The sequence below is a fragment of the Nostoc sp. genome (assembly GCF_036917815.1).
Classification (GTDB): domain Bacteria; phylum Cyanobacteriota; class Cyanobacteriia; order Cyanobacteriales; family Nostocaceae; genus Nostoc.
On record NZ_JBALEK010000047.1, the window covers coordinates 57,672 to 115,342 of the forward strand.

At 42.3% G+C, this 57,671-nt stretch carries 47 protein-coding genes, 1 tRNA gene and 2 pseudogenes (1 of these 50 only partly in view); 21 read left to right on the forward strand and 29 right to left on the reverse strand.

Annotation, left to right across the window (positions count from 1 at the left end):
• The first annotated feature begins 121 nt into the window (after positions 1 to 121).
• From V7K97_RS13575 to V7K97_RS13585, 3 genes are all read left to right on the forward strand, one after another.
• Entirely contained in the window at positions 122 to 583 is a 462-nt protein-coding gene (locus V7K97_RS13575; protein ID WP_334801563.1) for a tRNA (cytidine(34)-2'-O)-methyltransferase, read from the forward strand.
• A 789-nt stretch (positions 584 to 1,372) separates the two neighbouring features.
• Complete coding sequence (locus tag V7K97_RS13580; protein WP_334801564.1) at positions 1,373 to 3,658, forward strand: peptidoglycan DD-metalloendopeptidase family protein; 2,286 nt, start codon at positions 1,373 to 1,375, stop codon at positions 3,656 to 3,658.
• A 166-nt stretch (positions 3,659 to 3,824) separates the two neighbouring features.
• A tRNA-Met gene (locus V7K97_RS13585) sits at positions 3,825 to 3,898 on the forward strand.
• Here V7K97_RS13585 and V7K97_RS13590 read toward each other — a convergent pair.
• Positions 3,880 to 4,041 carry a hypothetical protein gene (locus tag V7K97_RS13590; protein WP_334801565.1) on the reverse strand — a complete coding sequence of 54 codons (162 nt, stop codon included), beginning with the start codon at positions 4,039 to 4,041 and terminating at the stop codon, positions 3,880 to 3,882. The two genes, V7K97_RS13585 and V7K97_RS13590, sit on opposite strands and share 19 nt — an antisense overlap.
• A gap of 73 nt (positions 4,042 to 4,114) precedes the next feature.
• Between V7K97_RS13590 and V7K97_RS13595 the strand changes: the two genes are divergently transcribed.
• A complete protein-coding gene (locus tag V7K97_RS13595) occupies positions 4,115 to 4,810 on the forward strand; it encodes a response regulator transcription factor (RefSeq protein WP_334801566.1) in 696 nt (231 codons plus the stop codon).
• An 801-nt stretch (positions 4,811 to 5,611) separates the two neighbouring features.
• Here V7K97_RS13595 and V7K97_RS13600 read toward each other — a convergent pair.
• Positions 5,612 to 5,896, reverse strand: coding sequence for an Npun_R1517 family heterocyst differentiation transcriptional regulator (locus V7K97_RS13600; RefSeq protein WP_334801567.1), 285 nt, complete (start codon positions 5,894 to 5,896; stop codon positions 5,612 to 5,614).
• Between the two features lie 866 nt (positions 5,897 to 6,762).
• Between V7K97_RS13600 and V7K97_RS13605 the strand changes: the two genes are divergently transcribed.
• From V7K97_RS13605 to V7K97_RS13620, 4 genes are all read left to right on the forward strand, one after another.
• Entirely contained in the window at positions 6,763 to 7,122 is a 360-nt protein-coding gene (locus V7K97_RS13605) for an NAD(P)H-quinone oxidoreductase subunit M (protein WP_229459698.1), read from the forward strand.
• 541 nt (positions 7,123 to 7,663) lie between these two features.
• The gene (locus V7K97_RS13610; RefSeq protein ID WP_334801568.1) at positions 7,664 to 9,961 is read left to right on the forward strand and encodes a protein phosphatase 2C domain-containing protein; all 2,298 of its coding nucleotides are present in this window, start codon (positions 7,664 to 7,666) and stop codon (positions 9,959 to 9,961) included.
• Positions 9,962 to 10,095: 134 nt separating this feature from the next.
• Complete coding sequence (locus V7K97_RS13615) at positions 10,096 to 11,673, forward strand: CHAT domain-containing protein (RefSeq protein ID WP_334801569.1); 1,578 nt, start codon at positions 10,096 to 10,098, stop codon at positions 11,671 to 11,673.
• A gap of 148 nt (positions 11,674 to 11,821) precedes the next feature.
• Positions 11,822 to 12,469, forward strand: coding sequence for a hypothetical protein (locus V7K97_RS13620; RefSeq protein WP_334801570.1), 648 nt, complete (start codon positions 11,822 to 11,824; stop codon positions 12,467 to 12,469).
• A gap of 139 nt (positions 12,470 to 12,608) precedes the next feature.
• On the opposite strand, the gene V7K97_RS13625 is transcribed toward V7K97_RS13620, so the two are convergent.
• The 6 genes and pseudogenes from V7K97_RS13625 to V7K97_RS32035 all read right to left on the reverse strand — a co-directional run bounded on the left by V7K97_RS13625 (position 12,609) and on the right by V7K97_RS32035 (position 17,994).
• Complete coding sequence (locus V7K97_RS13625; protein WP_334801571.1) at positions 12,609 to 13,991, reverse strand: PrsW family glutamic-type intramembrane protease; 1,383 nt, start codon at positions 13,989 to 13,991, stop codon at positions 12,609 to 12,611.
• Positions 13,992 to 14,628: 637 nt separating this feature from the next.
• A complete protein-coding gene (locus V7K97_RS13630; RefSeq protein ID WP_334801572.1) occupies positions 14,629 to 15,081 on the reverse strand; it encodes a nitrate reductase associated protein in 453 nt (150 codons plus the stop codon).
• Between the two features lie 178 nt (positions 15,082 to 15,259).
• Positions 15,260 to 15,718 (reverse strand): phosphate-starvation-inducible PsiE family protein, encoded by a 459-nt coding sequence (locus tag V7K97_RS13635; RefSeq protein ID WP_334801573.1) that lies wholly within the window; start codon positions 15,716 to 15,718, stop codon positions 15,260 to 15,262.
• Between the two features lie 299 nt (positions 15,719 to 16,017).
• Positions 16,018 to 16,401: pseudogene (locus V7K97_RS13640) on the reverse strand (molybdopterin dinucleotide binding domain-containing protein); the annotation flags it as partial.
• A gap of 231 nt (positions 16,402 to 16,632) precedes the next feature.
• Positions 16,633 to 17,289 (reverse strand): sensor histidine kinase, encoded by a 657-nt coding sequence (locus V7K97_RS32030; RefSeq protein ID WP_442936826.1) that lies wholly within the window; start codon positions 17,287 to 17,289, stop codon positions 16,633 to 16,635.
• Between the two features lie 81 nt (positions 17,290 to 17,370).
• Positions 17,371 to 17,994, reverse strand: coding sequence for a hypothetical protein (locus tag V7K97_RS32035; RefSeq protein WP_442936827.1), 624 nt, complete (start codon positions 17,992 to 17,994; stop codon positions 17,371 to 17,373).
• A 66-nt stretch (positions 17,995 to 18,060) separates the two neighbouring features.
• Here V7K97_RS32035 and tnpA point away from each other — a divergent pair, with 66 nt between their 5' ends.
• Positions 18,061 to 18,474: an IS200/IS605 family transposase gene (gene tnpA / locus V7K97_RS13650; protein ID WP_334801574.1), complete on the forward strand. Its 414-nt coding sequence runs from the start codon at positions 18,061 to 18,063 to the stop codon at positions 18,472 to 18,474.
• A 62-nt stretch (positions 18,475 to 18,536) separates the two neighbouring features.
• Here the strand turns inward: tnpA and V7K97_RS13655 are convergent, their stop codons facing one another.
• Positions 18,537 to 18,779 (reverse strand): MHYT domain-containing protein, encoded by a 243-nt coding sequence (locus V7K97_RS13655; protein WP_334801575.1) that lies wholly within the window; start codon positions 18,777 to 18,779, stop codon positions 18,537 to 18,539.
• A gap of 344 nt (positions 18,780 to 19,123) precedes the next feature.
• On the opposite strand from V7K97_RS13655, the gene V7K97_RS13660 reads away from it, so the two are divergent.
• Positions 19,124 to 20,572, forward strand: coding sequence for a peptidoglycan-binding domain-containing protein (locus tag V7K97_RS13660; RefSeq protein WP_334801576.1), 1,449 nt, complete (start codon positions 19,124 to 19,126; stop codon positions 20,570 to 20,572).
• A gap of 36 nt (positions 20,573 to 20,608) precedes the next feature.
• On the opposite strand, the gene V7K97_RS13665 is transcribed toward V7K97_RS13660, so the two are convergent.
• The gene (locus V7K97_RS13665) at positions 20,609 to 23,635 is read right to left on the reverse strand and encodes an SMC family ATPase (protein ID WP_334801577.1); all 3,027 of its coding nucleotides are present in this window, start codon (positions 23,633 to 23,635) and stop codon (positions 20,609 to 20,611) included.
• A 624-nt stretch (positions 23,636 to 24,259) separates the two neighbouring features.
• On the opposite strand from V7K97_RS13665, the gene V7K97_RS13670 reads away from it, so the two are divergent.
• Complete coding sequence (locus V7K97_RS13670) at positions 24,260 to 24,649, forward strand: hypothetical protein (RefSeq protein ID WP_334801578.1); 390 nt, start codon at positions 24,260 to 24,262, stop codon at positions 24,647 to 24,649.
• 48 nt (positions 24,650 to 24,697) lie between these two features.
• Here V7K97_RS13670 and V7K97_RS13675 read toward each other — a convergent pair whose 3' ends face one another.
• Positions 24,698 to 26,134 (reverse strand): AAA-like domain-containing protein, encoded by a 1,437-nt coding sequence (locus V7K97_RS13675; protein ID WP_334801579.1) that lies wholly within the window; start codon positions 26,132 to 26,134, stop codon positions 24,698 to 24,700.
• Between the two features lie 366 nt (positions 26,135 to 26,500).
• Entirely contained in the window at positions 26,501 to 26,896 is a 396-nt protein-coding gene (locus V7K97_RS13680; RefSeq protein WP_334801580.1) for a hypothetical protein, read from the reverse strand.
• An 853-nt stretch (positions 26,897 to 27,749) separates the two neighbouring features.
• Here V7K97_RS13680 and V7K97_RS13685 point away from each other — a divergent pair.
• Positions 27,750 to 30,515: a zinc-dependent metalloprotease gene (locus V7K97_RS13685; RefSeq protein WP_334801581.1), complete on the forward strand. Its 2,766-nt coding sequence runs from the start codon at positions 27,750 to 27,752 to the stop codon at positions 30,513 to 30,515.
• Between the two features lie 275 nt (positions 30,516 to 30,790).
• Here V7K97_RS13685 and V7K97_RS13690 read toward each other — a convergent pair whose 3' ends face one another.
• Positions 30,791 to 31,678, reverse strand: coding sequence for an alpha/beta fold hydrolase (locus V7K97_RS13690; RefSeq protein WP_334801582.1), 888 nt, complete (start codon positions 31,676 to 31,678; stop codon positions 30,791 to 30,793).
• A 342-nt stretch (positions 31,679 to 32,020) separates the two neighbouring features.
• Here V7K97_RS13690 and V7K97_RS13695 point away from each other — a divergent pair, with 342 nt between their 5' ends.
• Entirely contained in the window at positions 32,021 to 33,304 is a 1,284-nt protein-coding gene (locus V7K97_RS13695) for an RNA-guided endonuclease InsQ/TnpB family protein (RefSeq protein WP_334801583.1), read from the forward strand.
• Positions 33,305 to 33,553: 249 nt separating this feature from the next.
• Here the strand turns inward: V7K97_RS13695 and V7K97_RS13700 are convergent, their stop codons facing one another.
• The 4 genes from V7K97_RS13700 to rpmI form a co-directional block, all read right to left on the reverse strand.
• Positions 33,554 to 34,078 (reverse strand): tetratricopeptide repeat protein, encoded by a 525-nt coding sequence (locus V7K97_RS13700; protein WP_334801584.1) that lies wholly within the window; start codon positions 34,076 to 34,078, stop codon positions 33,554 to 33,556.
• A 138-nt stretch (positions 34,079 to 34,216) separates the two neighbouring features.
• On the reverse strand, positions 34,217 to 35,032 hold the full coding sequence (locus V7K97_RS13705; RefSeq protein ID WP_334801585.1) for a transporter substrate-binding domain-containing protein: 816 nt from the start codon (positions 35,030 to 35,032) through the stop codon (positions 34,217 to 34,219).
• Positions 35,033 to 35,044: 12 nt separating this feature from the next.
• On the reverse strand, positions 35,045 to 35,401 hold the full coding sequence (gene rplT, locus V7K97_RS13710) for a 50S ribosomal protein L20 (protein ID WP_334801586.1): 357 nt from the start codon (positions 35,399 to 35,401) through the stop codon (positions 35,045 to 35,047).
• 19 nt (positions 35,402 to 35,420) lie between these two features.
• Positions 35,421 to 35,618 (reverse strand): 50S ribosomal protein L35, encoded by a 198-nt coding sequence (gene rpmI / locus V7K97_RS13715; protein WP_069069782.1) that lies wholly within the window; start codon positions 35,616 to 35,618, stop codon positions 35,421 to 35,423.
• 115 nt (positions 35,619 to 35,733) lie between these two features.
• Between rpmI and V7K97_RS13720 the strand changes: the two genes are divergently transcribed.
• Positions 35,734 to 36,249, forward strand: coding sequence for a GrpB family protein (locus V7K97_RS13720; protein ID WP_334801587.1), 516 nt, complete (start codon positions 35,734 to 35,736; stop codon positions 36,247 to 36,249).
• Positions 36,250 to 36,341: 92 nt separating this feature from the next.
• On the opposite strand, the gene V7K97_RS13725 is transcribed toward V7K97_RS13720, so the two are convergent.
• Both V7K97_RS13725 and V7K97_RS13730 read right to left on the reverse strand, forming a co-directional pair.
• Entirely contained in the window at positions 36,342 to 37,085 is a 744-nt protein-coding gene (locus tag V7K97_RS13725; protein WP_334801588.1) for a class I SAM-dependent methyltransferase, read from the reverse strand.
• 217 nt (positions 37,086 to 37,302) lie between these two features.
• Entirely contained in the window at positions 37,303 to 39,861 is a 2,559-nt protein-coding gene (locus V7K97_RS13730; protein ID WP_334801589.1) for a UvrD-helicase domain-containing protein, read from the reverse strand.
• A 181-nt stretch (positions 39,862 to 40,042) separates the two neighbouring features.
• On the opposite strand from V7K97_RS13730, the gene V7K97_RS13735 reads away from it, so the two are divergent.
• Positions 40,043 to 41,272 (forward strand): ATP-binding protein, encoded by a 1,230-nt coding sequence (locus V7K97_RS13735; RefSeq protein ID WP_334801590.1) that lies wholly within the window; start codon positions 40,043 to 40,045, stop codon positions 41,270 to 41,272.
• Positions 41,273 to 41,597: 325 nt separating this feature from the next.
• On the opposite strand, the gene V7K97_RS13740 is transcribed toward V7K97_RS13735, so the two are convergent.
• Both V7K97_RS13740 and V7K97_RS13745 read right to left on the reverse strand, forming a co-directional pair.
• Positions 41,598 to 42,686 (reverse strand): RuBisCO accumulation factor 1, encoded by a 1,089-nt coding sequence (locus V7K97_RS13740; protein ID WP_334801591.1) that lies wholly within the window; start codon positions 42,684 to 42,686, stop codon positions 41,598 to 41,600.
• 215 nt (positions 42,687 to 42,901) lie between these two features.
• A complete protein-coding gene (locus tag V7K97_RS13745; protein WP_334801592.1) occupies positions 42,902 to 43,087 on the reverse strand; it encodes a hypothetical protein in 186 nt (61 codons plus the stop codon).
• A 57-nt stretch (positions 43,088 to 43,144) separates the two neighbouring features.
• Here V7K97_RS13745 and V7K97_RS13750 point away from each other — a divergent pair, with 57 nt between their 5' ends.
• From V7K97_RS13750 to V7K97_RS13765, 4 genes are all read left to right on the forward strand, one after another.
• On the forward strand, positions 43,145 to 44,083 hold the full coding sequence (locus V7K97_RS13750; RefSeq protein ID WP_334801593.1) for a response regulator: 939 nt from the start codon (positions 43,145 to 43,147) through the stop codon (positions 44,081 to 44,083).
• A gap of 236 nt (positions 44,084 to 44,319) precedes the next feature.
• The gene (gene ubiE / locus V7K97_RS13755; protein ID WP_334801594.1) at positions 44,320 to 45,012 is read left to right on the forward strand and encodes a bifunctional demethylmenaquinone methyltransferase/2-methoxy-6-polyprenyl-1,4-benzoquinol methylase UbiE; all 693 of its coding nucleotides are present in this window, start codon (positions 44,320 to 44,322) and stop codon (positions 45,010 to 45,012) included.
• 215 nt (positions 45,013 to 45,227) lie between these two features.
• A complete protein-coding gene (locus tag V7K97_RS13760) occupies positions 45,228 to 46,463 on the forward strand; it encodes a DUF445 domain-containing protein (protein ID WP_334801595.1) in 1,236 nt (411 codons plus the stop codon).
• A gap of 349 nt (positions 46,464 to 46,812) precedes the next feature.
• Positions 46,813 to 46,986, forward strand: coding sequence for a hypothetical protein (locus V7K97_RS13765; RefSeq protein ID WP_334801596.1), 174 nt, complete (start codon positions 46,813 to 46,815; stop codon positions 46,984 to 46,986).
• 31 nt (positions 46,987 to 47,017) lie between these two features.
• On the opposite strand, the gene V7K97_RS13770 is transcribed toward V7K97_RS13765, so the two are convergent.
• The 7 genes from V7K97_RS13770 to topA all read right to left on the reverse strand — a co-directional run bounded on the left by V7K97_RS13770 (position 47,018) and on the right by topA (position 55,491).
• The gene (locus V7K97_RS13770; RefSeq protein WP_334801597.1) at positions 47,018 to 47,236 is read right to left on the reverse strand and encodes a toxin-antitoxin system HicB family antitoxin; all 219 of its coding nucleotides are present in this window, start codon (positions 47,234 to 47,236) and stop codon (positions 47,018 to 47,020) included.
• Between the two features lie 6 nt (positions 47,237 to 47,242).
• Positions 47,243 to 47,665 (reverse strand): putative toxin-antitoxin system toxin component, PIN family, encoded by a 423-nt coding sequence (locus tag V7K97_RS13775; RefSeq protein WP_334801598.1) that lies wholly within the window; start codon positions 47,663 to 47,665, stop codon positions 47,243 to 47,245.
• A gap of 196 nt (positions 47,666 to 47,861) precedes the next feature.
• Positions 47,862 to 50,585, reverse strand: a complete 2,724-nt coding sequence (locus tag V7K97_RS13780) for an HD family phosphohydrolase (protein ID WP_334801609.1) — start codon at positions 50,583 to 50,585, stop codon at positions 47,862 to 47,864.
• A gap of 110 nt (positions 50,586 to 50,695) precedes the next feature.
• The gene (locus tag V7K97_RS13785) at positions 50,696 to 51,640 is read right to left on the reverse strand and encodes an ADP-ribosylglycohydrolase family protein (protein ID WP_334801599.1); all 945 of its coding nucleotides are present in this window, start codon (positions 51,638 to 51,640) and stop codon (positions 50,696 to 50,698) included.
• Between the two features lie 166 nt (positions 51,641 to 51,806).
• Complete coding sequence (aroQ, locus tag V7K97_RS13790) at positions 51,807 to 52,256, reverse strand: type II 3-dehydroquinate dehydratase (RefSeq protein WP_334801610.1); 450 nt, start codon at positions 52,254 to 52,256, stop codon at positions 51,807 to 51,809.
• 22 nt (positions 52,257 to 52,278) lie between these two features.
• Positions 52,279 to 52,419, reverse strand: a complete 141-nt coding sequence (locus V7K97_RS13795) for a hypothetical protein (RefSeq protein ID WP_292760363.1) — start codon at positions 52,417 to 52,419, stop codon at positions 52,279 to 52,281.
• A gap of 420 nt (positions 52,420 to 52,839) precedes the next feature.
• Entirely contained in the window at positions 52,840 to 55,491 is a 2,652-nt protein-coding gene (topA, locus tag V7K97_RS13800; protein WP_334801600.1) for a type I DNA topoisomerase, read from the reverse strand.
• Between the two features lie 403 nt (positions 55,492 to 55,894).
• On the opposite strand from topA, the gene V7K97_RS13805 reads away from it, so the two are divergent.
• Positions 55,895 to 56,188, forward strand: a complete 294-nt coding sequence (locus tag V7K97_RS13805) for a hypothetical protein (protein ID WP_334801601.1) — start codon at positions 55,895 to 55,897, stop codon at positions 56,186 to 56,188.
• Here the strand turns inward: V7K97_RS13805 and V7K97_RS13810 are convergent.
• On the reverse strand, positions 56,173 to 56,754 hold the full coding sequence (locus V7K97_RS13810; protein ID WP_334801602.1) for a hypothetical protein: 582 nt from the start codon (positions 56,752 to 56,754) through the stop codon (positions 56,173 to 56,175). The genes V7K97_RS13805 and V7K97_RS13810 overlap by 16 nt on opposite strands.
• 553 nt (positions 56,755 to 57,307) lie before the next feature.
• On the opposite strand from V7K97_RS13810, the pseudogene V7K97_RS13815 reads away from it, so the two are divergent.
• Positions 57,308 to 57,671: pseudogene (locus tag V7K97_RS13815) on the forward strand (DUF6745 domain-containing protein) (it continues 659 nt past the right edge of the window).

The window sequence follows — 57,671 nt, forward strand, 5'->3', positions numbered from 1 at the left end:
AAATCTAATCGATATGAGTATGCTTGATTATTATTAACAAAACCTATGAATAGCCTCTACCTTTTGGTAGATTTAACATTGACAATAAATTGTTTTATACAATACGCAAGTTATACGGATAATGCCTCAGGTAGTTTTAGTTAATCCACAAATCCCTCCGAATACAGGTAATATTGCTCGTACTTGTGCAGCTACAGGTACGGAGTTGCATTTGGTGGGACCTTTGGGGTTTGAAATTAGCGATCGTTACCTCAAAAGAGCCGGATTGGATTACTGGCCTTATGTCAAGCTACACTATCACGAATCGATAGAAGCCTTTAAAACCATACATCAGGAACGTGGAGGCAGATGGTTGGGTTATACGGTTGGTGGAAATTGTAATTATGTCAGCTTTCAGTTTCAAGCTGATGATTGGCTGCTTTTTGGTAGTGAAACCACGGGCTTATCACCAGCAATTCTGTCAGATTGCGATGCTACCTTGTATATTCCCATGAGCCAACCGGGGGTTCGCAGCTTGAATCTGTCAGTAAGTGTGGCAATTGGCTTATTTGAAACCCGTCGTCAGTTAGGCTATCTACAATAGATTTTACCTTTTTAGTTGTAAGTGTATTTACTTATAATTTTTCGAGGAACCTATTATACGATTTATTTCTGGCGGCAAAAATTTTCTTGTTGACTGCAATAATATGTAAAAGAATATACCAAAAACTGGGTTTATCCGCAAATTGTAGTGGAAGATACTTACAAGGAGAGGAAGGTTATTATAAGAAATCTGTATATAAAACTTGGGATATTGCCAAACTTGAATGATAGATTTTGATGAATTTGAAACATCCTAAATTGGGTAAAAAAAGCGCTAAAACCATGTCATGTCTTGCTTTGAGCGATTTTGACTCAATGAACACTAAAAAGCAGCCCAAAAGTAGCCGATAGTTAATACGGTTGTTTTTTAGGGAATAATCAACGTAAAGTCTCGTGTTGAGACGGATTGGGTAGAAATATCTTGAAGATATCTACAGCAGGGGGCATAACTTTTCCAGAAGTCGCAGCAATTTAATTCTCAGCAGCGACTATGGACTTGGCAAATAATTTGTCCAGTCCCCGCGATTGACGCAAGACAAGCGCGGACAAATGGTAAAGAGCAAAAAATCCTAAGTGGTGTTAGGAGTGGTTCGGACAAGTAAACACAGCAAATTTTAAGTTTTGCTAACCGGTGTGAACTTGTCTAAATCAGAGAAGCAGGTTAATCTTGCGTAAGCATCTCTGGTGAATGTGATCTCGATCGATCATTTGTTGTGATCTAAATCTATTGACTAGTATCCAACTGAAAAATCGGGGTCAGTTAAGCGCTAGTGATCATAGGAGGTCGTCTTTGAAACGAGCATTGAAAAAGAGAGTAAAAGCTGTGTTGAACAATAACCCCAGCAGCGATGATGCCCCGGTAGAAGTGCTAAATATGATGAATCCAAAAGTTAACCGCCGGGTGCGGACAAAAGCCGCCATGATTGGCTTGGCAATCTCTATGGGAGCAACCAGCCTTTTGGTGACTCGACAAAGCGATCAAGCCCAAGCAGCAGTGCCAGTAGGCAGCCAAAAGGCAATGTCAACAATTCCTGCTGTTCCTGACACCGAGGTGAAATTCGCCTCCACAAAGCTGGAGTCCCAAGCAATCTCATCAGTGAGCGTGCCGGAGAATCCTGTGATCGTGGAACCAACGGCAGTGTCACAAGTGCCTGGGCTTGAAGCTAAATGGCAAGTCGCGGCAAGTGGAATGTCTTTGCAAATTCCGGCATCAAACAAGTTTTCTCAAGCAACAGCAGGTTATAAAAATTCTACCTACCTGAAGCCTCAAGTGGCACAGGGATTGAACAATACCTTAGCCGAGACTAGTTTCCCAACAGTTAATAATCTGTCTAACTCTAGTGCTGATGGTGTTGGTAGTATAAATACATCACTAACTGCCCAGCCACAAACAGTGGCAACGTCAACCGCAGCCAACAGTGAAATAAATGCACAACTTAAGGCGCAACAAGAGTTCGCACTGAATCGCTTACAAGAAAAATCGAACCGTTTAAGAAGCAGTCTGGCACAGTTGCGGTCTGGTGAAACCAAAAATTTATCACAAGCTGATATAGAGTTGGCGCAGCCGACAACTGTAGTTGAGAAGACTGCATTAGCGCAGTTGGATACTTCTAGCGATGCCAGCAAAGCGAACCTGGTATCAAGGTTAAAACAGAAGACACAGACGAGTGCATCTGTACCAGCGACGCCAATAGTTATTGCGTCCTCCACTCATACAGCCTACGAAGTTAAGCCTGGAGATACACTAGCAGCGATCGCCAGCAGATACAATACTTCTGTATCAGAACTAGTTAAGGCAAATAACCTCAATAATCCCAATGAACTGCAAATTAGTCAAAAACTAGTTGTTCCTGCTGTTCAAGTTGAGGCAACTTTAGCGAGTAAGCCCACTTTTGTGGAGTCCAGCAAAACTCCTCATGTTTCCACTTACCCGATAAATATTGGTAATGCCAACTCATATCTACCGACTTCACCATCACCAACCATTGCCGACAAGAGTAGCGTTGCCGTCCCTGCACCGGTAACTATTCAAATTCAGGCAAATAGTGCGACTGACTTAGAAACAGCCCCTACTACTAGGTCTTATGGTGTCGGTGGTGAAAGTCCAGTGCCAACAGCTTTTGCCGAAATCCAACAGCCTAAAACACTAGCAAATAAGGTAGCAAGAGGAAACAGCAACAATAATGACCGTTTGCGGGGCTTACAAGCGGAAATCCAGAGGTTACAGCAGAAATACCGCGCTCAACAGTCTGGTAACTTAGCCGTGCCAGCAGTAGCTACCGAAGCTAATAATGCTGCGATGCTCAGTCCTATTTCTACCCCCAATAATTTCACTGTACCTAACGCCGCATCTGGACCCAATACTGTAGCGATACCAATTGCAGTTCCTACACCTATTAGATCCAACTATAGCGTTCAGCCAATTAAGCCCCAATTCCGTACTAGTGTACGCCCTAGCGAGCCAGTTAACCCAGAATTCTTGCCTAATCTAGGGTCTGCTAGTCAGTGGACTCCCTCCGGCACTCAATCTGCCACGAGGGTTGCAACGCCTTCTAGAAGAGTAAATGCTTCTGATTCCTTAGGAAAGATGCGGGGAACCACAGTTTCTCCACAGACAATGCCGCCTTTGGCAGCAGTGGATCAATATCTGCCTAGACCCATTGACGAACTTACACCACCTCCATCGACTTCAACCTTAGCTTATATGTGGCCGGCAAAGGGCACTCTCACCTCTGGCTTTGGTATGCGCTGGGGAAGACCGCACAAGGGAATTGATATTGCTAACTCCACTGGCACACCAGTTCATTCAGCAGCTGACGGTACGATAGAAAAAGCTGGTTGGAACAATGGTGGCTACGGCAACGTTGTAGATGTCCGCCATCTTGATGGCAGTCTGACTCGCTATGCTCATAACAGCAAGATTCTCGTGCAACCGGGTCAGCAGGTACATCAAGGAGAAACTATTGCTTTAATGGGTACTACTGGTCACAGCACTGGACCACACTGCCACTTTGAAGTCCATCCACCAGGTAAAGGTGCTGTTAACCCAATAGCCTTTCTACCGCAACGCCTGTAATACTTCGGTGTCTGTAACTAAAAGATTGCCTTGTTAGTTGAGGGAGTTTACCTCCCTCTTTTGCTTTCTATGGCCTCAATAGGGATGAAAGTTCTAACAAAATTGCAAAAGGTGCTAGTCTTGAGCCAATTTGTATGCTATATTAGTAGATGATTTGGAAAAGCATGGCTCAGTAGCTCAGTTGGTTAGAGCACGGGACTCATAAGCCTGGGGTCGTTGGTTCAACTCCGACCTGAGCCACTAAAAAACAACCATAATGTTAAGGGTTTCAGGCTGTTTTGACTATGGTGTGCTAAAGGATATTCAGCAGCCTGATAGTCTACAGCTCCAATAACTGATTTTGCGACAGTAGCACTTCCTTTTCCCTGGCGATAAATTTCCACTAACTCTTAACTCCTGATCAATGCCTGTCAACTTTCGCTAAATTGGAAAAAGGAAAACTTAAGGGAATTTTAAATGTCAGCACAATTGTTACTGGTGGATGATGAACCAGGGATACGGGAAGCCGTGAAAGACTATTTGCAGGAGAGCGGTTTCAGCGTTCAAGTCGCCAGTAACGCCCTTGAAGGTTGGGAATGGATGCAAATGAATACACCTGACTTAGTGATTTCCGATGTCATGATGCCCCAGGTGGATGGCTATCAGTTCCTTAAGCAACTGCGGGAAGACCCTCGCTTCCAAGCACTCCCGGTAGTATTTTTAACTGCTAAGGGTATGACAGGCGATCGCATCCAAGGCTATCATGCTGGTGTTGATGCATATCTACCCAAACCCTTTGATCCAGATGAGTTAGTGGCTATAGTCGAAAATTTGCTAGCCCGCCGTGCCGCTAAGTCCGCAAGTACCGGAGATGACGCTGAAACCCCTGATCTTGCTGAACTCGCCAATCAGATTGCCCAAATTAAGGCATTGTTAACTCAAAGAAATGCCATTTCCCAATCGCCAGCCCCTTTCAAAATTGATTTGACTCCCAGAGAACAAAGTGTTTTAAACTTGGTCGCAGAAGGGTTGATGAACAAAGAAATCGCCCGTCGCTTGGAAACCAGCGTCCGCAATGTAGAAAAATACGTCAGCCGTTTATTTAGTAAAACTGGCACTAATAGCCGTACAGAGTTAGTTCGTTTTGCTTTAGAACACGGTCTTGCTAAATAGGTATTGGGCACTTGTACTGAGCGTACCCCTCTGGGGATCTTGCTACGCGTAGCGTCTCCAAGAGTTGCCGTTGGCGCAGCCTAAGAAGAGAAGTATTGGGCATTGGGCAAAACAGTTCCGTTAACGGTAGCGGGGCGTTTAGGTAATAGGTAACTGGCTGCTTAACCACGACCTATTACCGAATGGCACTAAGTTTAAGATACAACCCTTGCTCAAGATGGGTTAAGAGTCTGGAGGCTCTTAACCCATCTTGAGAGGCGGAGCCTCATCTTTATTGACGAGAGGTAGCAGCCCTCTCAGAATACATTCACAGTCTTAAGACTGGAACGAGGCGACACAAGCCTTTAGGCTTTTCTTAGTGCCATTCACCTATTACCAGTAATAGATAAAACATAAGTATTTCAGCAAATCAGGCACTTAGCTAAAGCAAAAAGCTAAAGGGAAGGTTATTTATTTTTACTTTGGTCTTTTTGGTTTTCATTTGATTCGCACCTGTTGTCCAATTCCCCATCTGTAAAGACACAGGATTTTGTTCTTCCTGCAATGTTTTGATAAAAACTCGGTAAAATGCACCCGGCTGAATTTGCTCTGAGATTCTACCAGTACCCTTTGCTACAAAGTTTTTAATAGCGGAAACTGTTCCTGGGACTTTGGGCTGCTAAATAAGACTTTCACAAAGTAGAAATCACAATATTTTATGAATTCTACTTGCTTGCTGCTTAGTTTTTATGGCAATGGGGGTATGAGATCAACATTTGATTTAATGCCCAATTCACGTTTTTCACAACTTAAATTACACCTTTAAGTTGTGGAATTTTCAGCAACATTACGCAAGCGCATTAGCTGTCGTCGCATTTGAGGTGAGGCTTTAAACTCAGATACTTCCTGCGCTTTAACAGACGCTTGTAGCGTCTCCAGAAAGTCATCAGAACCTTCGGTTAAAGCATCAAGTAGCACCTGTAAGAGCTGCTCGCGATCGCTCAATAAACTCTTTTCCTCAATCAACCGGAATTTGAGATGGATTTCGCACTCATAAACACCTACTTCGAGATTATTTATCTGGCGTGGTAATGCTTTGGAGTTCATAGCTATTGAGATTCCTTTACTTGGTTGTCATGAGGGTAAGGAGGTAGATGTCCAGCAAAAATTCTTTATATCTCTTTTGAATCCAAAGTGCTTGAATTAAGAATTTTTCTTCATCAATCACCTTTGTATTCCATTTCACTCTCCTGTGTTTTATTTACAAGCTAAATTTTCCCTATCTAGATTTTGATGTTTTTGTGCCAGATGTAGTTTATGGTAAGCCATAACTATTATTCAGTTTTTAAGATTCTACACAATAAAGTTTCTGTAAGAAGTTGTTCAACCTTTTTAAAGGTTTTTACCTCAACTTTATGTTAACGTCAACAACCGTTTGACTTGCTACTCTAATTTTGGTGTTTATACGTAAGTAAAATCGCTTAACTTTTTTGAGTTTATTAAAGCCAGCAGTCGATGTAGCACTATTCAGTGAAATTACTTGATGTACGTTTTTTGCAATAGAAAATTCAGGATAAATTGATCGGCACAATTATTATTGTTAAAACTTTTGTTCTCCATAAAAAAATGTATACAGATCAAATTATTCCTGTCGAATGCCTTCCCTACTGTCTTTTGGGGTTTATGGATACAAAAATTTTAGCGGTAGGTAAGATTAGTACACGAAAAGAAAATACTTAATCCACTAACTTTTACAGAAAAATAATTGGACTACTGTCAGTACTAGCAGCTAAATATATCTTCAACTCATAACAGAAGTAGCAAGATAATCAGTACAGGTGATATTTTTACTTATGCCCATTCAATATACCCTTTTGAAACTGCGTTCAAAGCTTGTAAATTGAGAGCATTCAAGCTCAGATATAGCGTTTACAATAATTTCAGTGTAATCCACCCAAATCTTACACACTTTTATGGATAATCCGATGCTGCTCAAGTCCACAACCCGGCATGTCCGCATTTTTGCAGGAGAAATTGACCGAGATGGCGAACTGGTTCCTAGTCAACAAGTCTTAACATTAGATATTGACCCAGATAACGAATTTAATTGGAATGAAGATGCCCTGCAAAAAGTTTATCGAAAATTTGATGAACTAGTAGAAGCATCTAGTGGCGCAGACCTCACAGACTATAACCTGCGCCGCGTTGGGTCAGACTTAGAACATTATCTGCGATCGCTCCTGCAACTCGGCGAAATCAGCTACAATCTTTCTGCCCGTGTTACCAACTACAGTATGGGAGTCCCCCAAGTTGCCATTGACGACAAACAATAAGCAAATAAGTTGGTAGGGGACTGCTGAACCCTTTGGACAATTCAGGTCATCTGAAAAAGCCCACGAAAAACCTAATCCCCTTCCCGCGTCGGGAAGGGGGAAAATTCCCAGCCTCTCTCCTTTTAGGAGAATGGACAGAATATTAAGTTGCACATCGCCTTATCTTAATTCTTAATTAAAGTTAATTGTTGCTATCCTATTTATAAACTAAACAAATACCAACATTATCTGCCTCTTGATGATGGGATAATTCAGCAAAAGCAAATCGTGCAGTTATGCTTGGGTTATGCTTTGGTAACAGGGTTGGAGTTAGTTGCTTTGGTGATGGAGAGCCACAGGGCAATAGAAGCTATGATGAGGCTGTGGGGTTGAGTTAGGAGCATATTCTTTAGATAAGTTAAGTATTAGCACCTGCTGATATCCACCAGCTAAAATCATCATCTAAAGTCTGGGTATGTCAAGTTTAAGAAAGATGAGCGGTCTAGATTGTCCCTACTAATGCTGTTAAAGAAATTGCCAATCGCTGATCGGTGCGAAAACTATGGAAAATGACGCGGCAACGCTGTACTGTCCAAACGAAAATTGTCAGGCTGCCAATCCCCTGACTCACAAGTTTTGCCAGCGCTGTTCCACGCCCCTACCCAAAAATTACCTCTGGGCTGTGGTAGATGCCCCAAGTGTGGGTAGCCCTGGAGAAATATTGGCCGATCGCTATTTAGTCCTTGATAAATTTCTTCTTTTAGATACGAAGCCTGGTTTATTAGCCCTAACGCCTGAGTTAGATAATTTACAGCCTCTCAAAGCTTACCTGAGACTCATTCCCTACCGTTTACACGTACCGCAGGTATATGGAGTGATTTTTGTAGCTGATGGACCCTCCCATCAAGAAATATTACTCTTAGAAAAACCGCCGTTATTAATAGATGAAACTATCCAACAAGTACATTTGGGCAGCGAGTTAACCACCGCTTGGCGTGATGCGACATCAATGCGCCAACTCAATTGGTTGTGGCAAATAGCTCATTTGTGGCAACCTCTGGCGAGTGAAGGTGTCGCCTCTAGCTTACTTGACTCTTACGTATTACGGGTAGAAGGCTCATTAGTACGTTTGTTGGATTTGCGTTTCGATGCTGTAACATCACCAGAATTGCCTCAATTAGGTGAATTTTGGCAGCAGTTGATCGGTGATGCCAAACCAGCCATAACTGAATTTGTCGATCGCGTTAGCCTTTCCTTAATTCAGGGAGAGATTAATTCCACTGACCAATTAATCGGAGTTTTAGATCAGGGACTAGCCCAATTAGGGCGATCGCAAACACCCAGTATCCAAATTATCACCAAAACTGACACCGGCCCAAGTCGCCAACGCAACGAAGATGCCTGTAGCCCTCCCGGTGGAACTCTGGTGAGCAAACCACCCCAGCCCACAGCCTTAGCAATTGTCTGTGATGGCATCGGTGGACATGAGGGCGGCAATGTTGCCTCAAATTTAGCCATTGAAACGATTCAGCAACAGGTACAGCAACTAACAAAAGTTCCCTACGACCACATCGACCCCTCATTGTTGCTGAATGACCTAGACAAGGCAGTGGCCATGGCCAATGACAAAATTAGTCAACGCAATGACGTTGAAAACCGCCAAGGGCGGCAGCGTATGGGCACGACTTTAGTTATGGCATTGCCTGTTGCTCATGAAATGTACATTACCCACGTCGGCGATAGTCGTGCCTACTGGATTACACGCCACGGCTGTTATCAAGTTACCCTTGATGATGATGTTGCCTCCCGCGAAGTGCGCCTAGGTTATGCTATTTACCGCGAGGCTGTGCAACAAAGTGCTGCTGGCTCTCTCGTTCAGGCTTTGGGCATGGGACCGAGCACTTCATTGCATCCCACATCGGGACGGTTTATGCTCGATGAAGATTGTGTTTTTCTGCTCACATCCGATGGTTTGAGTGATTTTGATCGGGTGGAGGAGTACTGGGAAACAGAAATCTTGCCGATTCTAGTTGCGGAAGCAAATATAGTAAATGTTGCGGATAGATTAATCGAAATTGCTAATACTAAAAATGGACACGATAATGTCACCGTCGCTTTAGTTCACTATCAAGTCCAATACTGGGAACCAGAAATCACCATTAAAGCCTTCATTCCAGAGAGTCATTCATCGAAAACTGTTGATTTGGCATCCAGAGCGACAGATGCGACAGTTTTAGGTAGCTCTAACCAGAAAACTCAGGTGATTCCTGAAAAGGAGCCGGTCAAAGCCAAAACTTCCGAGTTACCGCTACAGTGGATAGTTCCGTTAATATTGGTGCTAGTAGCAGGTTCTATCGGATTGTTCGTAAAGTACCTGACAATGGGATCTACTTCAAGTCCCGATGTGTCGAATCCCTCAGTAACTTCCAACCCTACCATCGAAAATACACCTACACCGCGATCGCTTGCTAACCTTTCTCCTCGTTCGGTAATTATAACCAACAAGGAAATATCCTCGGTAAACAACCAATTACTTCCCGGTGGGACTTATTTAGAAGTTCTTGAGAAAAAATTAAATCCCCAACCGGAACCTGAGAATTTTTTAGTGCTTATGCGAGTATGTACTGATAAAAGCACACAAAGTTCAGCTAATACTAATAAACCAGCAGTAACTACCTCAGTTCCACCAAGTCCAAAATCTTTGCCAGCAAAAGTATTGCTAGACTCCTCCAAACTAAACAATTTGAGCTTTTCTGTTTTACCACCAGATGCACCAAATCCATGTAAAACTGTTACACAAGCGCCAGCGACTCAATCACCTGCACCTGTCATCAGTCCAACTGAATCAAATACTCGATAAACTTGTAAAAACCTGGAATAATAACAGGTAACAATTAGAGTAAAAAATTTACAAGGTCAAAAAAATCGAAAATTTTCACCTTGAAGAATTTTTATTTGAAATTATTTGTTTTTAGCTTTTAGTTTTATGAATCCATGCCATCCCTGAATTTGGCGATCGCCCGTCTCCTAAATACTGGCACTGATAACTTCGCCATTTGGGTGGTTAAGGCTCCCTATCCCAGTGGCTACGTTTTACGTGATTGTGTATTGCCTGTTGAACTGACCCAAGTCTGGCAAGAATGGCAGCAGATGTTTGCTGGTCATAGTCCCCTAGATATCTCCTCAAACTCAACATCTCAAACAGCCAAGCCATTGCCCATAGATTGGCTTTCAACCCCTTCAGGTCAAACCACTGGACCCTACAGCAGCCGTCTGATGCAATACTTGGGAATGAATTTATGGCGCTGGGTATTTGACGGACAAATTCTCGGTAGTCTGGAACGCAGTCGTGGGATTGCGATGGGTCAGCATACACGTTTGCGCTTTCGACTAGAAATTCGCGACCCGGATCTCATCGCTTTCCCTTGGGAAATTATGCAGCGTGAACCTGGTCAATCGGCTATGTCCCTTTCTCAAGATTTGCTATTTAGTCGCACCAGCACTGAAGTTGACCCCCTACCGTATTTGCGAACTGACCAAGCTTTAAGTATTCTGCTGGTTTTAGGTCATGATGACAAGCTGCAACTGGAACAAGAAGCTGTGATTTTACAGCAAACTCTTGCAGATACTGTGGGTGGTAATTCTCAAAGATATGCACCTTGTGTAGTGAATCAACTCCTACAACCAACTCCCCAGGAGTTGATTGATGAATTAGAAACCAAAGCATACAATGTTTTCTTTTATGCTGGACATGGTTTACCAGACCCAGATGGGGGGTTACTGTTTTTGCGACCAGATATGCCCCTAAATGGCATAGAATTAGCCCAAGTATTGACCCGTACAGGTGTGAAACTAGCGGTTTTCAACGCCTGTTGGGGCGCACAACCAGCTGCGATCAATCATCAAGCTATCCCCGCCAGTAGTTTAGCAGAAGTACTGATTCGTCATGGCGTGCCTGCTGTTTTAGGGATGCGCGATGAAATTGCCGATCGCGAAAGCCACAGTTTTATTCAAGCTTTTACCGAAGCTTTGCGATCGCACAAAGCAATTGATGAAGCCGTAGCACTAGCTAGACAAGAGTTGTTAACACTGTATAAATTTAATCAACCTGCTTGGACTTTGCCTGTTCTCTACCTGCATCCAGATTTTAATGGCGAACTGATTAAAAATCTGGATGAAGGCATTACTGAACTACCAGATACAGCCATTCCTGATATCGGTTCCTCGCTTCCCACTGCAAGTTTACGATCCCTCGCCCCAAAAGGTAAAACCTGGCCACTGCGTTATGGAGTTACCCGCATCGGTCGCACGAAAGATAATGATATTGTCATCCCCGAACCATCTGTATCCAAACGCCACGCCGAAATCTTCTGCCGTAATACTCTGACTGATGCTACATTGGTGCGAACTTATTACTTGCAAGATTTTTCCACCTACGGGACAACCTGGTTTTTAGGCCCTAATGGTTGGCAACAAATCCTCCGAGAGGAAGTCCCATTGAAATCGGGAATGCAGTTAAAGTTTGGAAGTGCTAGAGGTGAAATCTGGGAGTTTATTATTGAAGATTCCTAGCAGAACTATTGCATAAATAGATTTTGAATGTTAAGCATCAGCTTTTAAAATCTGTTTTTTCCAGAGAAAAAATCAACATATTTTGCGGAAATATCCTCCAAGAAATTGTAGTTGTCAATACCAGCAAATAATCGTTAGGTAAGAAAATATGGCTAATAAAATTAACGGCTCAGACACTTTCTCATCTTTGCCATCTCAAGTAGATTTAGAGTTATTAGAAGCGTTACTAGAACCAGAGGATGCTACCTATCCCTGGAATCCAGGTGATGAGGAATCAGAAGCTTATTTTCAGGAACTAGAACAACAGTTCGGAATGCCAGATTTGGAAGAGGAAGAACTGATGAGGCGATCGCCAGATTTTTATAGCCGCCTAGACACACTTTGGTCTGACATTACTTCTACACCAGAATATAATGACAACCGACAACAGACAGTAGTGCTTAATCTTCAAGAAACATTACGTAATAGTTTTTCCACCTGTATCCCCCAAGTATTGCTCAACGCCATCGCCACGAAAGCTGCGGAAATATTTGCTGCTCGCCAATTAATCAGTGAGCAACTGGTTGAGTGTGTTCAGACAGTACTACCAAGTTGGGGAACAGAGGATCTTTTAGTTTTGGCTCGTCCTTTCGCTTACGCTATGCGAAGTAGCGAATCGCAAAACGCGGCATCTGCCATCAGTAATCTTCAAAATAGCGAGTGGACAGCTTTATCAGAAGTAGAGAAAGCAAAGGTTAGTTTAGCGATCGCTTCCTATGCTTTCACTCAACTCAATAAGTCTGAGTCTGAAATATGAATGGGGAATGGGGCATTGGGCATCCCTTCTCTACGAGACGCTACGCGTAGCTTGCTTCCACGAAGTGGTACGGCTCCGCTCAGGGCAAGTGGGTATTGGGCATTGGTTATTAATTCATCTCCCTCATCTCCCCCTGCTCCTATTTTGGCCCAATAAATCGGGTAGCAAAATTTTGCGATCGCGTCGGTGACAGCGCCCGTGCCTTGAGAATTGCTGCCATCAAAAAGGCGTAAGATAACACCCCAACAACTACCAACAGCAAGGCATTGATTGATCCTGTAGCATTCCACAGAGCGTGGAGCGCGGCGGCACTAAGATAACCAATAGAAAGAATTTGCCAACTTCTACTGGGTTTAAGAACAGCCAAGCCGATAAAATAACCCAGATAGCCGCTATAAGCCATGTGTCCGGCTACAGAGCCGAGAATTCGCGGAATTAGCAGTTGTAAACCCGCCAGCTGACCAGCAGCGCCTATACCCACCTGTTGCGTGACATTTTGAGTGATATCTGGCACATATTGTCCGAGAGTTTCTAAGAGAGTGAAGCCCACAGCAGAAGCCGTTCCCAGGAGAATACCATCTAGAGGTTCCCAAACACCTATGCGTTCCCGCCAAGGTGAAGACAACATTCTACCGATGGCAAAAGCCCCTAGTACAGGCAATGCCTTGAGTAATTCCTCCATCAAGCCAGCGCCAAAAAACATCCGCACCAGCAACTCTGTGAAGGTGATAGATTCTTGGGGTGTGGGCAAGCTTCCAGGCAGAAGGCCGCGAAACACGAAGATAAATATATCTAATAGCGGACTGAGCAAAATCATTATCGTACCCAATGCCGCGGCCATTAGCACCCACCAAGGCTTCTGTTTCCCGCAAAGTTGGTAAACAAAATAGTAGGCAGCGAAGGCGATGTAAGTTGCCACGATCACTTGGTTAGCTTGTGGCTGGCCGACTGTAGCAAACATCAGCACTACAAAGATTACAGTCAGTATTCCCGGTATCAGGTAAGCTTTACGAGTTAAATCTTTACCAGTGGAAATAATCGGAAAAAGCTGGGTGAAACTAACGGAATCTGGCTGCTTTAATTGGGTGTGGTTGTGGTAGTTCGTCGCCGAAGGTAATGGTGTAACTTGGTTGACTGTGGTCGCTGGAGTAAATGAGGTAAACTCGTACTCAAAAACGTATTGCGGCCCATCAGCACCTAGAGAAATGCGATCGCCTGGGTGCAATTCCTGACATTCATACAAGCGTTGTCCATTCAAATAAGTGCCATTAGCACTATTCAAGTCACAAAGCACCCAGCTAAATTTGCTATCTGGGGATAGAGAGAGGGGACGAACCACCGCATGACGACGAGATACCATTCGGTACATCATGGCATCCAAGACAACTTGGCAGCTGGGGTCGCGTCCAATTACCATCTCTTTACTGGGGGACAGCGAGTAGCGAGATTCTGCTCCAAAAGCTGCCCCATTACCAGACACTAGCCGCAGAAATGCATTATGTCTTGCGTTTTTGCCTGTCATCGAGTTAGAGTGCGTTTCTAAACTAATTATTCACATAACTTGGCAGCAGGACTAACCTTAGCCACATTAACAGCAGCATTGCTAAATCCACTATAGCTTCACTTCCTGCTAAGAAATTTAAAATTGTAGATGCAAAATCTCAAATTGTTTCACCTAATGTAAATAAGTATTCCATCTACTGAGAGTTTGTCATAAACCTGGCTTGTTAGGTGGATAAATCAGATTGTATCGATGCTGTACTTTTGACATCCTAGCTGCAAATTAAACGCAAGGCAAGTTATCAGCAAAGAGTAGTTTTTACTGCATTTAGTTCTATTCCAAAAATATATAATTTTCAGTCGTCTGTTGTCAGTTGTTTTTGACACTGATAATTCTCTTAAGAAAGGGGAGTAGATAGTAGAGGCAATTCATGAATTGCCCCTATATGAAAAACTGGATTTTGGCTATTGTTTCCGTAAGTCTTGATAAAGTAAGTATTAATTTATTAATATTAGAGTCAGCTACGTTAGGCTTTAGCATAAGTGAGTATTTTTGATCCATCACAGCACTAGCTGTGCTGTAGTGTATCATTTCATGTTGGCAAGTTAACAAAGTTTAATGCGCTCTAATGATTTGTTCTGTTAATGACTATTGACTATTAAAGCAGATTAAATTCTGCGATCGCTCTCTTAAAGTTTTCATTTTCATGTCCTGGGCGGCTGAGTTTAATCAAGGCAAAACGCTGTAAGGGCGTTAAAGCTGCCCAATGCTGCTGTGTCAGGGTTACACCTATTTCTTGAGCTTTTTCCTGAAGGCTAAGTGGTACCGTGGCAGAGTCTAGCCATGCCGGATGAGGCTCAATGGGCAATTTTGTTGCTGGTATACCCGTGCGTTGTGTAATTAACTGCTGGATATGCTCGCGGTAAGACTGAATTTCCGTTTCTGTAGTGCAAGGTAATTTGACTAAAGCTTGACGCTCGGCTGTAGTCATTTGATTCCAATCAGACAATTTTAGCTTGATGCCACAGGTATCTAATTTGCAACGCGCCTGCATGGGGATGCAACGCAGGGAATCAACAAAGTCTGCTTCAAATTGAAAGAAATCTGTCATTGCTCGACAAACCCAAAATTGATGGGTGAGAATGGGGAGTAATGGGAAAAGTGGTAAATTTGTGGCGGGGTCTAAATCCCCATTACAAAACTGAATTACCTTCGCGTCACGCTTTCTCGTGTCCCTGTACTCATGCACAGAAGCAAGCGTTTCGTAAAGAGCGTCATTACCAATTATTTTAACTTGCCTCTTTGGAATTACTCATCCGAATTATCAAATAACTAATTGATAGGGCAAGAATAGCTATACCCAGACCAATTAGATCAAGACCTCCAACTTTTTGTAAATCAAGAATAATAATTTTTCTGGCAACAGCGATTAAAGATGTAACAATAACTAATTCAACCTGAAAAACGTGTTTTCGCAAATAGGCTGTAATATTTTCTAAAATCTCTAAGGCGATTAAAATATTTAAGAATAAACCGAAAATCTTATACAAGGTTGCGTTAAACTCACCATAAGGCACTGTAAATAATTCTTTAAAAATAAAGATTCCTAAATCTGTGATCGCTACCAAAATTACAATTACCATGAAAATAGATAGAGCTTTAGAAACTAGCACTTCTATGTTTTCGATGATGTGCATGAAGTTCTCATCTTTGGTAGCTCCTAGAATTTGCCTTAGTAGCTTTTTCATAATGCTGCACCCGATTGTAAAATAAAAGAAAATCCCATAGATAAATCTAGAGGATTAAAAAAAGATTACTTGCTGATACTTTGTAAGTTTTCTACATCTTTGATTATTCTTTATCCATAGGGAAAATTGACGCTAGTCAAACCTCTTGTTACTAGAGATTTAGCATCTTTAGATATAGTAGTTGATAACAGTCAAAATTAGAGAGTCATAAAAAATGATACGAACTATTGACTATTGATTATTGACTAAATTACCTATTGCTGGTTATAAATTACCAGTTTATCGGTACACTTTGCAGTTTACCATTGTGAGGACTGGAGTTGATGGTTTTTGATTGTAACTTCCACAGAAATTGCTATCAACTGCACTGCACAGACTTTTAATTCTGGTTGTAGGGAATTGGGGCACGATTCTGGATGGGTGAGGGCGTTAGCTTCGGCATTGTCTGCCCACAGTGAACCCCAGTGCATGGGGACAAAAACTGTACCAGGTGCGATCGCCTTTGTCACTTTAGCAGGAAACTTCGCTTTACCCCGACGCGATCGCACTTCTACATCCTGATTATCTACAATATCTAAGCGAGCAGCATCACCGGGATGAATTTCGATAAACGGTTCGGGATGCATTTTGCAAATTTTTTCAATGCGCCCGGTGCGCGTCTGCGTATACCAGTGTCCGTAAATGGGCTTTATCGCCCCGTACCCGCCAAATCGGATTTCCTTGGCTATTTCGATTAGTTGGTTTGCCATGTTGGGCTGGAGGTGAAACTTCTAAACCACAGCCAACACCACTAATGGGATTTGTCTACTCAATAGCTTCATTTATAGCGGTTCCCACTCAGATGCGGTACAAAATTATATCGCAAGGTGTAGGGGCAATTCATGAATTGCCCCTACTCACGTGAACGAGAACCGCTATATAGCTAGTTGAGATTGCTTTCCCAGAAAAGAGGAAGTATTGATCAATACATCAATTGGAAGCTCAATTTGAAAAGTAGTTCCTTGCCCCTTTGCCGAAATACAGTTGAGCTTACCACTATGTGTTTTAACGACAATCTGATAGCTAATTGATAACCCTAAACCAGTTCCTTTTCCAACTGGTTTAGTTGTGAAAAAAGGATCATATATTTTATTTTGCATATCTTCATTAATGCCATAACCATTGTCAAAAATTTTAATGTTAATCCAACCGACTTGATGAACTGTTGTTCTAATCCGAATTAAAGGTGTAAAATTGGAGTGTGATTTTAAGCTAATCAGCTTTTCTTCTAACACATCAATGGCATTTGCAATGATGTTGAAAAATACTTGATTTAACTGTCCGGGATAGCAATTGACTAGGGGTAAATTACCATATTCTTTAATTACAATAATTTCTGGTCTATTGTTGGGCGCGTAACTAATACGGTTTTGAAGAATCAGCAGTGTAGAATTAAGCCCTTCGTGGATATCCACAGCTTTCAATTGTGCCTCGTCTAGACGAGAGAAGTTACGTAGTGATTCCACAATATTTTTAATACGCTGCGCTCCGGCTTGGATTGATTGGAGCAATTTAGGTAAATCTTCTAGCAAAAATGGTAAATCAATAGACTCTACTTTTGCTTGAACTGCAAGAACTGGTTCAGGATAATGTTCCTGATAGATATTGATTAATTATAAGAGTTCCCCTAGATAAATTTCTGTTACCCAGTCAATCCATAATTGACCAAAATTTGGTCGTATTGTTACTTCCTTAACCCAAGTTGAATCTATAAATTCTGGGAGATATAATCTAATCTCAGTCAGTAATTCTGGTTTACTTTCTTTACTGATTGAAGGCTTGAAATATCCCTCATTAAAATTTAGAGCCTGACGCGGAAACGTAACAGCAGCTAGACCTCCCTTCTGACGATATTTTGGTAAAGATGGTTTATCCACCTCACCGTTGTAGTAAGCTTTTACCAGTCCGTTATAAGCTGTAATTGACTCACCAACCGACTTTAATGTTTGTGGTGCAGATTGAGCCGCCATTGCTTTGTAATGGACATTCTGCTTAAGAATTAAATCTAATTCTGGGTAAGTTGTGCTGCATCTATAAGTTTTCCAACCACCACGGAAGTCATCGCCACGCCAATAAGTAGTAAAAGTATTACCATTTTCTTGTAACTTAGCGTAATGAATTTTCTTGGTTTCGTACAATGCACAATTTATCAAGCTGTTAGCATTCTCACACTGATTCAACCAAAAGGCTGTTTCTTCATCATTAAATTTAGCTCTAACTGAACAGGTTTTATACACTTGTTTTTACCTCCTGTATGTTTTACTATAGTTGTTGCCAGGACAGAAGTCAACAACAGTTAATTAATGGCTAAACTATCAGCATCAGACTATGAATACAGGCGCACAAGCGGTTCAGTTTCGTCTCTAAACTACCATTTTGTATTTGTTCCTAAACGGCGAAAAGCTGTGCTAATAAAAGAAGTAGCACAGCGTTTGCAAGAAATTATATTAGAGTTAGTAGTTGAGCATGGGTGGAGACTTATCGCCTTAGAAATAATGCCTGACCATGTTCACTGTTTTCTCAATGTCCCAACACATGAATCCCCTGCTGATGTGGCAAGATGGATTAAAGGCAGGGCATCACATCATCTAAGAAAGGAGTTTCCACACCTAAAAAAACTTCCTTCCCTCTGGAGTCCTAGTTACTTTGTTGCTTCTACTGGTGCAGCGAGTACAGAAGTTGTGAGAAAATACATTGAGAATCAAAAAAGCAATTAAAATCAAAATGCCTGATCAATCAGGCAAATAGCTTTCATCCCCCGGCTTTTAGCCGGAGGTTCTCAGCATAGGTACGATAGGGCTAATCCAGAGGCGAAAATTGCAGGTAGCACCGAAATCAAAACTATTAACCAGTCATAGTTAATGGGAATCGGCAGACTGAAGGCCAGCATAGCAATAAAATGCATTGCCCAAATGCCGATTCCCATAGCGATCGCTCCGCCTAGCAGCCACGGCCACCTTTCGGGTGATTTAGTGTCTGTGACTCTTATAGCTAGATCAAGTGTGGTGTAAGCCGTAAGCATGGCGATGTCTACGACGGGCTACGCCTACGCAATGGAAAATAAGACTAAGCGAATATCATAAATACCGTGGAACATTAGCTTGAATATTATCCGCAGTTCAATGGAAGACTAAATTTACTATTTGTCTGCGTTGCTCATCCTCGAAACCCAAATGGATATAGCAAAAATTTTCTCAGGCAAATCGAAAACAAGCCTTCAAAGCTTTACATTGCTTATTATTCCCCCTACAGAAGCTTGTGTATCATAATTCCCTTGGCAAATTTCTTGTAAAGAATCATACTAAAAATAAGTAAAATACAGAGAAAGTGGTATAATCTTGCATAGCCATAACTTGAAAAAAGCAAGTGAAAACAAGGGTAAATAGCTATTTAACTGAGCTAGCCTTAGCATCCGAGGCATCCGAAAGTGTCAAGCTTTTTCCTGCCGGAGCCAATTTCAAATTTTTAAATTGGAAAAAGTTATCTAGCGGTGCGGCGATGCGTCTTTTGCCTGTGGCACTAACTATGGGGCTTCTGAGTATTGCTGGGCAAGCTTTAGCACTTCAGAAAATAGGAAGTAATGGGACTGAAGTTAGCAGTAGTCAGAGATGTTTAAAAAAGTTAGGCTACTTTAACGGCCCGGTAAGTGGCAAGTTTGCTAGCTTGACTCAGAATGCTGTGATCAAATTTCAGCAAGCCAATAGAATAACTGCTGATGGAGTTGTGGGTGCTAGTACTGAACAAGCCTTGCAACGAGCGTGTCAGAGTAGAACTTTTAGTAGGAATACCACTGGCAGATTGCGTAGGCGCAGCCCACCGCAGGCATCGCCAGTTGCTCAATATCCTACTCTCTCTCAAGGCAAAACTGGTGCAGCCGTGACTAGCTTGCAACAGCGTTTACGGCAGTTAGGCTACTTTAATGCTAATGCCACTGGGATTTTTGGAAAAATTACTAAAGATGCTGTAATTGCATTCCAGCGAAATTATCGCCTACCTGCCAATGGGATTGTGAATCGACAAACTTGGAATACACTCATGGGTTCCTCTCCGACTCCAGCGAGATCGAGTCTCTCTAATCAACAAGTGAGAGAACTCCAAGTGCGTTTGCGGCAGCTAGGTTATTTTAAGACTAATCCCACTGGGCATATTGGCCCAATGACTAGAGAAGCTGTAATGGCATTCCAGCGAAATTATCGCCTACCTGTTGATGGCATTGCCAATGCCCAAGTTTTGGACTCAGTGCGTAGAGCCTACACCACGGGATATACTGCTCAACAACCAGGCAGAAATTATCTAACTGTAGGCGATCGCGGAGAGAATGTTAGATTAGTTCAAGAGCGTTTGTCGCAGTTGGGCTTCTCTAATGCCAATCCTGATGGCTTTTTCAGTGATTACACTAGACAATCTCTGATTGCATTCCAGCAATCTTCCGGACTTAATTCTACTGGAAATGTAGATTCGCCAACTTTGCAAGCATTAGGGTTGAATATCTCAAGTGTAAGTAATTATACGGAGAATAATGGTGATGTATTAGCTGAGAATAATCGCTATGTATTACCTCCTAATAATGACTATGTAGTACCTGTTAGCAATGGCAATACATTAGTTGCTAATAATCCTTACAGAGTAATAGTGCCAATTTCTAATAATGATACTCTGGGTAAGGTGCAGCAATATATACCCAATGCTGTCCCGGAGCAATCCGGTTTAGGGGATTATGTGAATGCTGGAGCATTTAGCGATCGCACCCAAGCCGAAACCCTAACGAAAAAGCTCCGCTCATTAGGTCTTGATGCACGGGTAAAATACAATTGAATTAGGGATTGGGGATTAGGGACTGGGAAGATTTGATTAAATTGACAAACTCAACTGCGAACCTTCCTGAGTTTTATTGACTTCAATTCTAGCTTGGAAAGCTTCTTTGAGGTGGGGCATGTGGGTGACGGTGAGGATGCAGGCAAAATCCGAGGAGATCGCATTAATTGCGGCAATCAAGCGATCGCATCCTTCGGCATCCTGTGTACCAAAACCTTCATCCACAATCAACAATTGCAACGCCGCCCCCGCCCGTTGCGCTAATAATTTCGCCAAAGCCAAACGGATGGCAAAGTTAATTCTAAAGGCTTCACCACCAGAGTAAGTTTCATAAGCTCGTGTTCCTCTAGAATCGGCGATTAAAATATCTAAGGTGTCTATCAACTTGGCATTTTTCTTGGTTGATTTCGCGCTGCGTCCAGCTTTTTGAGTAATAAATTGTACATGAAACTGATTACCACTCAACCGCGAAAGTAGTTGATTTGTCTCGGCTTCGAGTTGCGGTAACACATTCTCAATCATCAGTGCTTGGATACCATTTTTACCAAAAGCTTGCGCTAATTCCTGATAAACACGATATTCTTGCTTGCAAGATTGTAATTGCTGCTGTTGTTGATCATACTGAATTTGCAGCGTTTCCAGTTGATGCGCCAGCTGTTCTAAACGCCCCAACTTGGCTATTTGCTCATCGAGTTGCCGTCTACGGATTGCTAGCTGTTGCTCTAGAGCTTGAATTTGGGCAGATGGGTTAGCTGTTGCTTGTAGTTGCTGGATAATACTTTCGATTTGTCCAGAGAGTTTTTGCCGCTCGGTTAATCTGGCGCTTCTAGACTCCTCTAACTCTTGCAATCTCGTCTGGAGTTGCGGATAATGCTGCTGTGCCGATAGGAGTTGTTGATATCGCAAATGCCAAGATTGAGCTTTCTTTACAGCCATACGCAGATTATTGTGCTGCTCGGAACTGTAGCCAATTTCGGCAATGTGACGCTCAAGAGCCGCGATTTGTTTAGCACATTCAGAATCAGTCTGATCCTGCTGGATTCTGGCTTGTAATTGAGCAATTTGGGATTGTAGTTCTGGTTTTCGGGCTAATAGTTGTCCTTGTCGCTTAGTCGCATCTTTAATTTGCCCCTGTTTAATTTCTGCCCAGCGCCACCGTTCAACTTCGCTGCGGGCGAGGGCGTGATCTTGTTCATTATAATTAGCTTGTTGCAGATATTGCTCTAACTGCCGGAGTTCGGCTTGTTTATCGGGAGCGTAATCACCTGCTTGGAGCGATCGCTCTAAATGCTGTTTTTCGGCAGCAATTTGTTGTAACTGCTGTTGCACATCAGTTGTCGCTTCTAACTGGGCTGCCAACTGTCCCCGTTGTTCGCGTAAACCATCGTAGCCCGCCAATTGTTGGGATATATCGCGATATTCCTGCCTGAGTGTTTGAATTTCTTTGTCTGACACAGCCAATTGTTCCCGCAGTACCCAAGACTGCCCTTGAGTATCTTCTAACTCAGCCTGGGTTTTTTCCACCACCCGACTCCAGTGATGTTCGTCTAAAGGACGCTCACATAATGGACAAAGTGCTTCAGGATTTTGGAGCATTTGCAATTTTTGCTCTAATTCTCCCAGCTGTTTTTGATAATCCCGTTGATGAGCTTGCAGACGTTCAATAAAGTGCCGCCTTTCTTGCCCTTTTTCTTGGACTCGTTGCAGATAAACCCGCTTTTTCTCCAATTCCTCAATCTGGATTCCCACATCCATCACCGCTTGTTGCAGTTGCGGTTGGCGGCGCTGCTGGTGTTGCAATTGGTTCTCAGTACTTTGCAGTTGTTCGAGTCGCGCTACTAAACCAGCATGAGTGCGATCGAGTTGGCTTTGTAAAGTTGCTCGTTGTTGCAACAAGGGAGTAACTTGCATTTGTAGTTGATCTAAACGAGCAACATGGTGACGTGCTGCGGCCAGTTGTGACAAAGCCGCTTCTACTTCACCTGATTTGGTGAGAGTTTGCTGAATGTCTCGCTCTTGTTGCTGTAAAGCTTCGATTTGGGCTTGGGCTTGTTGTAATTGCCGTTCGATTTCGTGAATTTGTTTGGTAAGCTGTTGTTGCTTTTGTTGGCGAGTCTGCCCAGCGCGGGTGTATTCTTCAAACTTGACAGCAAAAGCTTCTTCTTGAGATTGGAGACTTTGATATTGGGCGTATCCAGCTTTAATCTCAGCTTCTTGGTGTAATATTTTTTCTAAATCTGCTAGCTGAGAGCCAATAGCTGATTGTTCTTGTTGGAGGCGATCGCAATCTTGGGTAAGATTTTGGTATTGCTGCTTGACAAAATTGAGTTGTTGTTCCCAATTTTGGCGCTGATGCCAGACAACTTGCAAACTTTGTAATTGAATATTATCAAAAGCTTGCACTTGTTGCAGTTGGTTGAGTTCAGCTTCTAACTCCACTCTTTGGGCTTGGGTTGTCTCCCGTTGTTGCAGCTGAATTTTTATCGACTCCAAAGAACGCTCTAGCTCTACTGCCTGTGCTTTAAACTGACGAGAAGATTCCTTTGCCCGTTCTTCCAAATCATCATACTGATTGAGTTTCAACAACTCCGCTAAAATTTCTTTGCGTTCCGTGGGGCGCTTGAGCATGAATTCATCTGCACGACCTTGACGCAAGTAGGCAGAATTAATAAAAGTATCATAATCGAGCTTGATGTGTTCTATAATCAAATCCTGTGTCGCTCTTACCCCTTTGCCAGTGAGTGAGCGAAACCCCGATGGTATTTCTATTTGAAATTCGAGGACGCTAGTCGCTGCCCGAATTCGGGTGCGAATCACCCGATATTTTTGCTGGTTACTTTGGAAAGTAAAATCAACCCGAACCTCTTTAGCACCAGAATAGATCACATCATCTTCAGCAGTAGCGCGGCTTTCACCCCAAATTGCCCAAGTGATTGCTTCTAAAAGGGAGGATTTACCCGCACCATTGGAACCACAAATACAAGCCGTATGCAAACCGCTAAAATCTAAAGTTGCATCACGGTAACTGAGGAAGTTTTTGAGGATAAGTTGTACTGGGATCATTAAGGCTATAGCGCCAAATCTACGTTTTAATAATTAACAGTACAGATGCACTGTTTGTTAGTTTAGCTATCTAGATATCAGGTTTCTAGTCTTGAAGACATCAAATTTACAAAAATTTACAATTATCTGAGTGAATTTTTGTTGTTGCATGAATAATTTTTGCTGTATTCAGAGAAAAATAGAACTCTCTTGGAGGCTCCTTCTTATTTTCTGCTGTTGACTGAGAAGAAAATATTCCTATTTGATTTATGAGAATTGAAAGTCAGGTATCTCTCAATACGGTTCGGTTAAGGCAAGAGACGCGATAAATCGCCGTCTTTGCTGGTATGCATTTAGCAAAATAGGTCGTTTCCGGCTTGTATTAATCATTCTTTGATGGTGGATAGACGCCCGTTATCGGAGGATTCATGTAAACACATTCGCAGAGCGTCTCGTCAAGAAGCAATAGCCAAGTTTAGATTGCGATCGCCTATCATAATTTACTTTTTAACTATCTTCTTAACTGTCTTATCTGTCATTGCATTTTATTGGCGATGGCGAGAAAATTCAACTGTGACACTCACAAACCGTTTTCAACAATGCAATTATCTCAATACACTCCATTTTTTTTGAGGAGAAAAAATCATGAGTTCATTCAATCAAAGGCAATGCCTGATATTAACACAAGGTAAAGATATTCATCTGTCTGGTAATTCCATTCAAACCGAAAATTTTGCTATTCAAAAGACCCTACGGAATGGTGGAAAAATCCGTTTCAAAATTCGTTATTGTGCTGAACTACAGGGTTTCTGCCTGCTGGAAGTTTTTTTGATGAAAGCGCAGAATGGAACACAAATTGCTAATATGAGTATTCCTAATGGTGGTTCAACAGTTAATGCTCAACAACAGGAGCAAGAATTTAGTATCTGGGAGCCAGGAGATTATTACTTCCTTTTCAAAATGTCTTGCAATAATGGAATATTTTATATCGAGGATTATCAGCTTTATTGGTCAGCTAGTATTTTGTCAAATTAGTTTTGAGGATATGGTGGGCGCGAGAGAAAGAGTATCTGATAGTTTTTATCAAGCACGTTTTTGTAATGATTTATATTCAAGTTCAGCAACGCCTAGTTGTTTTTTAAAGTAAGCACGGTAGAGTTCGCAACGTGGTAAGATGCGATCGCCTTCATAAGCGATCAACCCCAAGCTTTCGAGCTTATGAGCGTCGATGGGATTGATCAGAATGCTTTGTTTTGCGCCCACAACTTCAACGTATGTTTTTACCAAACTGGGATTTTCTTGCAGGATTGCCCAGTGTCGCCATAAATGATAACGATAAATACCGCCGTTAGCGATCGCATCTTGTATCAGTTTTTCTAAGGTGATTTTTTGACAGCAGAGATAATACATAGCAATGCGAATCAGTGCTGGATGTCCCCCCAGAAGAGACATTAGTTGCTTAACTTCCTTACTAGAAGTCCAGTCTAGCCCATGCCGTTGGGCTAAGTATTCTACTTGGCACTCAGTAAATTCTGGCAGATGGATCGGTAGTCCAATATTAAATGGGGAGCGGTTGATATCCAGCGACACATATACTTCTGTGGAGTAAACCACCACTAGCCTCAGTTTCTGCCAGTTAGTATCTTGTCGTGCTTCCTCATACCAAGAGCGCAACAAACTAAAGAACTCCTGAGCAATTTGAGGATATTCAAAAAAGCGGTCAACCTCATTTAACACTAAAACTACTGGATTTTTACTCTGCTTGAGCAAATAAGATTGCAAATATACACTGCAACTCAACTTACACCCTATTTCCTGATCCCATTTGTCATCTAGCTTGGGGTTAATGCCTAATTCTGTGGCAATTTGCCAGCAAAGACTACGCAAAAGCTTGTTTAAGTCTGTCAGACAACTAGAATCGATTTGGTTGCAATTCAGGTTTACCGTACTATAACCTTGCATCTGGGCAAAGGCTAACAGCCGCAATACAAGAGAAGTTTTACCCATCTCTCTTGGCGCTCGAATCCGAATCACACTACCTGCTTGAATTACTTCTCGATAAACTAGTTCCTCAATGGGGGGACGTTCGACATAGAAGGGGGAATCTAGGGGTACGGGACCATCTGGGTATGACCAAAGATTTTCGAGTGGATCATGGTGTTGAGTAGCAAATGAATCTAAGAATAAAGACGGAGATCCGCTGTCTAAACTCAGCGAGAGAGTTAGAGACTTTTCAGTATAATTCGGTTCACTCAGGATTGCATAGTCTTCTCTATTTAATTCTAGGTTAAAGGCACTAAAGCACAATTTCAGGGTTTTTTGATCTACGCCTGTATTCAACGACCATAATCGGTTTAGAGTTTTGGTAGAGACATTCATGCGATCGCCTAAATCTTCTAGAGTGAAGTGAGCGCCACTATTTTGTGCCTTTTCCATAGCCAGAATCGCCGCTTGTAAACGCTTTAGCCCAGCGATCGTTAGGACAAGTCCCCGCTTTCTCGTACTCTTAGATTGCTTCATGTCGCTAATTATCTATCTGCTTTTTTTCTTTACCGTCTTAGCTATCTCCTCATTGTTTCATGTTTTCAAACAGTTATTCAACAGTTACTTAGCTGCTCTTCAATTATTGGTTATTTAGTAAAAAAATATACATATTCTCTTGTAGAAAATGAACTAATCCGGTATAAATAAATATAAATGTTACATAACTGATGTCGTCCGTAAGACAATGGGCAGAGTTTTGCAATCATAGCCCCCTATCGTTTGCGGGGAGGGGGCTGGGGGTGGGGTTGCTGTACCTCAATTCGACAGATAAACGCTATATCATTTATCGGCTATCGGCGAAAAGTTATTAGTACTCGCAGATAGCAGAGCGTAATAACACATTTAGCGCCGAACTTTGTTAGAGATATCTTTGCCTGTCTGCGCTGCACTGTCCCCTACATCACTAGCAGTTTTCTGGGCACCCTCTACGTACCCAGATCCAAATTGTTTAAAGGCTTCTGCTGACTCTTCACCAATCTTTTTAAGTCGTTCACCAGGAGAACCTTCCGTTTCCCGAGCTTCTTTATTCCATTCACCTATTGTCTTCGGTCTTTGAGAATCATCTTGTTGTACCTGTTCGCGAACTCTTTCACCTAAGGCTTTGTCATTGTCTCCATAACCAACATTCGTCGCCAGCATTAGAAAACCAACTAGGACAACAGCAAAAAAACTTTTTACCTGAAGTCCTTTAAGTAGGCAACTGATGTGACTAATCATTCTAGAAATCAAATTTATCATGCCAATTAACTTGTTTATTGGAGTACCAATAAAGATTAACTATAAAAATTTAATTATCCTTCTAACAAAAGGCATATCTCGGTTATGAAAAATATTAGATGAGGCTATGCACAGCTTGATCGATGTGAGGTTTTGATATGTACTTGATGCACCCGCTAACTCACATATTGCACCTAGTCCTGGCGATTAGAAATCGCGGCTATAGCGTTTCTCAATCTAGTGAGGTATATCTTAAGCCCCCTCTCGAAGAGCGGGGAGGGGGTTGGGGGTGGGGTTCTTGTACCTCACAAGGGCCGAGAACCGCTATATACAAACAAAGTGTGGGTTTTGTCTGTGTAGCCGGGACTTCTAGTCGCCTGGTGCAAGATATAAGCTAACCGCTATAGCTGCTAAAGAACAGTTTTCTTAGAAGTCTCACTCTTTGTTTATAAATCATGCTTAAGATTTCTTCGGCTCTCAAATGTAACACTAAATACATTTTTAATGCTACATTTGGTTTTTAATACAGATAGAAGTAAAAAACATATATCTTTAGTTTTAAAAATTATCTATCTTCAGACATAAATGCCTAATGGATAATTTCTAAAGAGTTACTAATAACAATCAAATAGCCATACGACTTTTAGGCTAGTACAGTGGGGCGGAAGTTTGCCTACCTTTAACAAGTTGGTTGAGCAACTCGTCTAGTTAATTGAGATGGTAGCTGGATTTCTGCTGTGCTGTATTAGAGGCATTGTTTATCTGACTGAGTGGATTTGTATCCTAATCTCTAGATATTTGCAGGGATTACAGACGAAAAACTACTCGACATTTTTCAGTAACACGAGAACTGCTTCAGGTGGAAAGCCCAAGGATGAAATACTGGATAAGGAAATTAGCAATTTGTATAGTATTATTGTGTAGCTTGTTCTTACCAACTGATTATGCAGGAGCAAACCAACTTTCAAATAGTTCAAATATTGATGTGCAGCAATTAAATGCACTCCCAGCAGTGAAAAACTCGGCAAGTGTTGACAATAATCTGACTGAGATTAGAAAGGAGGATTTTTGCCGATTTAATGGGACTGTTAATCGGATTGATAAACTAGAAGGACTCTTCACAATTTATTGCAGTGATGATTCGGGCAAAATTTACTTAGAAATTAAACCAGAGCAGCTAAATAAAGACTACCTAGCGATAGTGACATTGGAATCGGGTGTTGGAGAAAGTGGGATTTATAGTGGATTACCTCTTTCTGATTTTCTCTTCTACTTCCGACGAGTAAATAATAGATTGCATTTTGTTGTGCGTAATGTTAAATTCCGTACAGACAGTAGAGCAGAACAGCGATCGCTTGCTCGTTCATTTAGCGACTCAGTTCTTTATTCACTCGATATAATCACTATTAATCCAACAAATCAAAATATTTTAATCAACCTCAATGAACTGCTAATGCAGGATTTTCCGGGATTAAGTACCCTATTGAAATACTCTTTGCAGGCTGATTACCGCTTAGATGCACGTAAGTCATATTTTGGCGATATGAACAGCTTCCCAGAAAACGTAGAAATTGATTCGATTTACGGTTTTTCATCACTAGAAGGATCGAATTTAGTCACCGTACCCGATAGCAGGGCACTCAACCTGAAGGTACACTACAGTTTTTCTCAGTTGAGAGAAAACAATGGTTATATTCCCAGACTTGCCGATGACAGAGTGGGATATTTTATTACGGCTTTCCAAGATTTCTCTAACAAGAATCCTCACGAATCTTATGTACGTTATATCAATCGCTGGCATCTAGAACCAGCCGATCCTAACGCCCCCTTATCTCCACCCAAAAAGCCAATTGTGTATTGGATTGAAAATGCTGTGCCACTAGAGTACCGCGATGCAATTCGTGAAGGCGTTTTGATGTGGAACAAAGCATTTGAAAAAGCCGGATTTCAAAATGCCATTGAAGTGCAACAAATGCCAGATGATGCTGATTGGCAACCAGCAGATGTACATTACAACACTATTCGCTGGTTCAATTCTTTAGATGCAGGTTTTGCCAGAGGACCGATGCGCGTCAACCCATTCACCGGGGAAATAGTGGATGCAGATATCATCGTAGATGCCAAGATGGTGCGTTTAGTTCAGCAAGAATATCATGCACTGATGGAAGCAAATTCATCTTTCGATGGACACTCTTTCCAAGTTGGCAAAAACCCATGTCAAGTCCTTTGGGGAAGCCAGGAGCTAGGAGCTAGGAATCAGAAGGCAAATACTAATAATTATCTTCTATCTTCTTCTGAGTTCTGCTATAGTATGGAATCCTCAGATCAAGCAGCTATGGGGGCGCTGGCGTTGTCAATTTTGCCAGACACTGCACCCAGTAGTGAAACGATGAAGGAATATGTGCATCAATATTTGCGTTCTATCATCGCTCACGAAGTCGGGCACACTCTGGGTTTACGCCACAACTTTCATGGCAGCACTATGTTAGCGCCTGAAGAATTAAATAATACTGAAATCACTCACACTAAAGGTTTAGTGGGTTCGGTGATGGACTATCTACCTGTGAATATAGCACCACAGGGCGTACAGCAAGGTGACTATTTCCCAGGAGTTGTTGGACCTTATGACGAATGGGCAATTGAGTATGGTTATAAGAAAAACCCATCAGCAACACTTGAGGCGATTATTCCCGAATCAGAAAAAAGTTTTTTGGAGCAGATTGCACTAGCGTCGCCTCAACCAGAATTATCTTATGCAACTGATGAAGATATCTGGGACATGAATCCTTTGGCAAATGTCTGGGATATGAGTAGTGATGTGTTGGTTTATTCGCAGTGGCAAATGGATAATGCCCGTTTTATGTGGCAACGCCTTGATAAGGGTTATCTATCGAAAGGGGAAAGCTATAGTAACCTGCGCCTGAGATTTAATGGAGTACTTAAATATTATTTTCGGAATGCCAGCTTGCTTTCTAAGTACATTGGTGGACAATCTTTTCAGCGCCTCCATGCTAGTGATGATGCTGCTTGGGCATTTGTACCAGTTTCACTTTTAAAACAACGTCAGGCATTGACGAAGTTACAAGAATATGTGTTTGCTGAGGATGCTTTCAGTTTTTCACCAGAATTGCTCAATCAACTAGCACCATCGCGTTGGGAACACTGGGGTAGTTCTGCACCGAACAACCGCCTTGATTATCCAATTCACGATCGCATTTTGAGTTTGCAAAGTGCGATATTGCGATCGCTATTAGACAGCGATCGCCTGAATCGTTTACAAGATATAGAATTAAAAACTCTGCCTGGGCAAGCACTTTCCATTCCAGAACTGTTAGACACTCTGCAAACAGGCATCTGGACAGAAGTTTTCGCCCTAGGAGAACCAAAGCCAATTTCTAGCATCCGCCGTTCATTGCAACGGGAACATCTGAGTATTTTACTACAGATGATGTTGGGTACTACTAATACACCTGAAGATGGGCGGACATTGGCTTGGTATGAATTGCGCCAACTGCAAAAAGCCATTGATGTCAGACTCAAACAAGTTAGTCAAAGCCTTGATATTTACACATTAGCTCACTTAGAAGCTTCTGGCGATCGCATAACTAAAGCATTAAATGCACAGTTACTTTCTAGATAGGCATTGGGGATTGGGTATTATAGCGCTTCTCGTTTGTATGCAATACACTCTGACCTCACTTCCATTCCTCTCTCCTAAAAGGAGAGAGGCTTTGAATCTTACCCCCCAACGCTAGTAGGGAAGGTTTAACTTCAGCTTAGTTATCTTTATTTGCTTGACGCAATCCTTTGAATCTTACCCCCCAACGCTAGTAGGGAAGGGGCTGGGGGTTAGGTCTGTATTTGACTCAACTTAGAGGCGCTATAATTATTCTCCCTCATCTCCCCACTCCCCACTCACCCAAGATACCGTTGCAATAGACCAATAACAACCTCTGGTACTTCCAAATGAGGTAATATTCCGGCATCTGCGATCGCATAAAAATCTTGAATTGCACCTGGATTTAAATTTGCCAAGCGTTGTCCTAATTGAATTTTGGTAAATTGTGCCTTTTCTCCCCAAAATATCACTGTGGGAATTGTCAGTTGTTGAATATATAAACTCAGATCAAAGTAAAGATCGCCCCGTAAAAATGCTAAGGCGGCAAACTTGGCATTAGGTTGTTGTGCAGAAGTTAAATAAGCCTCCACCGTCTCTTGGGATAGTCTTTGTGACTTAGCAAACAGAAAACTTTGCAAAAAATTTCGGACTGCAATTTCATTTTCAGCACCAAGGATATAAATAAAATTGTCCAACAGAGGCGCATTGATTACCGAAAGCGGAAGTCTGCGTCCAGCACCCTGTCCAAAATCATCAAATCCAGAGGGAGAAACCAAAAACAGTGCTTTGAATAAATTGGGTTGAACAATAGCTAGGCGGATAGCAAAAGCGGCTGTGAGAGACGAGGCTACCAGCGTCACGGGCTGACGACAAGTTTGGATGATAAACTCTGCGATCGTGCTGAGATAATCCCTAATTTGATAATCCCGCACTGGATGAGCCGATTCTCCCCAACCGATGAGATCGGGGGCTAAAATGTGGTAATTAGAGGCAAAAGCTGGGTAAACTTTAGACCATTCATAAGCAGACGCTCCACCACCAAAGTTATGTAGAAACAGTAGTGGAGGTAAATTTTCAGTATCAGCAATTGCCCAAGGTGCATTAGTTTGGGTATAGTAAACCATTGCCCCCAAGGATGTATGCATGATTTTATGTCCAAAGCCAGGAGGTTGAAACTTAAGCATAAAATTAACAAGTTTACTTGAAAATAAAATTACCAAGTATAAAAGTAAAGCTTACAGATAAATCTGGGAGTAAATAAACTTTTTATTTATAGCAGGGGACTGGGGACACTTCGACAAGCTCAGTGCATCGCTGGGGACTAGGGACTGGGTTGAAAGTCTTTTTATATATAGGTTTTATCATCAGTTAATGTCCTAACCTCCTTGTCCGTTGCTATACTATAGCGGTTATCGGTTGAGTGAGGTATTATAAAACTTTAAACAAAATATAGTCTAACCTAGTCAGGTATAGTCTTTCATCCCCTGGTTCATGGTAAAATAATCTAGTCATGCATAATCAAGAATATGCGTCAAGTAGAAAAGCACATAATCAAAGAAGGACATGAATGGTTTGATTATTGCAGCGAGATTACCACTATTTCCCGACAGATTTACAACACCGCTCAATTCACCCAACGTCAAGGTTTTTTCTACGGATGGGGAACTCAAACCCAAGCTAGCTTAGACACTTTATTTAAACAAAACGAGAACTACAAAGCCTTACCCGCAAAAGTAGCGCAACTCGTATTAAAGCAAAATGCAGATGCCTGGATTGCTTACTACAAGGCATTGGCAGCTTATAAAATCGACAGGGCTAAGTTCACAGGGAGACCAAAACCACCTAATTATGTTGATGATAAAAACTTAGTTAAGTTTAATAATCAAGCAATTGGTAAAAGAGAATTTAGCAAGGGTTCGGTAGTTCCTTCGATGTCGCCAATTAAGATTCCGGTAAAACCTGGACTAAAGTTTGAGGACTTATGCGAAGTACGAATTATCCCAAAAACTGGATGCTATGCGATCGAGGTAGTTTATGAAATTCCTCAAACAAGTGAGTTCAATTGTCGTTTAAACCCTGAACTGAATGCGGCCATAGACATTGGTTTAGACAATCTAGCGACGATTGTTTTTAACGACTTAGCAATACAGCCGATTATTGTAAATGGCAAACCATTAAAATCAGCAAACCAGTTTTACAACAAGCAGATTGCAAAGTTTCGAGGAATTCTTGCCAAGGGTTTTGGGAAATCAAGGCGAATTGCAAACATCGTTCGTAACCGTAATCAATTCGTAGATTCATATTTACATCAGTCCACAAAAATGATTGTGGATGAACTTCTATCTCTTGGTGTAACTCACGTATCAATCGGTAAAAACGAACAATGGAAAACACGTCTTAATTTAGGTAAACGTACAAACCAGAATTTTACTCAAATACCACACCTCTTATTTATCGAAATGCTGACTTATAAATTAGAACGAGTTGGCATCACCGTTAAAGTTGGAGAAGAATCTTACACGAGTAAGGGTTCTTTTATTGATTGGGACAATATCCCAATTTATCACCCTAACAATAAGGTAAAGCACATCTTCTCAGGAAGGCGTGTGAAAAGAGCGTGGTATCTCAGTAAGGCTGGTTTGAAGATTCATGCCGACGTGAACGCCTCTTTCAACATCGGCAGAAAAAGTAATCCTGAAGGGTTTGACTCTCTCAAGTCTATTCTAAGGGATAGGGGGTGTCAGGTAGTACATCCAAGGCGGATAACTCCACTATTCAAGCGTGTCCATGCTAAAAGTAGAGTTGCTTAAAGCTAAGTTGCAAACGTCTGACTATATTTGACTATGTGATTTGGAACTATGAGAACCTCACCTCCAATCCCCTCCCCGCTCTTCGAGCTACGGTGTATACACAAGTCGAAAAAAGCTTGATTTTCCATTGTTTTTTCGTTTATCTCGTTCCCAGGCGGAGCCTGGGAACGAGATAAGTCCTATCAGCTAGGTTTTTAGGACTTGTGTATACACGGTAGGCTCTTCGAGAGGGCTATGATCCCTTAGCAATTACGCAGAAACCAAACGGCGTAAAGATTCAGCACGACGTTTAGCAATAGAGTTATTTGGAGCTAATTTGAGTGCTTCTTCGTAGGTTTGTAACGCCTGAGTAGTTAATTTTTTCTTCTCGTAGGCGTGAGCGAGATTATTCAATCCTGTAACGTAGTCTGGTTTAGATTTGAGAGCTTCTTTGTACTGACGAATTGCTAAGTCATATTGCTCTTGGGTAAAATAAATATAGCCCAGTCCGTTGTAAATGGGGGCGATATCTTCTTCTCCCTCTTCTTCAGAAGCTTTGAGAGCTTTTTGAAATAGCGCGATCGCTTGGGAATACATTTTTTTTTCGGAATAAATACTGCCTAACTCATAATATTCTTGAGTCGTACCCTTTTCTTTCTCTAACTTCTTTCGCAACCTGGCAAAAGAGCCTTCAACCTTGCGAGTTTTGAAAATCTGGCGAAACACACTCACGGCTGCAATTGTGAGTATAACCACCAAAATTGAGAGATAAACAACGGCTAGACTGTTATCCATTGCTGCAAATATTATAAAGTTCCTTCTCTAATCTATTATCAGGCTATTGGGGATAAGGGAGATGAGGGAGATGAGGGAGACAATTCTTAACTCCTGTACAGACGCAATTAATTGTACAGACGCGATTAATCGCGTCTCTTACGGTAAACCCCAATATTGAGAGCGTTGCAAGAGCCAACCATTTTCTAAGTAACGAGCGATCGCTTGATTCACATTTCGTCTTAACTCATCATATTGCAATCCCTTGGGCATTACTACAGACAAGGGTTCAGTTGATAGCTTAGTTGGCAGTAGCCGATATTGAGGATATTGTTGTACCCAACCGCTCAAAACGCTAGCATCTGCGGCAAAGGCGACGGCGGCATTACTTTCTATTTTCTCTCGCGCTTCTTCATAAGAATTCACTCCTACTAACTCGGCCCTTGGCAGATAGTACCGCACTTGAGCGATAGTACTGGAGTTGTTGAGTACAGCAATTTTTTGTTTTGCCAAATCACTCAACTTTTGCACAGAGGTATCTTTTGTAACTAATACAGTGCCATCAAAATAGTAGGGAACACTGAAACTAACTATGCGACTGCGTGATTCGGTTGCTGTGACTCTAGCGATCGCAAAATCAACTTTCTTGTCTAAGACTACAGATAAGCGATCGCGATTCGCTACAGGTTTAAATTTCACACTATCAGCTTTACCAAGCAAATCAGCTGCCAAATGCTTTGCTAAGTCAATTTCTAAGCCTTGCAAATTACCGTTATCATCTCTAAATCCCAAGGGACGCAAGTTATCTTTAACGGCAACATTTAGATAGCCTCGCTGCTGAATTTCTGACATTTCGGCAGCAGATGCAGTTAATCCCGTCCCCACTATGGAAAAGCAAAAAATCCAAAAAATAGTGGCGGATAATACCAGATGTAACCGAGTAATTACTTGCCATCTGTTACATCTGTTATACATCCCTTACCACCTTTATCCTTTAGCTTGAATTGCTAATTCCGCAACTTTGCCGAAGCTGGCTGGATCGAGGATTGCCAATTGTGCCAACATCTTGCGATTGAGCAGGATATCAGCTTTTTTCAAGTTACCGATCAACTGGCTGTAGCTTAAGCCGTGTTGCCTGGAAGCAGCGTTGATGCGGGTGATCCAGAGGCGACGGAAATCGCGCTTTTTCTTTTTGCGATCGCGGTAGGCACTCCGTAGCGCCTTCATCACTTGTTGGTTGGCAGTTCTAAACAGAGTTGAATGGGAACCGCGAAAACCTTTAGCTAGTTTGAGAATTTTATTGCGGCGCTTCCGAGCTACATTACCGCGTTTTACCCGAGTCATAATTTATTTCCTGAAATACTTACAAATATGGGAGCATCAAGCGCACGTTGAGTTCATCGCGTTCATGTACAAGCGCACTCTGGCGCATACCACGCTTTTTATCGGAACTTTTATGTTCTAAAAGGTGGCTTTTGAAAGCCTTACGACGGACGATTTTGCCGGTGCCGGTGGCACGGAATCGCTTCGCTGCTGCTTTACGAGTCTTTAGTTTAGGCATGGTCTAGCTTTAGTTCGACACGATCCATTATTATATACTATGAAAATTGCTATAACTGCAATTAAATAAAGGATTTAAGCAGTTGCGATCGCTGTAGAGCAAATTAATTTCACCTATGGATGAGGTCAATATAGTCGAATATGACCCACGTTGGCAGATTTTGTTTACAGAAGAAGCCAAGCGGATTTGGCAGGCACTAGGCAATGACTTCGTTGTGGAAATTGAACATATTGGTAGTACCGCAGTACCAGGAATGGCAGCCAAACCAGTTATTGACATTATGGTGGGAATCCGTTCCTTAGTAAATGCAAAATCTACTATTCCAGCTTTAGCATCTTTGGGATACGTTTATTGGCGTGAAGACCCGCGTCCTGGACGGATGTTTTTTGTCAAAGGAATGCCACCATACGGAAAGCAACGTACTCATCATGTTCACATAGTCGAGATTGACAGCGAATTTTGGGAACGCAAGCTATTTTGTGACTATCTGAGAAAGCATCCTGAAGAAGCGAAACGTTACGAAGTTCTAAAACGCGATTTGGCGGCAAGTTTTCGGAGCGATCGCGAGGCTTATACCAATGGTAAAAATGACTATATCCGTGCTTTGATGGTCAAAGCACGTTGTGAGTAAATGGGGAAAAATCAAACTCATTGATTACAAAGTTATGATTATGAATATTGATAATTTGTTATTGAATATTTATCACTATTCATAACTCCTAACTATTGAGAAGACTGAACGTTCTTTTGATTATAACGCCACAAGCCTAACGATAAATTATTCTTAGGAATTTTTTGATTGCGGTTATCAAGTTCAAAGTATAGCTTCCCAAGATAATTATCCAATATTCTCACATGAACATTATTCAGGTGGTAATACAAAGGATAAATTTCTACTAGTTCAAATCCTTTATTTGGAAGAATCTGATTGTAAGTATCAAGGCATCTGGCTTGAACATGGTTTCCTATGCGCTTATCAGAAGAAGCACCAAACCAATCTGTCAAAAGCAGCAAACCACCATCTTTTATACTTCTTGCAATGTTGTCCAGTGCCTGGTTAAAAAGGTTAGGATCAACAATATGGTAAATTACATCCCAGATATTTACTATGTCAAACTTATTATTGAAAAGACTAAAATTTGAATCAGTTATGTCTTGTGTATAGAATTCGCATTCATGCTTTTGCTTGAGTTTTTCAATGCTTACATCAGTAATGTCGATCCCAGTGATATTTGCTCCTTTTCCGATATACCAATTAACGAAAAAGCCTGTACCGCAGCCGATATCAAGTACATTCTTTCCTTGTAAACTCGTTCCACTCAGACAAGAGTCTATACATAGTTCTTTTCTGCGGTAAAGCCAATTGTTATAAGACTCACTAAATCCTATATGACCTACACCTTTAAGTGTAAAATTACTATTTAGTCGTTGCTCCCAATATTGCCTTGGATTGTAAGTATTAGACATGAATTTCTCTCTTCCTACTTCCAAAGTTATTTCAACTAAATAGTACACCAAAAGTTAGACTTAATTTTAATGTTTGAAATACTACATAAAAATTAAACTTTCTATATATTAGGACTAATATTTGATTTGATTTTTGAAAACATCCTGTGGCTGAAAAGCCGATTTTATAGCAGGGGACTGGGGACTGGGTTGAAAGTCCGTTTGTATATAGGTTTTATCATCTCGCTAAATTCACCACACATTCAGGAAACTGGCGCTTTAATGCTGGAAACACCGGACAAGGCGCTTGTTCTTGTAAATTATCCGGTTTACTCCAAGTAAAGGGGGCTTTCTGTGCCGCAGACATCCACAACAGCAGCTTTGCTCGTGTCATGGCAACATAAAGTAAACGATACTCTTCAGATGTTTTCAGATTCTTTGCCACCTCCCATGCCTGACTAACATCCGGTATGACAGATTCTTCGTGGAGTGTGGCGCGAATTTGGGCGCGGGCTACTTCTGATAAGGTAAAGTCGCCTAAAAATTGGCTTTGGGGAGGAACCCAAAATCTGCCAGGAATCAAGTTTTCGTGGAGAAAGGGAAGAAAAACATAGTCCCAATCTAGCCCTTTCGCTTTGTGCATGGTGATAATTGTCAGTTGACCGCGACGGGTGTAACGTTCTTCCGAATCTTCGGTTTCCACTGGTTCAAACCGTTCAGAACTGACGATTTCACTTAAAGCTGCCAGCATTCCCCCCATCGAACTATTACCAGCTATCTGTTGATTAACCCGTTCTGCGAGTTTGTCAGCAGTTGCTAATTCTGCCTGGTCGTAATTTAAGGTCAAGGCGAGGAAAGAAATTAACTGGTACAGGGGCAATTCCAACCGAGCGCGGAGTAAACTACGACACAAGCGTGCAGCTTTTTGTACTGTTTCCGACTGGGTTGCTGCTAGGGGACTAGGATACAAAAACTCTTCGGGTAGACTAGCAAGGGCGTTGAGGTCTTGGGTAGGAATTAACTGGCGCTGTACTAATGCTTCTAGGGCGGCTTTGAGATAATCGGGGGAGTGGGGGCGATCGCAAAATTGCAATAATGCCAAAATTTCTTGGGGGACATGGGAACGGCGATCGCGTTCTCCCACATCATAAAGTATAATTTTACGCTCTTTACATACCGTTGTTAGAGCCTCTGCTAACCATCTTCCTTGGCGATTTTCTCTGACTAAAATCGCTGCACTATTTTGTGTTGGATCTTCACCAAATAACTCAATCACTCTTTGAGATAACAATTCAACGGTGTGATGAATATCACGCGGTGTATAGAGTTCCAGTCCGCGTCCTACGGGTGCGGGGTTGGCATTAGGTTGAGGATCGCCAACTTCCACAGGGCGAATTGTCTGCAAGCGAAATGGTACTTGTCGGTTGTCAGGAGTTTGTTGTTTGTTGTTGGTTACTGCTAACCACTGATTATTGATCCATTTAAGGGCAAAGTTAGCAGCTTCAATGATCATTCTAGTACTGCGTCCAGCTTGATCCATCGTTGCCAATCGTTCGATGCGATCGCACTCTTCGCAAAATTGCCGGAAATAAATCGGATCGGCTGGGGTGAAAGTAGAGTTAATCGCCTGGTTGGGGTCGCCAACTCGGACTAAATTGAGTGGGGAGTTAGGAGAGACGCGATGAATCGCGTCTGTACAAGAATCAGCTGTAGAGACGCGATTCATCGCGTCTGGATTCATCGCGTCTGGATTCATCGCGTCTGGATTCATCGCGTCTGGATTCATCGCGTCTGGATTCATCGCGTCTGGATTCATCGCGTCTGGATTCATCGCGTCTGTATTGAGTGAAGAATCATCTCCCTCATATCCCCCATCACTCGCCAAAATTTCTAATAACTGCGTCTGAAGGGGACTAGAATCTTGGGCTTCATCTTCAAAGACGGCGAATACTTGCTTTTGCTCATAACGACGGGCGCTGTCATTTTCTAAAACGCGCAGTGCGGCTAAAATCATATCGTCGTAGTCAATGAAGTCACGCGATCGCATTAAGTTTTGATATTGTTCATACAATCCCGCCGCTACGCTCAAAATTGCATATTCGTCTGTGGTTTGTTTACTCCACTCCCGCAACAATTGTGCCGATATCCCAGAACTTTTTGCTTCATGAATTACTGTATTAGCCAATTCCGGCAATACTTCTGTTCGCAGCACTGATTGACGACGCAACCGTTCTGTCTCTTCTCCGTCAAATTGATGACCTTCTAATAACCGTAAATATATATCTGGATTATTTACAATCCATTGTTCTACAGCAGTTCTGATAAAGCGGTGACTTTGAGTTGGTGTAATTAATGTGACATTTTCTAACTGCAAACCGGATAAATCAGAATGGCGGTTGGCAATGTTCAACGCTAAACCATGTAGGGTATAGACAAAAAAGCCCGTCTGAGGTAAGGATAATTTCTTTAAATCTTTGCGGATCTTGGCTTTAATATTGGCAGCAGCAGAGCGAGTAAAAGTAACGACTACCAAGTGACGGCGGGAGGATGAACGCTCATATTGACGGGCGATCGCGATCGCCGCCGCCGCCGCCATCCCCGTAGATTTGCCTGCACCAGGAACAGCAGAAATAGCCAAAGGGCCAGATTGCCAATCAGCCATTTGCTGTTGTCCAGGGCGTAGACTGTTACGGATTGCGAGAATCTTCTCCTGTAAAGAAGGAACAGGCGATCGCTCTGACAATTCTGAGTGAAGTAATTCTTGAGCCACAGGAGCAGTAAATTTAGAATCGGACATATAAAATTTTATATTTTGAAGAAGAATTCTCCAAGCCAGAATTCAGAATTCAGCAATTTTTAGTGGAGTATTTCAACTCGTAACTTTTTTGTTGATCGCTAAACGTACATCTTAATGTTAGATTAGATTATCCTAATTTGATATCTTTATTAGCGCCAACTAACCAGAAAAATAAATAAACATGAAAATTAAACAACTAATTACAAAAGCACTTAGCTTACCTCATGATGCTATTTCTTATCATGTTAGTCAGGAATTAGCAGCTATTTACCCTAAAAAAGCATTACTAGAAAGTAATGACAGATCGTTCAACTTAGAAAATTACGCTGAGGCAAATCTCTGCAAAATTAAATATGATACTCAGATCCATAACCAGATGCTCACTGGGTGGAATGGCATGGAAAACCAAATTTATAAATATACTGAAAATGCCAGCTTTCAAGTTTCATGGCAAGAAAACAAACTTGATGTACTCTTAATGAGTTGGCATGTAGGAAATTGTAAAACTCGCTATGTTTGGATTTTGGCGAGTAGCACAGAAATAGCTCAAAACTTTTTTGCCGCAGTTTGTGATTGGAACTCACAAATTCGTGATGAACTTTTAGTTTTTGAAGATGGTTACTGGGATAAAAACCCAGACCTATTTCAATCTATTCAAAGCGCAACTTTTGAAAATCTCATCTTGCATAAAACTCTTAAAGAAGATATTCAATATGACCTAATAAACTTCTTTGCATCCCGTGAAACTTACGCCACTTACAGTGTCCCTTGGAAACGCGGTATTTTATTTATTGGCTCACCAGGGAATGGGAAAACGCATACAGTTAAAGCATTGATTAATCAAATGCAGCAGCCTTGCCTATACGTTAAAAGCTTTAAGTCTGAGTATGCTACTGATAGTGAAAATATCCGTCAAGTATTCAAACAAGCACGGCAGTCTGCCCCTTGTGCTTTAGTATTAGAAGATATTGACTCTTTATTGAATGATGAAAACCGCTCTTTCTTTTTAAATGAACTTGATGGCTTTGCCTCTAATCAAGGAATTGTGACCATTGCAACCACTAATCATCCAGAACGTTTAGATTCAGCAATTAGCGAGCGCCCCAGTCGTTTTGACCGCAAATATCATTTTGATCTACCAGCTATCCCAGAACGAGAAGCCTACATCACATTGTGGAATGATAAATTAAAAACTGCTATGGGCTTGTCTGAGCAGGGAGTGAGTCAGATGGTTGTATTAACCGAAGGCTTTTCTTTTGCCTACCTCAAAGAACTATTTCTATCCTCAATGATTCGTTGGATGACAGAGATGGAAACTGGTGCACTAGAGAAAATCATGATTTCTCAAGTGGCAATTTTGCGAGAACAAATGAGCAGCACAACTGTTAGCAGCAAAGATTTAGAAAAGTAAAATGAAAGAGCTTAAAAGGGAACAGGGAACGGGCAACAGGGAACAGGGAACACCCCATAATTAAAATTAGGGGATTTGTACAAGGACGTATTTTTTCTTGCGCTACGCGTCCCCTTAAAAAATGTTTTTATTTCTTTCATAAATAAATTTAGTTGCTCTGTACCCTAAATCTTCTCCTGGCAAAGACGCTGCGCGAACGGGGCTAATTCTTGCACTGTTAAGAGTTCCCTCTTCCCTGTTCCCGCCCCGAAGGGGCTTGGTCAAAATTCCTGGATTCTGAATTCTGAATTATTCTTCAATCCAAAATCCAAAATCCAAAATTGAATTATTCGTCAATCTGCCAAGAATCCTTAGTTAATTCTTCATCCAGAATTTTCTTAGGACGCACAATGATAATAATTTGTCCTAGTAGAGGAATTTCTGGCTCAGTTTCAAACCATTGAAAATCTAATTCTCCAGCGTTTTCAACAACAAAGTAGCTAGAGGCATCCCATTGTCGTTGGGCACGATCTATTACTACTACAACTAGCCCTATTTGGCTTTGGGTTTGGATGGGAAAGCGATCGCTATTCGCTAAAATTACCACCGGATCTTCTGCCGCCAACAGCACTTGCCAACCTGGTAAAGGTATCCAAGCTTGCTCTCCAGAAAACTTAACCATCCGAAATGGTTCAATTTCTGTCAATATCGGCACAGCTTGCAAGTCTTGCCGTGATAATGGCAACTCACCAACTACGGGCAAGATTCGGGGTAATTGTTCTTCAAATTCCAGGCGGTAAAAAGGTAAAATTGGCGCTGGACGCTGAGGAACGGTAGTAAAATCAGTTAGTAGCTGTTCGATTTGTTTCCTGGCTGCTGGCGTGTGAGCAAAACGCAAACCTTTAGCAATTAGGCGCGATCGCTGTTGTAAATCTGTATTTTGGCGTGCGAGTTTCCAAACTTGGTGAGCAACAGCATCCCCAGGATGGGCAGAAAACCCTTCTGGCAAATTCCGGTAATAGGAGAACTCTTTCAGTGCTTTTGCTACTTCCCGCGCCTCATCAGCATCAACGTTGTGGACAAAGATCAATTCGGCGGCGGCGGCGCGTTCTTCTTGGGTGAGCAAACGCAGTTCGTATAAAACATCACTGCCGCGTGTGGCATAGTGCGATCGCGTTGATTCCGATACTCCAGACTTTTCCAAAGAATTGTAAACTTGGGAACCAACAACCACCTGATTTTGTTGAATTGGCTCAAATCCAGTCGCCTCAAAAATGTCTTGGGGATTGTAACCGGCTTTTAGCAACGAAGCGATCGCCGTTCCCCATTCCACCCAGTTGCCTTGTTTTTGCCTCAGCCTTCGCAGTAACTCTTGTGCTACATCGTTCGTAGCATTGTCTTCGGGATTCTGAGTGTTGGGTGGTAGATCAGTCATAATCGGAGTGCAAGCTTCAACTTGAGAGGTTAGTGAAAACCTCATGAGCAAGTCTTATTCTAATCTATGAACTACCCACACCTACTGCTTTGAATATAGGGATTGGGGATTGGGAAGATTTGGATCGGGATTTAGACACCAACCAAAATAATCAAGGAATTTCTTACCCACTGGTTAAGTAGCTTTGCCGAAGTCTCCCGAATCCCTATCCCTAGTCACCAGCGATGCACTGAGCTTGTCGAAGTGTCCCTAGTCCCTAATTCAACCCGATCTAATTCAGAGCCAGGCAAGGTAGCTGGCGATCGCGGCAGGCAAATTTCCTCTGTAGCACTCACAATGATCATGTTTAAATATTCAACATAAGTCCGTAAAAACTCTTGATAAATTTCCGCTATTCTCAACTAAGCTTGGTATGGAATATAACAAGATAATGAATATTTAAATAAAGGAAATATCTTATGGATAATCCCAGTCTCGAAACGGATAAAGTCCAATATCAAGTGATGACTCTCGAACGACCAAAAAAGCTGAAAATCTTGGTAGTTGACGATGAGCCAGACAATCTCGATCTACTTTATCGCACATTTCGACGCGACTTTAATGTTCTGAAAGCTGATAGTGGGGTTAACGCCCTACAAGTTTTGGCAGCAGAAGGTGAAGTAGCCGTGATTATCTCCGATCAACGGATGCCAGAAATGAAAGGAACTGAGTTTCTCAGCAAGACTGTACCTCAGTTTCCCGATACGGTGAGAATAATCCTCACCGGATTTACTGATATTGAAGACTTGGTAGAAGCAATTAATGCGGGTCAAGTTTACAAATATATCACCAAGCCTTGGGACCCAGGGGAACTGAAGGCGGTGGTGCAAAGAGCAGCAGAAACCTACGACTTGCTCAAGCAACGTACAGAAGAATTACGTCGCGCTCATGCTCAAATGGCGCTGCTAAGTGTTTTGGTACAGGTAACTCAAGCTGCTGCTAGCTTAGAGGAAACTCTGGCTCCAATTGCTAGGGCTGTGAGTGAGACTTTTGGGGCAGAAGGCTGTATCCTACAACTTACAGATGGAAATACTCTGGTTGCGACTCAAGGAACTTACAGTCATACAGGTACAATAGAAAATTGGTTATCTCAAGACCCACTTACAAGGGAAGCGATCGCCACCGGGAAAATCCAAGTGTCTTTAAATGTACTTAAAGACACTAAACTAGTTGATGCTATTCACTACCAAAATACGGGTGTGCAAGCACATTTAGTGATTCCAGTTAGCTACCGCAATGAACTTTTGGGCGTATTGTCCCTACAGTGGAAACAACCCTGCACTTTGCGAGAAGATGAATTAACACTAATTAATTTATCAGCCCAATTAGTGGCGATCGCTCTTACTAGTTGTCATTAGTCATTAGTCATTAGTCAAAAACCGATTCCCAATGCCCAATGCCCAATTCCCAATTCCCAATGTCCAATGACTAATGCCCAATGATATCATGTCCGCATAATTAGTTATGCTAACCACAGTCAATACACCCCACCCCCAGCCCCTAACAGCTTGCGGGGAGGGGAGACAAAGCATAGCTTTGGCGGGGGTGGGGTTCTTCGGGTTTAATAAGCAATCAAGCGGACATGATATGACTAATGACTAACGAAATTCAGTCCATTTTTAACCGTATTGCTCCAGTTTATGACCAGTTGAACGACTGGCTGAGTCTGGGGCAGCATCGAATCTGGAAGGAAATGGCAGTAAAATGGAGTGCAGCTAAATCGGGAGATACTGCATTAGATTTGTGTTGCGGTAGTGGTGATTTAGCCTTACGTTTGGCACGGCGCGTGGGAGCAACAGGGAAGGTGTATGGGGTGGATTTTTCGCCAAACCTCCTAGAAAAGGCTAAAGAACGCTCACATTGGCAATACCCACAGCCTGCGATCGCCTGGGTAGAAGCTGATGTGCTAAATTTACCCTTTGACGACAACCAATTTGATGCCGCAACAATGGGCTATGGTTTGAGAAATGTTAAAGATATTCCCCGCAGTCTCCAAGAGTTGTACCGTGTTTTGAAACCGGGAGCTAAAGCCGCAATTTTAGACTTTCATCGACCGAGCAATCCTCAGCTACGTACCTTTCAGCAATTGTATCTGGACGGTTTTGTAGTCCCAGTTGCCAACTATTTAGGTTTAAAAGAAGAATATGCTTACATCAGCCCCAGCTTAGATCGCTTTCCCATCGGCAAAGAGCAAATAGAGTTAGCTCATCAAGTTGGTTTTGCTGTTGCCACACACTACCCCATTGCAAACGGTATGATGGGAGTGCTAGTAGTCAGCAAATTTTAGATTTGTAATTTTGGATTGGGGAGTGCGGAATAGGTAATGGCTAATGGAAAATCGTTAGTAGTTAGTGGAAAAATAACTCATAACTAATAACTGCCAATTACCAATCCCCAATCCCTAATTTCTAATCTAGAATCCAAAATCCGTCTTGGTGCAGTCGCCTGCGGAGGGAAACCCGTCCGCAGCGCTGCACCGCAAAATCCAAAATCCAAAATCCTGTGGACTGGTCTCATCTTTGGCTTTATGTGTCTCCCCCGGTACTGGGTGGAATTATCGGCTATTTCACAAATGATATAGCTATTAAAATGTTGTTCCGTCCTTACCGAGCAATTTATATTGCTGGACGAAAAGTACCCTTCACCCCTGGATTGATCCCCCGCAATCAGGAACGTCTGGCTAAAAACATTTCCAATACAATCATGGGGTCACTGTTGACACCACAAGAATTGCAAAATCTGGCGCGGCGTTTGTTGCAAACAGAACGCGTCCAAGCAGCAATTCTCTGGTTGTTGCGGCTGGCCATTGAACAAATAAAAACAGATCAAAACCAGAAAAGTGCCAAAATCGTAGCGGGGATTTTGCGGGATTTACTGGGGGAATCTTTACCAAGGTTACTCAAGATTTTAGCGCGGCGTGAAGATTTTTTGGAAGCGCAGATCAATCAAATTTTTGACCAGATATTGCTGGAATTTCAACTTAGTGAAGAACAAGCCACGCGCCTTGCTGATTGGTTATTGCAAGTAGTTTTACCACCGGATTTGCTGCGCCAAGCGATAGTTGATTTTTTGACCGATCGCACCATTCAAATTATCGATGAAGGCTTCCGCGAAAAAACCAGTGGGACTTATTGGGTAGTAGCAAATTTGTTTGGCTTACGTAATACTCTCACACGGCTACGAACTTTTTGCTTGGATGAAAAGGAGGCTACCAATACTCGCTTGCAGGAATTGACCCAAGATTTGCAGTTACGCGATCGCATTCGCAAATTACTGCAAAATTTATCATTACAAAACTTGCCAATGGGAACGGTGCGCCAACTCCGAAAGACTACCCGCGAAAGTGTCCGCCATTACCTGCAAAACAGTGGTAGCGATTTTTTACAAGGATTAACTGATTCTGTGGATTGGGAAAATATTGCTGTAGTGCTGCTGAATCGTCTTAGCACTTCACCTGTTGTCAGTACTTCTTTAGAAGTCATGAGTCAAGAGTTGGCTCTAATTTTAGATAAGTATTTAGAAAAAGATTTAGAAGTAATTGTGGCGCAGGCGATTCCGATTTTGTCGATAGATGAAGTGATAGTTGACCGTGTAAAATCAACTTCACCGGCTGATTTAGAAGCTGCAATTGAGGGAATCGTCAAAAATGAATTGCAAGCAATTGTAACTTTAGGTGGTGTTTTGGGTTTTGTTATCGGGTTATTACAGACAGTATTTTTCGTGTTGTTTCAACAGTAGTATAGTTAGTTATTAATGAATTTTTGGTCATTGGTATTGTTACCATATATATCTACAAAAAATCTAGTTAGGTGTCAATACTGCTCAGTTAAGGCAAAAAAATAAAAAATGTGTAGCTTGGGGAGCCACTGCGCCCTTGCGGTTTCCCGACTTGTACCCCTCCGGGGATCTTGCTACGCGTAGCGTCTCCCACTGGGAGAAGTATGTGGCGTTTGAGGAACGAAACCCAACATTTTGCGGGGTTTGTTGGGTAACGCTTAGGCTCAACCCAACCTACAAATATTCAAAACCTACGCAGTATTGAGTTAGGTGTACTTAAGGATTACACTGGAAAACCCTAGATGTAGATTTGAGTATTCCTGCTTTGATGAATGGAATATTTGGAAGTAAAAAATGGATGGCTGAACTTGCGAGAAAGGGTGGAAGTTCCACTTCTTTTGCAAAATCTGAAGCATCTCGACTGAATGGTACAAATCAATTAACAGCCAATATCAATGCAGTGAACATACCGAAAGTTGTATGAAAATTTAAGGGATAGTAATTCTGCCTTATTTCTATTCAGTCAAAGCATCAAGTTTAGCCAGTATTCTTAAACCTTCTTCTGGATTTCCAGTTGCCGCCATTGCTTTAAATCTTGTACTGGCATCAAATTCTGCTAGAGCTATGGTGGAAAGTTCTTCAATCAGCTTATTTACACTTATACCTTTAGCTTGAGCAAGTTCTTTTAATCTGTTGTGTTTTTCGTCTGGTAAACGAATAGTTAAAGTCGCCATTTTTGTTTAACTCCTAATAATTTCTTCGGGTTTTAAGATTGATAAGTTAGGAAATAACAATTCAGCATTTTGGAAATCTTTAATATTATGAGTGGCAATAATTTGAGCATTACCAGCAACCGCTAATTCAATTAAGTGGTTGTCAGCTTCATCTTTTAAATTAGGCCGCCATAAGTAGTAAATATAAATCCATTGATTTACGCTCATAAATGATGTAAGTAAAGCAGAAATTTCTACGCTTGTTAAAGGGCATTGGGCGATAATTTCTTCTCGCCCAATAACTGACTCATACTCAGTAAATAAAGCGTTTCCCATCAAAGGCTGATATTCGCCTTTCAAGCAGCGTCGAATGAGTTCTCTACTGGAACCCTTAGAGCTAATAAGCGCACTAATAAAAACGCTGGTATCAACTACAATTTTAATCGCCATGTAAACATGGTAGCATATATGCTATCACTAGTGCCCCAGTCAAAAAAAACTCTTCACAAGATTATCAACAGATATGCGTAGCCCGTCTTAGACATCGCATTACGAATTACGCACCGCACTACTAGTAAATTCAGGGGTATTAATTTAGTTCGTAGTTGCGCTTTAGCGCTAAAGCGCAACTACGAACCCCTCAAAACTAGCTTGACAGACTACTAGCCTTCAACTTCGGATAAGCAATGCGTTTGTGATGAAATTGCTGCCAAACATCCACAAATATCTGAGCAATTTGTGACATTTCTTCTCGTGTTAATCCTGAATCTACGAGTTGATTGTCTTGCCATTTGGCACGCAGGATATTATTCAGCATTGCTAAAGCTTGTTCGGTGGAGACATCTTTGAGCGATCGCTTCCCTCCCAAAGGTTTAGCCGATGCTTCAAGCGATCGCAGCGCTGCTTCACAAGAATCTGCTAACATCACAATTCCGGTTTCCCGTGATTGGGGAATCGGCCCGTCGTAGCGAAAATCTGCGTCGTCTACTGTTAAACTGGGATCTGACTGAGCCATTTGCTGGGCTTGGTGATGGAAATAGGCAATTAGCATCGTTCCCTGATGCTCTGGAATAAAAGCTTGAATCGCCGTCGGTAAAAGGTGTTTACGCGCCATCACCACCCCTTCAGTTACGTGCTTTTTGATAATTTCTGCACTCTTCCAAGGGTCTTTAATCTCAGTATCATGTTTATTGCCCCCCCCCATTTGATTTTCAATAAAGCTCAGGGGGTCGTGCATTTTGCCAATATCATGATATAATGTTCCAGCCCTGACTAGTTCAACATTGCATCCTAATTCTTTGGCAGCAGCTTCGGCAAGGGTAGCCACAAGCAACGTATGTTGAAAAGTTCCGGGAGTCTCAGTAGCGAGTCGTTTTAATAAAGGGCGGTTAGGGTTCGCCAACTCTGCTAGGCGGATTGGAGTAACTAAATCAAAAACTTTTTCTAGATAAGGACTCAAGCCCAAGGCGACAACACTCCAGCCTAAGCCAGATAAAGCAAATAATCCAGCTTCTTGGAGAACTATATACCAGGTTGAACCAAAGACTTGACCAATTAAGATTTTAACAATCAGATAAATGCTGCCCTGAGTTAAAGCGATCGCCACACCTAATAATGCTAATTCCTCACGCGATCGCAATCGTTGGGCGATGTAACTCCCTAATATTCCTCCCCCGACACCAGCTAAAAGCGCAGCCTTACTCATATCCAAGCTAATGCCTAATATCGGCAACAGCAGGCCGACAACTGTTAACCCCAAAGCCGGACCGTAGAAACTTCCCAACAATAAACCAAGGGCGCTCCAGGTTGTATAAGGGAATCCAATCGCGATCGCTCCTGGCACACTCAGAGTCAGCAGCAATACTAATAAGCGATCGCGTTGTCGCAATTCATAATCGATATGGCGTTCTACCCAGACAAAAATGCCAATAGCGATCGCAATAACACCTCCTAACTTCACCAACTCCTGCCATTTCACCTCCCGATGAATCAGGTGATAATGCTCCAGCACCTCAAAGTTCCATGCAGTAATTTGCGCTCCTTTTTTGACAATCACCTCACCATACCGTACCTTCACCATCACGGGTGGCACCCCAGCCGCCGCCTTTTGAGCATTTTGTCTCGTTTGTTCTTCATCTTTTTGCAGATTCGGCTTGAGTACAGCTAACAACAGCTTCTTTGCCAAAGTTTCAGCGTCTTCTGGTACAAAGGACTGTAATTGCAAACTCACCGCATCTTCTAAGATATTTTTTGGCAGCCCTTGTGGGATGCCTTGGGTAAGAATTCGCTCTGTACTCTCATGGATTCCCCTTTGTGTTTTTTCCCACTCCGCATCTAACAAATCCAAAAGTAGGGATTCCTCATATACTACTTCTGAGCTAACAGTCTCTAACTTTAAAAGTTTGGCAGTGGCTTGGGTGTATTTTTGGCGTGTTTGGGAAATTTGGGCAATCAGTAAGGATAAGTTTTTCTCAGAATTTGTGAGGCGGTAAGATTCTAGTTCTGCTATGGCTTGAGTAAAATCAGTGTTTTGAGAGAAATCAACTGGCTCTGTCTTTTCTGGATTCTGTGAATCGGATTTGGGTTTTATGGGCGGTTGGCGTTTTTGATTGGGTGCAGCTAGAGATGATGGATGTGATGAGGCGGGGGTTTGTCTATTCTGCTGATTTTTACTATTTTTTACAGCCAATAGCACGGCTTGCCATTCCGAGTCAGGACAAGAGCGGAGGTAACGCTGGCTAGAGATGGATAAAACTACAGGATCAAAAAAAGGAAAAGCCCCAGCAACGGTGCGAATTTCGTTGCCATCATCCAGAAGTTGTTGTAAATTTTCCTTGATTTGTTCGTTCATTCGCGCATCAACCATCAACACTTGTAAGGAGCTATTACTGACGGCTTTGCGCTCGGCTTCTGTTTTTTTCTGATCTTCGATGCTAGCTGTGTAAGGCGCTGTAATTGTCTGCGGCGCGGTATTTCCTACTTGGAGTTGCGTCTGGTTATATAATTTATGCCCAATAACACCTGTAAGAGATACTATAGCGATCGCCAAAATTACCGAGTAACGCTGTTTATATGCCCAATCTAAACCGACTGCATAAATACTACTCTTAGTTTTGACCGATTTTATCTTTGACCTTAGCGCTCTTTCTTGTTTTCGGCGATGCTTACGGTGGGCGACACCGACGCTTTTCTCATTGGTTTTTGATAAAAATAGGAATATATTTTTGAGCATAGTCCTTAGAAGTTTCCTTCTATGGCTTTTACCTTTGGGGCTTCTAATTAACTTTCCCTTACGGCGTAGTGCTTTGGACTGTCGCCGCCAGTGAGTCAATTGCTGGTTCAATAACTGCAAAAATTGCTGCATTTTTATTATCTCTGCCTGCAATTGCCGACTTTGATACCTCAAAACAATATAATCATCAGGGAAATTTGATCTGCGGCTACTGCAACTACGGTGACGGGCGCTAATTACGAATATTGTTAGCGCGACCGAATAACGCGAGGAGCTGCGTAAACTGAAAGCGGAGCAACTTCATATCCTTCTTCTGTTAACTCCCTTGAATTTAAGGTAAGATCATACATTCCTGACCACACCGCCACAAATGCATCGGTCAATTTTAACATTTGCGAAAAACTAGTTAATCCCCATGCTGGAGAATTCCTTTGCAAGAGCAAGACTTGCCAATTTACGGGAATCCCACCAGTACCGTTATACGCTCCTGATAAAGCACCAGTAATTACACCTGTCGCCTGTGAGCTTAGAGGGGTAGCATCTTGTACTTGAGAATTACCATTGTGAGTAGCCCGCAAAACTGCAAGGCGAAAGTCTTCCAAAGTACTCAAAAAGCAGTAAAATGCCATAGCAATAGTGTTACTGAGTTGTTCTTCTCTAGCAAACTCAGCTTGTGCCCTTGATAATCCAGCTCCTTGCTCTAATAAATTCTGGACTCTTAAGAAGTTTTTTGGTATTGATGTCGGTGTTTCTCCGAGAAAAGAAATTGTTTGCGGGATAAGGGTTAGGGGGTCGAGTTTTTCAGTCAAGGCAAGAGCGATCGCATATCCCACTGCTAGTGTTCCATCCCTTACTACTGGGTCATCTTCCCAGATTTTTAGCACACGTAGCAAGTTTTGTCGCAGCTTAATCGGATTTTCGTGAAAAAAGAGTGCTACTGGTAGTGTAGAAATAATTATTTTTATCGAGATGTCATCAGTTGCTGCTAAATGAAGAGATTCTTGTTGCTGACGCTCTATCCAATCATCTAAATCTAATCTACCCGACGCAATTAAACTCTGGATACCCAGAACCGCCATTCTGCCCAAATCCAGGTGACTCTGAAACTGTATTTCACCACTAGAAGCTAAACTTTCCCCCAGGAATGCTCCGAGTAAAGTACCTTTGAACCGACTTATAGGAGAGTAACGCATAAATTATGTAGTTAGGAGTTAATGAAAGATTGCTAATTCCTAACTTTACTACCAACGACCAATTTCTAACTCCTAACAGACGCGATTAATCTCTTGTACAGACGCGATTAATCTCTTGTACAGACGCGATTAATCTCTTGTACAGACGCGATTAATCGCGTCTCTCCTAATTCTTAACTCTTAAATGATTTACCAAAGCTTGTAAGCCCAACAAGTAACTTTCAACGCCAAAACCACTTATTTGGCCGATGGCGACTGGGGCGATGTATGAGTGATGGCGAAAATCTTCCCGGCGGTAAATGTTACTCAGATGCACTTCTACTGTAGGTAAGTTGACAGCAGCGATCGCATCTCGCAATGCCACACTTGTATGGGTATATGCCCCTGCATTAATTAAAATCCCCTCATATTGCCCTAATGCGCCATGAATAGTATCTACCAAAATTCCTTCATGATTTGACTGCAAAGAAAAAACTTTCGCCTGTAGCTTTAATCCTTCTTCTTCTAACAGGCGGTTAATTTCAGCTAGTGTCAACGAGCCATAAATTCCTGGTTCTCGCTGTCCTAGCAAATTTAGGTTTGGCCCATGCAATGCCAGAATGCTTAAGGGTTGCAAAGTTGAGTTCAGCACTTTGGGGTTAGTGGCGACGCCGTGAGCGATCGTTCACAGGAATCGGAATCAGTTCCGGTTCCGGTTCAGCGTCTGGCCCTAACAGGCTCTCAATTAGCCTACGAGCTAATTCCTTCAGCTTTTCCAGCACCTTTTCTATATAGTCCATGAACAGACCGCTCCTGAGATACTACCTCAATTTTTGATTCGCAGGTACGCAGAAAATGGCATATTTTCGTACCTCTGGATTCCAACCGGGTCCAAACACAATCCCCTATTTGGGACATAAGCCAGTTCTCAAATTTGGCGTTGTGTTCTCCCTTACCTTTTAGACTATCACACTTGCAACCTACCGAACTGTATCCTATCAAGGATGGGTATCAAGGGTCAAGAGTTAAGGAACGGACTTCAGACTCTTAACTACGAATTTTAGATTTTGGATTTCGGATGAAAATAATTTTGGGGTTCATCCCCCGCCCCTTTTAGGCAAAATAAATCTAAAAGACGCTCCTTCTCTGCGAGACGCTGCGCGAACGTCGCTAACGCTACGCTATCGTCAATCTAAAATCCCAAATTAGCTGACTTGCAACTAGCCTTCTGTGGGCTTTTTTTTCGTAGTGGTTGTTGAGGACTTAGCAGTTGACTTAGATTTAGAACTTGTTGATTTACTCGTTTTGCGAGTAGATTTCCCGGTGGATGCCTTAGCAGCCAACAAGTTCAGCGCCGCCGCCAGAGTCACGTTTTCTACCGATTCACCTTCTGGAATACTCACATTTGTTTTGCCATACTTGATGTAAGGGCCATAAGGTCCATCGTAGATATTAATTGTTTCCCCATCCTCTGGATGCGTACCCAATTCGCGTAAGGCTGCCTTGGACTTGCTGTTAGTAGAATTACGTCCCTTTTTTGGTTCGGCTAATAATTCCAATGCACGCTCTAGGCTAATTGTCAATACATTATCAGCCGCTTTCAGAGAGCGGTAGTCTTTCCCCTCCTTACCCTGGTCATGAACCACATAAGGGCCAAAGCGTCCCAAACTTGCTTGGATTTTGCCGCCAGTGACTGGATGAACTCCCAATAGTCGGGGTAGTGCCAATAAACCAACAGCCATTTCCAGGGTAACGGTTTCTGGGGTGACACCTTTAAGTAGGGAGGCTTGTTTTGGTTTGGGGTTTTCGTCGGTCTTATCGCCCAATTGGACATAGGGACCGTAAGCCCCAATTTTCACATAAATCGGTTCGCCAGTTTCGGGATGACGACCTACCTGGTCAGGTCCAGTGATTTTTTGCCGCAGCAATACTTCTACCTGTTTGGGGTCGAGGTCAGCTGGTGTCAGGTCTTTGGGAATTGAGGCGGTGATCACTCCGTCACCATTTTCGACTTCTATGTAAGGGCCATATTTACCAATGCGGACTTTGGCATCTAGATTCTCCAGTTCTACAGTCCTAGCTTTGGTGGCATCAATTTGACTTTCACGTTCTCTAACTAGGGTTTCTAGCCCTTTTTCTCCTAGATAGAATTTCTGCAAGTAGGGTAGCCATTTCGCTTCACCTGTGGCAATGTCATCGAGGGTTTGCTCCATCTTTGAGGTAAAACTGGGATCAACGATGTCTGGAAAATGTTTTTCCAGCAAGTCTGTGACGGCGAAAGCGGTGAAGGTGGGAATGAGAGCGTTAGCCACCAAATGGGCATAACCCTTGTCGATGATGGTGCCAATGATGCTGGCGTAGGTACTAGGACGACCGATACCTTCGCTTTCTAAGGTTTTCACCAAAGTTGCTTCGGTGTACCTAGCTGGCGGTTGGGTTTCATGCCCAACTGCTTCCAGTTCTGTACAATTCGGATGATCTCCCACTTTCAGATTCGGCAAAATTACTTCCTGGTCTTCCAGTGCTGCTTCCGGGTCGTCTGAACCTTCAACGTAGGCACGTAAGTATCCCGGAAATTCAATGCGTTTGCCAGAAGAACGAAATCCCGCATCCTCAACTTGCAATTGCACAGTAATTTGAGTTTGGCGAGAATCAGCCATTTGACAGGCGACAGTCCGCTTCCAAATCAAATCGTAAATGGCAAGTTCCCGACCACCCAAAGCAGTTTCTTGGGGGGTGCGGAAGGTGCTACCTGCTGGACGAATTGCTTCGTGTGCCTCTTGTGCGCCTTTGGATTTGGTGGTGTATTGCCGGGGTTGGGGACTGAGGTATTGTTGACCATAGAGCTTTTCTACACAACTGCGAGCTGCTGCGATCGCTTGATCTGACAAATGTACCGAATCTGTCCGCATATAGGTAATATACCCTTGCTCGTACAAATTCTGGGCAACCCGCATGGTGTCACGGGCTGAAAGGCGCAGTTTCCGGTTAGATTCTTGTTGCAACGTCGAGGTGGTGAACGGTGGCGACGGTTTGCGCGTCACTGGGCGTTCCTCGATGTCGTTAACATTCCAGGTTTTACCGGTTAGGCGTTCCTTGAGCGCTACCGCTTGGTCAACGTTTAGCAACAAGACATTGCGACCTGCGGTAATTTCTCCGGTCGCTGCGTCAAAATCGCTACCGTTAGCGATTTTAGTTCCTCCCAATGTTACCAACTGAGCGCCAAAGGGGGTTTTTTCCTTTGACAAACTAGCTTTCAAATCCCAGTACGTACCCTCATGGAAAGCGCGGCGTTGGCGTTCCCTAGTGACTAAAAGCCTCACAGCTACAGATTGCACTCGCCCAGCAGATAATCCCCAGGCGATTTTTTTCCATAACAGGGGAGACAGGGTATAGCCGACGAGTCGATCTAAAATCCGCCGGGTTTCTTGAGCGCGAACCAACTGCTCATCAATATTGCGGCAGTTTTTCAGAGCTTTTTTAATCGCCTCTTGGGTTATTTCGTGAAACACCATCCGCTTAGTGGGAACTTTTGGCTTCAGCAGTTGGTATAAATGCCAACTAATGCTTTCGCCTTCCCGGTCTTCGTCCGTTGCCAGAATCAGTTCATCTACATCCTTGAGGGCTTCTTTCAGCTGGGTGACAATTTTCTTTTTGTCTTTCGGGACAACATAAACCGGTTCAAAGTCGGCGTCCACATTTACCCCTAGCTGCGCCCACGTTTCCCCCTTGACGGCAGCAGGAATTTCACTAGCTGACTGGGGTAAGTCACGCACATGACCCATAGACGCCTCTACCCGATAGCCTGCTGGCAGGTAGTTGCGAATGGTACGAGCTTTGGTTGGAGATTCGACGATGACGAGTGTTGACATGGAAATTCCAAAAAAAAGAATAGCTACTAAGCTAAACAGTCAAATTGAGTTAATTTTTGCAAATTGTCAAGATCAAAGGTCACGCTTAGGGCGGTGATTTAATCCTCACATAAACTGCCTGCTTGGGAGAAAATTCGCTGAACTTAGTGCCCAGTCTATCCCAGAGGATAAATGAGGGTACGCTGGGTGTGAATTTCCAGCTATTTTAATCTTTAACTTATCTAACGCATAATTGGCGACTACAGTTTTTAAATAAGTGGGGATTGGGGAGTGGGGGATGAGGGAGATGAGGGAGATGAGGGAGAGTCTAATGCCCCACTTTAATAGAGCTTGTGCCAAAATTAAATCAAACTTGAGAGCAAAAGCGAAGTGGGGTTTGTACCCATTTCAGGAAAGCAGAACTATGCAAGCAATTCGTCAGGGTGATGTGATCTTACTACCTGTGCAGCAGGTTGAAGGACAAAAAATACCTCATTTAACTTTGGCAGAAGGCGAAGTTACGGGTCATAAACATCGGATTACTGAGGGCAAGGCAGAATTATCTGAAAAAGATGGCACACTCTACTTACGTGTTTTTTCAGATTCGGCATTGCTAGCTCATGAGGAGCATAAAGCTATTTCTATTCCCCAAGGTGACTGGATGGTGAAAATTCAGCGAGAATACGAGCCTGAAGGTTGGCGTTATGTCGCTGATTGAGAAGTTGGTTTTACTAGCTTGTTGCTTATTACTTTAACAGCGTTGTACGCAAGATCAAACGCTAAGAGTGATAAATATGTTTGCAGTGGCAAAAAGCCCACAATAACTGCTAAGAGTGTTACAATTTCAAGTATTGGACGGTATTCAAATATCCGGAATTTTTTTTGATTAGAGAAAGTATCGAGATATTCATCAAGCACTGCTGCACACGTTAGAATTCCCAGTGAAAGCCACTGAACTTTAAGTAAGCGAAAATCAGAAAGTATAGTACCTAATATTCCCGGCAAAAGCAATGCTATCAATCCCATTATCCTAAAGGGCCAGTTGTCAAATTTAGACATGAAGGTGACACCGATGACAATGGCAAGGAGTAATTCCGCAGAGTAGCTATCAACTCCCATGACAACTCCCATAACTACTCCAACACAACAAGCTATAATCCAAGCAACTTCTTTACTAAAAACTCCAGCATCATATGCCTGGTCAATATATTTAAATCCACCTCCTATAAAAGCAAATGCACTAATAATTGCAGAAGAATAAACAAAGCTATTTGTTATCAGCATTTTTTGTTTTCCTTGATTGAGTAATTGTGAAAGAAAAATCTTGCAAAACTATAGCAATCCGATTTAATTTCTGAATCACTCGTAAATACAGGTAACTCTTAAAGTAAATAGACACGTCCTAAATATAATCCAGATACCAAAAAATGGTAGAAAGTTAAATTAGCAGTCTAGCAACTCTAGTTAAAAATGTGTAATGACGGAAATATGTAGTCAGTGCGTATAGCGGTTTCCATTCAGATGCGGTACAACATTAGGACTTACGCACAGGTAACGGAAAACGAACCACAGAGGACACAGAGGTCACGGAGGAATGAGAGTTTAAGAGGGTTTTTGCGTAAGTCCTAAACATTACATCACGAGGTGTAGGGGCACGGCAGTGCCGTGCCCCTACGGGTGTACCTCACGTAAACGAGAACCGCTATAAGTCCTGTTTGTTTTTAGTAGTTTCGGGTCGTCGGGTCGTTTCCAGGTTGAACCTGGGAATGAGAAATGCGCTGTTAAATAACGGTGGGTTACACTTCGTTAACCCACCCTATAATTTAGTGTTAGTGCAATGAGTGAGATTATTAGCGAACTGACTCCTGAAGAAGAAGCTTTAATTCCGGTTTATCGCCAGAAGTGGAGGGCGATCGCGCTTTCAACAGAGAAGATAAATAAGAAAAAAGCTGTAAAATCGGTAAATAAAGTCTACGCTTTAAATGATTTAGCTAAACCTGAAATTATATTTATTGATAGTCCTGCTGCTATATCCTCAATCTCGTTTAATGTATGCATAGAACCAAGAGGATAACTAGATAACTACCTTTCAAGTCAGTTTCGCAATCAACTTGAGAAATCTCTTTGGAACCTAATTTCGGCAAAGTTTTTTTGTGCTATCAACACTGACCAAAAAATATTAAGATATTTATATTCTTCAC

Excerpts from the sequence above, each read along its gene's own strand:
- V7K97_RS13665 (WP_334801577.1), bottom strand. The coding sequence starts at position 23,635 with ATGATCCCAGTACAACTTATCCTCAAAAACTTCCTCAGTTACCGTGAT.
- V7K97_RS13575 (WP_334801563.1), top strand. The coding sequence starts at position 122 with ATGCCTCAGGTAGTTTTAGTTAATCCACAAATCCCTCCGAATACAGGT.
- V7K97_RS13635 (WP_334801573.1), bottom strand. The coding sequence starts at position 15,718 with ATGAAAAAGCTACTAAGGCAAATTCTAGGAGCTACCAAAGATGAGAAC.
- V7K97_RS13625 (WP_334801571.1), bottom strand. The coding sequence starts at position 13,991 with ATGACAGGCAAAAACGCAAGACATAATGCATTTCTGCGGCTAGTGTCT.
- V7K97_RS13725 (WP_334801588.1), bottom strand. The coding sequence starts at position 37,085 with ATGTCTAATACTTACAATCCAAGGCAATATTGGGAGCAACGACTAAAT.
- V7K97_RS13680 (WP_334801580.1), bottom strand. The coding sequence starts at position 26,896 with ATGATAAATTTGATTTCTAGAATGATTAGTCACATCAGTTGCCTACTT.
- V7K97_RS13740 (WP_334801591.1), bottom strand. The coding sequence starts at position 42,686 with ATGACTGATCTACCACCCAACACTCAGAATCCCGAAGACAATGCTACG.
- V7K97_RS13795 (WP_292760363.1), bottom strand. The coding sequence starts at position 52,419 with ATGGACTATATAGAAAAGGTGCTGGAAAAGCTGAAGGAATTAGCTCGT.
- V7K97_RS13720 (WP_334801587.1), top strand. The coding sequence starts at position 35,734 with ATGGATGAGGTCAATATAGTCGAATATGACCCACGTTGGCAGATTTTG.
- V7K97_RS13730 (WP_334801589.1), bottom strand. The coding sequence starts at position 39,861 with ATGTCCGATTCTAAATTTACTGCTCCTGTGGCTCAAGAATTACTTCAC.
- V7K97_RS13750 (WP_334801593.1), top strand. The coding sequence starts at position 43,145 with ATGGATAATCCCAGTCTCGAAACGGATAAAGTCCAATATCAAGTGATG.
- tnpA (WP_334801574.1), top strand. The coding sequence starts at position 18,061 with ATGGCTAAACTATCAGCATCAGACTATGAATACAGGCGCACAAGCGGT.
- V7K97_RS13615 (WP_334801569.1), top strand. The coding sequence starts at position 10,096 with ATGCCATCCCTGAATTTGGCGATCGCCCGTCTCCTAAATACTGGCACT.
- V7K97_RS13785 (WP_334801599.1), bottom strand. The coding sequence starts at position 51,640 with ATGCGTTACTCTCCTATAAGTCGGTTCAAAGGTACTTTACTCGGAGCA.
- V7K97_RS13705 (WP_334801585.1), bottom strand. The coding sequence starts at position 35,032 with ATGTATAACAGATGTAACAGATGGCAAGTAATTACTCGGTTACATCTG.
- V7K97_RS13775 (WP_334801598.1), bottom strand. The coding sequence starts at position 47,665 with ATGGCGATTAAAATTGTAGTTGATACCAGCGTTTTTATTAGTGCGCTT.
- V7K97_RS13805 (WP_334801601.1), top strand. The coding sequence starts at position 55,895 with ATGCAAGCAATTCGTCAGGGTGATGTGATCTTACTACCTGTGCAGCAG.
- V7K97_RS13605 (WP_229459698.1), top strand. The coding sequence starts at position 6,763 with ATGGATAATCCGATGCTGCTCAAGTCCACAACCCGGCATGTCCGCATT.
- ubiE (WP_334801594.1), top strand. The coding sequence starts at position 44,320 with ATGACTAACGAAATTCAGTCCATTTTTAACCGTATTGCTCCAGTTTAT.
- V7K97_RS13695 (WP_334801583.1), top strand. The coding sequence starts at position 32,021 with ATGCGTCAAGTAGAAAAGCACATAATCAAAGAAGGACATGAATGGTTT.
- V7K97_RS13770 (WP_334801597.1), bottom strand. The coding sequence starts at position 47,236 with ATGGCGACTTTAACTATTCGTTTACCAGACGAAAAACACAACAGATTA.
- V7K97_RS13595 (WP_334801566.1), top strand. The coding sequence starts at position 4,115 with ATGTCAGCACAATTGTTACTGGTGGATGATGAACCAGGGATACGGGAA.
- topA (WP_334801600.1), bottom strand. The coding sequence starts at position 55,491 with ATGTCAACACTCGTCATCGTCGAATCTCCAACCAAAGCTCGTACCATT.
- V7K97_RS13735 (WP_334801590.1), top strand. The coding sequence starts at position 40,043 with ATGAAAATTAAACAACTAATTACAAAAGCACTTAGCTTACCTCATGAT.
- V7K97_RS13700 (WP_334801584.1), bottom strand. The coding sequence starts at position 34,078 with ATGGATAACAGTCTAGCCGTTGTTTATCTCTCAATTTTGGTGGTTATA.
- V7K97_RS13690 (WP_334801582.1), bottom strand. The coding sequence starts at position 31,678 with ATGCTTAAGTTTCAACCTCCTGGCTTTGGACATAAAATCATGCATACA.
- V7K97_RS13610 (WP_334801568.1), top strand. The coding sequence starts at position 7,664 with ATGGAAAATGACGCGGCAACGCTGTACTGTCCAAACGAAAATTGTCAG.
- V7K97_RS13675 (WP_334801579.1), bottom strand. The coding sequence starts at position 26,134 with ATGAAGCAATCTAAGAGTACGAGAAAGCGGGGACTTGTCCTAACGATC.
- rpmI (WP_069069782.1), bottom strand. The coding sequence starts at position 35,618 with ATGCCTAAACTAAAGACTCGTAAAGCAGCAGCGAAGCGATTCCGTGCC.
- V7K97_RS13655 (WP_334801575.1), bottom strand. The coding sequence starts at position 18,779 with ATGCTTACGGCTTACACCACACTTGATCTAGCTATAAGAGTCACAGAC.
- V7K97_RS13620 (WP_334801570.1), top strand. The coding sequence starts at position 11,822 with ATGGCTAATAAAATTAACGGCTCAGACACTTTCTCATCTTTGCCATCT.
- rplT (WP_334801586.1), bottom strand. The coding sequence starts at position 35,401 with ATGACTCGGGTAAAACGCGGTAATGTAGCTCGGAAGCGCCGCAATAAA.
- V7K97_RS13670 (WP_334801578.1), top strand. The coding sequence starts at position 24,260 with ATGAGTTCATTCAATCAAAGGCAATGCCTGATATTAACACAAGGTAAA.
- V7K97_RS13600 (WP_334801567.1), bottom strand. The coding sequence starts at position 5,896 with ATGAACTCCAAAGCATTACCACGCCAGATAAATAATCTCGAAGTAGGT.
- V7K97_RS13810 (WP_334801602.1), bottom strand. The coding sequence starts at position 56,754 with ATGCTGATAACAAATAGCTTTGTTTATTCTTCTGCAATTATTAGTGCA.
- V7K97_RS13685 (WP_334801581.1), top strand. The coding sequence starts at position 27,750 with ATGAAATACTGGATAAGGAAATTAGCAATTTGTATAGTATTATTGTGT.
- V7K97_RS13630 (WP_334801572.1), bottom strand. The coding sequence starts at position 15,081 with ATGACAGATTTCTTTCAATTTGAAGCAGACTTTGTTGATTCCCTGCGT.